Source organism: Pseudomonas palmensis, assembly GCF_049942755.1.
GTDB classification, from domain to species: Bacteria; Pseudomonadota; Gammaproteobacteria; order Pseudomonadales; family Pseudomonadaceae; genus Aquipseudomonas; species Aquipseudomonas palmensis.
Map to the genome: position 1 here is coordinate 751,588 of NZ_CP187958.1, position 55,483 is coordinate 807,070.

General features: G+C 59.8%; 60 protein-coding genes, 3 tRNA genes and 1 pseudogene (2 of these 64 running past the window's edge). 41 read left to right on the forward strand and 23 right to left on the reverse strand.

Annotated elements, in window-relative coordinates:
* On the reverse strand, positions 1 to 170 hold the 5' portion of the coding sequence (locus tag ACPRTJ_RS03460) for a hypothetical protein (protein ID WP_426429170.1). The gene continues 199 nt to the left of window position 1, outside the view; 170 of the gene's 369 nt are visible here — the first part of the coding sequence; it begins with the start codon at positions 168 to 170; the stop codon falls past the left edge of the window.
* Here ACPRTJ_RS03460 and ACPRTJ_RS03465 point away from each other — a divergent pair.
* The 28 genes and pseudogenes from ACPRTJ_RS03465 to ACPRTJ_RS03600 all read left to right on the forward strand — a co-directional run bounded on the left by ACPRTJ_RS03465 (position 66) and on the right by ACPRTJ_RS03600 (position 24,312).
* Positions 66 to 410: a substrate-binding domain-containing protein gene (locus ACPRTJ_RS03465; protein ID WP_426429065.1), complete on the forward strand. Its 345-nt coding sequence runs from the start codon at positions 66 to 68 to the stop codon at positions 408 to 410. The two genes, ACPRTJ_RS03460 and ACPRTJ_RS03465, sit on opposite strands and share 105 nt — an antisense overlap.
* Positions 338 to 901: pseudogene (locus ACPRTJ_RS03470) on the forward strand (DUF4113 domain-containing protein); the annotation flags it as partial. The gene ACPRTJ_RS03465 and the pseudogene ACPRTJ_RS03470, both read left to right, overlap by 73 nt.
* Positions 902 to 1,837: 936 nt before the next feature.
* Positions 1,838 to 2,536, forward strand: coding sequence for a methyl-accepting chemotaxis protein (locus tag ACPRTJ_RS03475; protein ID WP_426428114.1), 699 nt, complete (start codon positions 1,838 to 1,840; stop codon positions 2,534 to 2,536).
* Positions 2,537 to 2,546: 10 nt separating this feature from the next.
* Positions 2,547 to 3,305, forward strand: coding sequence for a TIGR03759 family integrating conjugative element protein (locus tag ACPRTJ_RS03480; protein ID WP_426428116.1), 759 nt, complete (start codon positions 2,547 to 2,549; stop codon positions 3,303 to 3,305).
* The gene (locus tag ACPRTJ_RS03485; protein WP_426428118.1) at positions 3,290 to 3,850 is read left to right on the forward strand and encodes a lytic transglycosylase domain-containing protein; all 561 of its coding nucleotides are present in this window, start codon (positions 3,290 to 3,292) and stop codon (positions 3,848 to 3,850) included. The genes ACPRTJ_RS03480 and ACPRTJ_RS03485 overlap by 16 nt, the downstream gene beginning before the upstream one ends.
* A complete protein-coding gene (locus ACPRTJ_RS03490) occupies positions 3,847 to 4,377 on the forward strand; it encodes an integrating conjugative element protein (RefSeq protein WP_426428120.1) in 531 nt (176 codons plus the stop codon). The genes ACPRTJ_RS03485 and ACPRTJ_RS03490 overlap by 4 nt, the downstream gene beginning before the upstream one ends.
* A 35-nt stretch (positions 4,378 to 4,412) precedes the next feature.
* Positions 4,413 to 4,634, forward strand: coding sequence for a hypothetical protein (locus tag ACPRTJ_RS03495; protein WP_009402022.1), 222 nt, complete (start codon positions 4,413 to 4,415; stop codon positions 4,632 to 4,634).
* 1 nt (position 4,635) lies between these two features.
* On the forward strand, positions 4,636 to 6,852 hold the full coding sequence (gene traD / locus ACPRTJ_RS03500) for a type IV conjugative transfer system coupling protein TraD (protein ID WP_426428122.1): 2,217 nt from the start codon (positions 4,636 to 4,638) through the stop codon (positions 6,850 to 6,852).
* A gap of 10 nt (positions 6,853 to 6,862) precedes the next feature.
* Positions 6,863 to 7,612, forward strand: coding sequence for a TIGR03747 family integrating conjugative element membrane protein (locus tag ACPRTJ_RS03505; protein ID WP_023660742.1), 750 nt, complete (start codon positions 6,863 to 6,865; stop codon positions 7,610 to 7,612).
* An 11-nt stretch (positions 7,613 to 7,623) separates the two neighbouring features.
* Positions 7,624 to 9,093, forward strand: coding sequence for a UvrD-helicase domain-containing protein (locus ACPRTJ_RS03510; protein ID WP_426428123.1), 1,470 nt, complete (start codon positions 7,624 to 7,626; stop codon positions 9,091 to 9,093).
* Between the two features lie 18 nt (positions 9,094 to 9,111).
* Complete coding sequence (locus ACPRTJ_RS03515) at positions 9,112 to 9,435, forward strand: hypothetical protein (RefSeq protein WP_426428125.1); 324 nt, start codon at positions 9,112 to 9,114, stop codon at positions 9,433 to 9,435.
* A 520-nt stretch (positions 9,436 to 9,955) separates the two neighbouring features.
* Positions 9,956 to 10,273, forward strand: coding sequence for an RAQPRD family integrative conjugative element protein (locus ACPRTJ_RS03520; protein WP_028690570.1), 318 nt, complete (start codon positions 9,956 to 9,958; stop codon positions 10,271 to 10,273).
* A gap of 2 nt (positions 10,274 to 10,275) precedes the next feature.
* The gene (locus ACPRTJ_RS03525) at positions 10,276 to 10,509 is read left to right on the forward strand and encodes a TIGR03758 family integrating conjugative element protein (protein WP_023660746.1); all 234 of its coding nucleotides are present in this window, start codon (positions 10,276 to 10,278) and stop codon (positions 10,507 to 10,509) included.
* 60 nt (positions 10,510 to 10,569) lie between these two features.
* A complete protein-coding gene (locus tag ACPRTJ_RS03530; protein ID WP_225624753.1) occupies positions 10,570 to 10,875 on the forward strand; it encodes a TIGR03745 family integrating conjugative element membrane protein in 306 nt (101 codons plus the stop codon).
* Between the two features lie 13 nt (positions 10,876 to 10,888).
* A complete protein-coding gene (locus ACPRTJ_RS03535) occupies positions 10,889 to 11,272 on the forward strand; it encodes a TIGR03750 family conjugal transfer protein (protein ID WP_023660748.1) in 384 nt (127 codons plus the stop codon).
* An 8-nt stretch (positions 11,273 to 11,280) separates the two neighbouring features.
* Entirely contained in the window at positions 11,281 to 11,931 is a 651-nt protein-coding gene (locus tag ACPRTJ_RS03540; protein WP_023660749.1) for a PFL_4703 family integrating conjugative element protein, read from the forward strand.
* A complete protein-coding gene (locus ACPRTJ_RS03545) occupies positions 11,928 to 12,824 on the forward strand; it encodes a TIGR03749 family integrating conjugative element protein (RefSeq protein WP_426428128.1) in 897 nt (298 codons plus the stop codon). The genes ACPRTJ_RS03540 and ACPRTJ_RS03545 overlap by 4 nt, the downstream gene beginning before the upstream one ends.
* Complete coding sequence (locus tag ACPRTJ_RS03550) at positions 12,805 to 14,304, forward strand: TIGR03752 family integrating conjugative element protein (protein WP_426428130.1); 1,500 nt, start codon at positions 12,805 to 12,807, stop codon at positions 14,302 to 14,304. Before ACPRTJ_RS03545 ends, ACPRTJ_RS03550 begins: the two co-directional genes overlap by 20 nt.
* Positions 14,282 to 14,731 (forward strand): TIGR03751 family conjugal transfer lipoprotein, encoded by a 450-nt coding sequence (locus tag ACPRTJ_RS03555; RefSeq protein ID WP_305452936.1) that lies wholly within the window; start codon positions 14,282 to 14,284, stop codon positions 14,729 to 14,731. The genes ACPRTJ_RS03550 and ACPRTJ_RS03555 overlap by 23 nt, the downstream gene beginning before the upstream one ends.
* Positions 14,731 to 17,724 carry a conjugative transfer ATPase gene (locus ACPRTJ_RS03560; RefSeq protein ID WP_426428132.1) on the forward strand — a complete coding sequence of 998 codons (2,994 nt, stop codon included), beginning with the start codon at positions 14,731 to 14,733 and terminating at the stop codon, positions 17,722 to 17,724. The genes ACPRTJ_RS03555 and ACPRTJ_RS03560 overlap by 1 nt, the downstream gene beginning before the upstream one ends.
* Positions 17,721 to 18,026, forward strand: coding sequence for a hypothetical protein (locus tag ACPRTJ_RS03565; protein ID WP_023660753.1), 306 nt, complete (start codon positions 17,721 to 17,723; stop codon positions 18,024 to 18,026). The genes ACPRTJ_RS03560 and ACPRTJ_RS03565 overlap by 4 nt, the downstream gene beginning before the upstream one ends.
* Positions 18,019 to 18,663 carry a DsbA family protein gene (locus ACPRTJ_RS03570; protein ID WP_426428133.1) on the forward strand — a complete coding sequence of 215 codons (645 nt, stop codon included), beginning with the start codon at positions 18,019 to 18,021 and terminating at the stop codon, positions 18,661 to 18,663. The genes ACPRTJ_RS03565 and ACPRTJ_RS03570 overlap by 8 nt, the downstream gene beginning before the upstream one ends.
* Positions 18,664 to 18,671: 8 nt before the next feature.
* Positions 18,672 to 19,031, forward strand: a complete 360-nt coding sequence (locus ACPRTJ_RS03575) for a hypothetical protein (protein WP_330076381.1) — start codon at positions 18,672 to 18,674, stop codon at positions 19,029 to 19,031.
* A 666-nt stretch (positions 19,032 to 19,697) separates the two neighbouring features.
* Positions 19,698 to 20,117: a TIGR03757 family integrating conjugative element protein gene (locus tag ACPRTJ_RS03580; RefSeq protein WP_305452933.1), complete on the forward strand. Its 420-nt coding sequence runs from the start codon at positions 19,698 to 19,700 to the stop codon at positions 20,115 to 20,117.
* Entirely contained in the window at positions 20,117 to 21,052 is a 936-nt protein-coding gene (locus ACPRTJ_RS03585) for a TIGR03756 family integrating conjugative element protein (RefSeq protein WP_426428135.1), read from the forward strand. The genes ACPRTJ_RS03580 and ACPRTJ_RS03585 overlap by 1 nt, the downstream gene beginning before the upstream one ends.
* Positions 21,053 to 21,071: 19 nt before the next feature.
* A complete protein-coding gene (locus ACPRTJ_RS03590) occupies positions 21,072 to 22,433 on the forward strand; it encodes an integrating conjugative element protein (RefSeq protein WP_426428137.1) in 1,362 nt (453 codons plus the stop codon).
* A gap of 2 nt (positions 22,434 to 22,435) precedes the next feature.
* Positions 22,436 to 22,792: a hypothetical protein gene (locus ACPRTJ_RS03595; protein ID WP_426428139.1), complete on the forward strand. Its 357-nt coding sequence runs from the start codon at positions 22,436 to 22,438 to the stop codon at positions 22,790 to 22,792.
* Complete coding sequence (locus ACPRTJ_RS03600) at positions 22,789 to 24,312, forward strand: conjugal transfer protein TraG N-terminal domain-containing protein (protein WP_426428141.1); 1,524 nt, start codon at positions 22,789 to 22,791, stop codon at positions 24,310 to 24,312. Before ACPRTJ_RS03595 ends, ACPRTJ_RS03600 begins: the two co-directional genes overlap by 4 nt.
* Before the next feature lie 71 nt (positions 24,313 to 24,383).
* On the opposite strand, the gene ACPRTJ_RS03605 is transcribed toward ACPRTJ_RS03600, so the two are convergent.
* Entirely contained in the window at positions 24,384 to 24,710 is a 327-nt protein-coding gene (locus ACPRTJ_RS03605; RefSeq protein ID WP_426428143.1) for a hypothetical protein, read from the reverse strand.
* A 112-nt stretch (positions 24,711 to 24,822) separates the two neighbouring features.
* Between ACPRTJ_RS03605 and ACPRTJ_RS03610 the strand changes: the two genes are divergently transcribed.
* The 5 genes from ACPRTJ_RS03610 to ACPRTJ_RS03630 all read left to right on the forward strand — a co-directional run bounded on the left by ACPRTJ_RS03610 (position 24,823) and on the right by ACPRTJ_RS03630 (position 29,619).
* On the forward strand, positions 24,823 to 25,101 hold the full coding sequence (locus tag ACPRTJ_RS03610) for a type II toxin-antitoxin system ParD family antitoxin (protein ID WP_426428145.1): 279 nt from the start codon (positions 24,823 to 24,825) through the stop codon (positions 25,099 to 25,101).
* Between the two features lie 17 nt (positions 25,102 to 25,118).
* Positions 25,119 to 25,463, forward strand: coding sequence for a type II toxin-antitoxin system RelE/ParE family toxin (locus ACPRTJ_RS03615; protein ID WP_426429068.1), 345 nt, complete (start codon positions 25,119 to 25,121; stop codon positions 25,461 to 25,463).
* 127 nt (positions 25,464 to 25,590) lie between these two features.
* Complete coding sequence (locus ACPRTJ_RS03620; protein ID WP_426428147.1) at positions 25,591 to 26,379, forward strand: hypothetical protein; 789 nt, start codon at positions 25,591 to 25,593, stop codon at positions 26,377 to 26,379.
* Between the two features lie 106 nt (positions 26,380 to 26,485).
* Positions 26,486 to 28,369, forward strand: a complete 1,884-nt coding sequence (mobH, locus tag ACPRTJ_RS03625; protein ID WP_426428149.1) for a MobH family relaxase — start codon at positions 26,486 to 26,488, stop codon at positions 28,367 to 28,369.
* Complete coding sequence (locus tag ACPRTJ_RS03630) at positions 28,366 to 29,619, forward strand: site-specific integrase (protein ID WP_426428151.1); 1,254 nt, start codon at positions 28,366 to 28,368, stop codon at positions 29,617 to 29,619. The genes mobH and ACPRTJ_RS03630 overlap by 4 nt, the downstream gene beginning before the upstream one ends.
* A gap of 337 nt (positions 29,620 to 29,956) precedes the next feature.
* Here ACPRTJ_RS03630 and ACPRTJ_RS03635 read toward each other — a convergent pair.
* The 18 genes from ACPRTJ_RS03635 to ACPRTJ_RS03720 form a co-directional block, all read right to left on the reverse strand.
* Positions 29,957 to 30,032: transfer RNA gene (locus tag ACPRTJ_RS03635), tRNA-Lys, on the reverse strand.
* A 61-nt stretch (positions 30,033 to 30,093) separates the two neighbouring features.
* Complete coding sequence (gene queC / locus ACPRTJ_RS03640) at positions 30,094 to 30,768, reverse strand: 7-cyano-7-deazaguanine synthase QueC (RefSeq protein ID WP_058541509.1); 675 nt, start codon at positions 30,766 to 30,768, stop codon at positions 30,094 to 30,096.
* A 15-nt stretch (positions 30,769 to 30,783) separates the two neighbouring features.
* Entirely contained in the window at positions 30,784 to 31,431 is a 648-nt protein-coding gene (gene queE, locus ACPRTJ_RS03645; protein WP_043864236.1) for a 7-carboxy-7-deazaguanine synthase QueE, read from the reverse strand.
* Between the two features lie 158 nt (positions 31,432 to 31,589).
* Complete coding sequence (gene ybgF / locus ACPRTJ_RS03650; protein ID WP_054914972.1) at positions 31,590 to 32,402, reverse strand: tol-pal system protein YbgF; 813 nt, start codon at positions 32,400 to 32,402, stop codon at positions 31,590 to 31,592.
* Positions 32,403 to 32,408: 6 nt separating this feature from the next.
* Positions 32,409 to 32,906, reverse strand: coding sequence for a peptidoglycan-associated lipoprotein Pal (pal, locus tag ACPRTJ_RS03655; RefSeq protein WP_042121796.1), 498 nt, complete (start codon positions 32,904 to 32,906; stop codon positions 32,409 to 32,411).
* Positions 32,907 to 32,958: 52 nt separating this feature from the next.
* Positions 32,959 to 34,209 (reverse strand): Tol-Pal system beta propeller repeat protein TolB, encoded by a 1,251-nt coding sequence (gene tolB / locus ACPRTJ_RS03660; protein WP_213085823.1) that lies wholly within the window; start codon positions 34,207 to 34,209, stop codon positions 32,959 to 32,961.
* A gap of 47 nt (positions 34,210 to 34,256) precedes the next feature.
* A complete protein-coding gene (gene tolA, locus ACPRTJ_RS03665) occupies positions 34,257 to 35,342 on the reverse strand; it encodes a cell envelope integrity protein TolA (protein ID WP_043864239.1) in 1,086 nt (361 codons plus the stop codon).
* Positions 35,342 to 35,794, reverse strand: a complete 453-nt coding sequence (gene tolR, locus ACPRTJ_RS03670; RefSeq protein WP_043864240.1) for a protein TolR — start codon at positions 35,792 to 35,794, stop codon at positions 35,342 to 35,344. The genes tolA and tolR overlap by 1 nt, the downstream gene beginning before the upstream one ends.
* Positions 35,795 to 35,808: 14 nt before the next feature.
* Complete coding sequence (gene tolQ / locus ACPRTJ_RS03675) at positions 35,809 to 36,504, reverse strand: protein TolQ (protein WP_043864241.1); 696 nt, start codon at positions 36,502 to 36,504, stop codon at positions 35,809 to 35,811.
* A gap of 2 nt (positions 36,505 to 36,506) precedes the next feature.
* Positions 36,507 to 36,962 carry a tol-pal system-associated acyl-CoA thioesterase gene (gene ybgC, locus ACPRTJ_RS03680; protein ID WP_043864242.1) on the reverse strand — a complete coding sequence of 152 codons (456 nt, stop codon included), beginning with the start codon at positions 36,960 to 36,962 and terminating at the stop codon, positions 36,507 to 36,509.
* Positions 36,963 to 37,087: 125 nt separating this feature from the next.
* The gene (ruvB, locus tag ACPRTJ_RS03685) at positions 37,088 to 38,143 is read right to left on the reverse strand and encodes a Holliday junction branch migration DNA helicase RuvB (RefSeq protein ID WP_043864243.1); all 1,056 of its coding nucleotides are present in this window, start codon (positions 38,141 to 38,143) and stop codon (positions 37,088 to 37,090) included.
* Positions 38,144 to 38,752: a Holliday junction branch migration protein RuvA gene (ruvA, locus tag ACPRTJ_RS03690; RefSeq protein WP_043864300.1), complete on the reverse strand. Its 609-nt coding sequence runs from the start codon at positions 38,750 to 38,752 to the stop codon at positions 38,144 to 38,146.
* 108 nt (positions 38,753 to 38,860) lie between these two features.
* Positions 38,861 to 39,385, reverse strand: coding sequence for a crossover junction endodeoxyribonuclease RuvC (ruvC, locus tag ACPRTJ_RS03695; protein ID WP_043864244.1), 525 nt, complete (start codon positions 39,383 to 39,385; stop codon positions 38,861 to 38,863).
* 116 nt (positions 39,386 to 39,501) lie between these two features.
* Entirely contained in the window at positions 39,502 to 40,248 is a 747-nt protein-coding gene (locus ACPRTJ_RS03700; RefSeq protein ID WP_043864245.1) for a YebC/PmpR family DNA-binding transcriptional regulator, read from the reverse strand.
* Between the two features lie 122 nt (positions 40,249 to 40,370).
* Positions 40,371 to 42,146: an aspartate--tRNA ligase gene (gene aspS, locus ACPRTJ_RS03705; protein ID WP_043864301.1), complete on the reverse strand. Its 1,776-nt coding sequence runs from the start codon at positions 42,144 to 42,146 to the stop codon at positions 40,371 to 40,373.
* Positions 42,147 to 42,242: 96 nt separating this feature from the next.
* Complete coding sequence (locus ACPRTJ_RS03710) at positions 42,243 to 42,464, reverse strand: FmdB family zinc ribbon protein (protein ID WP_043864246.1); 222 nt, start codon at positions 42,462 to 42,464, stop codon at positions 42,243 to 42,245.
* Positions 42,465 to 42,574: 110 nt separating this feature from the next.
* Positions 42,575 to 42,904, reverse strand: a complete 330-nt coding sequence (locus tag ACPRTJ_RS03715; RefSeq protein ID WP_054914974.1) for a ribbon-helix-helix domain-containing protein — start codon at positions 42,902 to 42,904, stop codon at positions 42,575 to 42,577.
* 274 nt (positions 42,905 to 43,178) lie between these two features.
* Positions 43,179 to 43,649, reverse strand: a complete 471-nt coding sequence (locus ACPRTJ_RS03720; protein ID WP_043864248.1) for a Dps family protein — start codon at positions 43,647 to 43,649, stop codon at positions 43,179 to 43,181.
* Between the two features lie 303 nt (positions 43,650 to 43,952).
* On the opposite strand from ACPRTJ_RS03720, the gene ACPRTJ_RS03725 reads away from it, so the two are divergent.
* Complete coding sequence (locus ACPRTJ_RS03725; RefSeq protein ID WP_043864302.1) at positions 43,953 to 44,540, forward strand: cold-shock protein; 588 nt, start codon at positions 43,953 to 43,955, stop codon at positions 44,538 to 44,540.
* A 122-nt stretch (positions 44,541 to 44,662) separates the two neighbouring features.
* Here ACPRTJ_RS03725 and ACPRTJ_RS03730 read toward each other — a convergent pair whose 3' ends face one another.
* Positions 44,663 to 44,869: a SlyX family protein gene (locus ACPRTJ_RS03730; RefSeq protein ID WP_043864249.1), complete on the reverse strand. Its 207-nt coding sequence runs from the start codon at positions 44,867 to 44,869 to the stop codon at positions 44,663 to 44,665.
* Positions 44,870 to 44,872: 3 nt separating this feature from the next.
* Positions 44,873 to 45,298 (reverse strand): HIT domain-containing protein, encoded by a 426-nt coding sequence (locus tag ACPRTJ_RS03735; protein WP_229589605.1) that lies wholly within the window; start codon positions 45,296 to 45,298, stop codon positions 44,873 to 44,875.
* Between the two features lie 771 nt (positions 45,299 to 46,069).
* Between ACPRTJ_RS03735 and ACPRTJ_RS03740 the strand changes: the two genes are divergently transcribed.
* From ACPRTJ_RS03740 to ACPRTJ_RS03750, 3 genes are all read left to right on the forward strand, one after another.
* Positions 46,070 to 47,344, forward strand: a complete 1,275-nt coding sequence (locus tag ACPRTJ_RS03740) for an OprD family porin (RefSeq protein ID WP_043864251.1) — start codon at positions 46,070 to 46,072, stop codon at positions 47,342 to 47,344.
* A 166-nt stretch (positions 47,345 to 47,510) separates the two neighbouring features.
* Complete coding sequence (locus tag ACPRTJ_RS03745) at positions 47,511 to 49,226, forward strand: proline--tRNA ligase (RefSeq protein WP_043864252.1); 1,716 nt, start codon at positions 47,511 to 47,513, stop codon at positions 49,224 to 49,226.
* Positions 49,227 to 49,246: 20 nt separating this feature from the next.
* On the forward strand, positions 49,247 to 50,194 hold the full coding sequence (locus ACPRTJ_RS03750; protein ID WP_043864253.1) for a lipoprotein: 948 nt from the start codon (positions 49,247 to 49,249) through the stop codon (positions 50,192 to 50,194).
* 45 nt (positions 50,195 to 50,239) lie between these two features.
* Here the strand turns inward: ACPRTJ_RS03750 and dinB are convergent, their stop codons facing one another.
* Entirely contained in the window at positions 50,240 to 51,304 is a 1,065-nt protein-coding gene (dinB, locus tag ACPRTJ_RS03755; protein WP_426428158.1) for a DNA polymerase IV, read from the reverse strand.
* A gap of 213 nt (positions 51,305 to 51,517) precedes the next feature.
* Between dinB and ACPRTJ_RS03760 the strand changes: the two genes are divergently transcribed.
* From ACPRTJ_RS03760 to ACPRTJ_RS03775, 4 genes are all read left to right on the forward strand, one after another.
* Positions 51,518 to 51,594 (forward strand) — tRNA-Met (locus ACPRTJ_RS03760).
* A 132-nt stretch (positions 51,595 to 51,726) separates the two neighbouring features.
* Positions 51,727 to 51,803, forward strand: a tRNA-Met gene (locus ACPRTJ_RS03765).
* A gap of 218 nt (positions 51,804 to 52,021) precedes the next feature.
* Positions 52,022 to 54,664: a bifunctional lysylphosphatidylglycerol flippase/synthetase MprF gene (gene mprF, locus ACPRTJ_RS03770; RefSeq protein ID WP_043864255.1), complete on the forward strand. Its 2,643-nt coding sequence runs from the start codon at positions 52,022 to 52,024 to the stop codon at positions 54,662 to 54,664.
* A protein-coding gene (locus tag ACPRTJ_RS03775; RefSeq protein WP_426428159.1) for a virulence factor family protein crosses the window boundary here: on the forward strand, positions 54,664 to 55,483 show its 5' portion. It continues 473 nt past the right edge of the window; only the first 820 of its 1,293 coding nucleotides appear in the window; it begins with the start codon at positions 54,664 to 54,666; the stop codon falls past the right edge of the window. The genes mprF and ACPRTJ_RS03775 overlap by 1 nt, the downstream gene beginning before the upstream one ends.

Consider the following 55,483-nt stretch of genomic DNA (forward strand, 5'->3'; position numbering starts at 1 on the left):
AGCGATACGAGGCCATCGACCCTTCGGTCAATGAGCATCTTCATCTGGGCAATCTGTTTTTCCTGATTCGCGGGCCGCAACGCTCTTCTGCTGCGCAAGAGCGCCTTCGTGCATTCCAGGAGTGTTTGGACGCATATGGTGTGAAGTGCGACCCCGCGCTGATCGTTCAAGGAGATTACTCCTTGGACGGTGGCTACCTGGCAGCGAAGCAGTTCTTCGCCATGGAGAACCCGCCCACCGCGATCATTGCTGCGAATGACATGAGCGCCCTCGGGGTGATTAATGCTGCTGCTGAAGGGGGGGCGCCATTCCCAATGCGCTCTCGCTGGTTGGGTTGCTGGATGAGGCTGACCCACCGAACCAGGAAATCTGCTGCAGCCGGATGTTCGGCAAGAGAATGGCAGAACTGACGCCAATCAAGCAGGCGGTGGCCACCTATGCAGCACGAGCAGCCGAGAAGCTGCGGGCCCAAGGATCGGTGTGCAAACGCATGCGAGTGTCGATCCGCACCGGCATGTTCAATCCCAACGAACTGCATTTGGCGAAAGGGGCGCTGGTTGAGCTGCCTTACCCCACGAACGATACCCTATTGCTCACGCGGGCGGCGACTGAGGCTGTGGAGAAGGTCTACCAGGACGGTTACCGCTACAGCAAGGCCGAGGTTCTACTGCTCGATCTACGGCAACCGGGTGAGTTCACTGACGATCTGTTCGCGGCAACGCAACCAGTTGCCTGCGATCGCCTGATGTCGGTAATGGATGGCATAAACCAGCGGTACGGCAAAGGCACACTGAGATCTGCCAACGTTCCAAGAAGCCCTGAGTGGGGCATGCGTCGGGAACTGCTGAGTCAGTCGTTTACGACCCGGTTAGATCAGCTATGGCGGGTTTACTGCAGATGAGGGTGGCGCGCCAGGCATTGGCCATGCTCTGTCTTAATGCAAAAAGCCCCGCCCTGGCGAACCAGAACGGGGCTTCCCCATTAATTAGAACCAGTCTTCATAATGGTCCCGCAGGAACTCGTACAGCTTGAAAGCTCTGTAACCATTCCAAACGAGGTCCCACAAACGTCCAAATTTAGACATTTCGGCCTCCTAAGTAGGCAAGGCCGAACCTCCAGCGCTTTTTCCAGAACACATAGCGCCTTCGAGTTACCGTTGATGGTCCCTGTGAGGTGGCCGGTTGAGAACCCCCGGATGGTCATCTGGCGCGGGTTCCTACGCCGCGTCTGGGGGATGAAACTGTTGCGTAACTGGCCACCTGCTTCGGGCAACGTGAGTGCAGGCAGCGCCATAATAGCTGCAAATCTGGCATTGTGCGATCATGGGCGGAAGCAGTCAGCTTTCAGCCAGGCCGAAAAGCGGATCGGTTTTCAGGCCACCGAAAACGGTCGCTACGTTCGTCGCATGCCAAAACGCAATCCCAATCGGACCACCACCATTTGCAAATCGTAATTTACGAACGTAAACTGAACGCACGTTGATGGTCCCTGTGAGGACTCGCAATTCAGCCTCCTAATCTGGATTGCACAAAAACCGCCTTCCCTAAAGGCGGTTTTTTTTTGCCTGCTGGAAAGTGAATCCAGTGTAACCCACAGATGGCTGGTTCTAAACATTCGTGGCAATCGTTCACTGGCCGTCAGCCGAGAAAACCGTTTGTCCAACACGCTCGTCCTGAGCGACCTGGACTACAAAGGTGGGTTTGCAGTCGCGGCGCTCGCCAGCAGATGGCGGGCCCTTTGGCATCGATCAATAAATTCCACACGGTCGGGCTAAGTATTTTCTGCTGAAACAGCATCGTGGTTGCGCGAGGGTGTACTCGGCTTCGAGAGGACACCCATGAAACTGCCGATCCGAAAATATCTGCCCATCGCCGCAGGACTGCTCATCCTGGGCGGCATCATCGCGTTCCAGCAATACCAGCTGTCGACTCTGTCTCGCGCTGTGAACGGAGCAGCAGAGAAAATTTCCATCGACGCACTCCAGAGCAGGGTGAGCGCGATCGACGATCGTCTCGACACTGTGTCAGGCAAACCCCTGGTCACGATGGAAGACTTCCGTGTTAGCCAGCAAACACTCTCGAGCCGGATTGATGCTGTGCAAGCCACGGCAAAGCAGGCCCACGAAGCTGCAGTTGAAGCCACTCGCTCATCCGCGACTGCAGGCGATCTCCTGGTACTGAAAGCCGACCTTGAGTCGCTTGACGGCAAACTGCAGAAAATGAGCAGGCCACAGGCCCAGGCAACTGCACCAGCTCCTAAAGCCTCCACTTCCAAACCGAAGGCGAAGCCCGCACCGGTTAAAGCCACGCCCATCCCGCAAGAGCCTCCGCCATTTCAGATGGTCGGTCTCGAATACCGAGGTGGCGAGCGCTTTCTGTCTGTTGCCCCCACCGGTAGCACGCGACTGAGCCAGATCTACCTGCTTCGGCCAGGCGAAGTGGTCAGTGGCAGCACCTGGCGACTCAAGGCTGTAGATGAACGAACTGCAACCTTCGACGCCGGCGGCACAACCCGAACCCTGAGCATCCAGCCTTGAGAAAAGCATCATGAATCTACCGATCGTTCGAGCCATCGCCTGCGCCTGCGCATTTACTGCTGCGGGCATTGAAGCCGCGCCGCTTCCTTCCGCTGCAGGAGGAGCGGCCCCCAGTGTTCAACAGCTCACCAGCGAAAGCACCCTGTCGGAGGACAAGCTTCATGATAAAGCAGCGCAGGAGTGGGGCCTGACCTCCAAGGAATACGAGCGATATCAAGAGGTGATGCAAGGGCCTCGGGGGGTGTATTCGCCGGGGCTTGACCCGCTCACTGCACTCGGAATCGAAGCCCGATCGGATAGTGAGCGGCGCCGGTATGCCGAGCTCCAGGTTCAGGCAGAGCGTCAGCGAGTCGACAGGGAGCTCGCCTACCAGCGAGCCTACGATGAGGCGTACCAGCGTCTGTTCCCGGGCATCAATGCCATTGAGATTTCGGCCTCCCCTTCGGCCCGGGCCGGGTCCGGGAGCGGCCCAGCTCTGGAAGGTAACGGGCGAATGGCACTCTTCGTCAAAGACGACTGCCTGCCCTGCATCGACCAGGTCAAACGCCTGCAGGCGTCCCAGACGCCGTTTGACCTCTATTTCGTCGGCAGCCAGAACGACGATGAGCGGATTCGCCGCTGGGCAATTCTCGCGGGTGTTGACCCGTCCAGCGTTAAAAGCCGACTGATCACACTCAATCATGACCAGGGCCGTTGGATTCGCCTCGGTCTCGGCGGCTCGCTGCCAGCGGCCGTGACGCAGGTGAACGGATCATGGCGCCGTCAATGAGTTGGTGGCAGCTCTGCCTTCTGCCGGCGCTACTGCTCGCCGGCAATGCGTGGGGCGTGGAAGATCCGCCACCAGCTTACAAGGCGATCGCCATCAGGCACGGGGTTCCACCGGTCGTGCTCTATTCAGTGGCGCTGCAGGAAAGCGGCACCCGCCTTCGGGGTCAGCTTGTCCCCTGGCCGTGGACGTTGAATGTCGCGGGCACCGGCTATCGCTTCGCCACCCGCGCAGATGCTTGCCGAGCGCTGTTGGTCGCAATTGCGACAGCTGGGCCCGCTCGAGTCGACGTGGGACTGGGGCAAACCAATATTCGCTCGAACGGGCATCGCTACAGCTTTCCCTGCGAAGGCCTGGACCCCTACAAGAACCTGGCGGTGACCGCCCAGATCCTGGCTGAGCAAAAGGCCAAGGGGGGAACCTGGATCGATGCTGCCGGGCGGTATCACCGCCCGGCAGGCGGCGCGCCGGCGGCAAAGTACCGTGGCTACTTCGCGAAACATCTCAGCCGGGTCACCGGCATCAATTTCGAGGTACGGACCCCATGACATATCCCCACGCCTGGCGGTCACACGTCTTGCAAGTCCTAGCCTTCGCGATAGTGACCAGCCTGGCCCTACCCACCAATGCTGACCAGCAAGCGGTGCTCACAGTAGTGGAGGACCGCGGCGGAGCATCCGCATTGCCCTACTACCAGGACATTGAGCCCGAGCCTGCGCACGCTCCCCCGGTTGTGACTGGTGTCAGGGCTGGAGGGGCTTTCCCGGTGTTGACTCCAGAACTGAGCCCGGGCCCAGTACAGGGACGGGTCATCAATGCAGCTGGACTGCAGCCGATGTTCATCGTCGGGGATGATCCAATGTCGCAGGCCTGGCTCAAGCAGAATCTGCCGGCACTTCAAGGCCTGCAAGCAGTGGGACTCGCCGTGAATGTCGGCAACGCAGCACGACTGCAAGAGATCCGCCGCTGGGCTCCCGGGTTGCAAGTGATGCCCGTTCCTGCCAGCGATATTGCTGGTCGCTTGGGGCTGCAGCACTACCCGGTGCTGATCACAGCCACAACCCTTCAGCAGTGAGACCCGGTATGCGCCCAACACGACCTGTATCGCCGGTGTTCACGCTGATCATCAGCCATCCCCTGCATCGACCCGGCCGGGAGCAAATGATCGAGCAGGTCCGCCACGTGAGCGAGCTCTACGGTGCGCGCTTAACCGGGATCTCCGAGTTCAACGAACACGCATTCGCCCAGCGCCTGGCCGAACGGCTGACTCCGGACCAGGTCGAGGCAGCACGCGCTGAAGCCGACGCCCTGACCTACACCTCGAGGACGTGAGATGGCGACATATACCCTTGAATCTCTGCTCCGCCCCCCAGTGGAACTATTCACCACTGCCGTCTGCTATGTAGCGGCTGCACTCTGCATTGGCGCACCCTGGGCTTTCGCCCTGACACCGTTGTTCGGGATTGTCGCCGCCCTGGGCTTTATCTATCTGGGCACCATTCGGCTCCTGCAGGCGCGGAGGGTCCTACGCTACCAGGCGAATCTACGGCGGCTGTCCCACTACACCATGACCAGCGCTGAAATACCGATCAGCAACGAGCGCCTGTTCATCGGTCGTGGATTCCGGTGGACACAGAAGCACACGCAACGCCTGGCCGACACCTATCTTCCCCAGTTCGCGGCCTACGTCGAGCCGACGAACCTCTATATGCGTGCGCGCTGGCTGGAAGAGCGTCTGGAGTTCGCCCCCTTTCCACTGAAGCTAATCACCAAGGTCACTGGCTGGGACTCCAACTGGAACCCCGCCAGGCCGCTGCCACCCGTGGGTGGCCTGCCCAGACTGCATGGAATCGAGCCTGATGAGCAGAACGTTAGCCTGCCTCTCGGTGAGCGCGTGGGCCATACATTGGTGCTGGGAACCACACGGGTAGGCAAGACTCGTCTGGCTGAGGTCTTCATCACGCAGGACATTCGCCGAACGCATCGACGCGGGCCGCGAGTCCGTATGGGGCGCCGGAGCCAAACCTCCCATCGCTGGAGCCGGCGCCGGCGTGCAGAGGCACAGGCCGACCACGAGGTTGTGATCGTCTTCGATCCGAAAGGTGATGCGGATTTGCTCAAGCGCATGTACATCGAGTGCAAGCGCGCCGGACGCCTCGACGAGTTTTATGTGTTTCACCTGGGCTGGCCGGACATTTCCGCGCGCTATAACGCCATCGGCCGCTTTGGTCGGATCAGCGAGGTCGCCACCCGTATCGCTGGCCAGCTCTCCGGCGAGGGCAACTCTGCTGCGTTCCGGGAGTTCGCCTGGCGATTCGTCAACATCATCGCGCAGTCGTTGGTCGCCCTGGGCCGCCGCCCTGACTACGAACAGATCCGCCGGCACGTCATCAACATCGACGAGCTATTCATCGAGTACGCCCAGAAGTACTTCGCAGAACATGATCCGAAGGCCTGGCAAGCCATCGTTGAAGTTGAAGGCAAGATCGATCGGAAGAACCTGTCATTCGCCATGAAGGACCGTCCGCTGCGCGTCGTGGCCATCGACATGTACTTGACCCAGAAACGCATCAACGACTCTGTCATGGATGGCCTGCGCAGTGCCGTGCGCTACGACAAGACCTACTTCGACAAGATCGTCGCGTCCCTGCTGCCGCTTCTGGAGAAACTCACCACTGGTCGTATCGCTGAGCTACTCGCGCCCGACTACCTGGATCTCGCTGACCAGCGACCGATTTTCGACTGGATGCAAGTGATTCGGAAGCGCGCGGTCGTATACATCGGCCTCGATGCGCTGTCCGACACTGAGGTCGCTGCGGCGGTGGGCAACTCGATGTTCAGCGACCTGGTCTCCGTCGCCGGTCACATTTACAAGCATGGCATCGATGATGGTCTGCCCGGCCATATGGCCGGTGGCAAGGTTCGCATCAACCTCCACGCTGACGAGTTCAACGAACTGATCGGGGACGAGTTCATCCCCATGGTGAACAAAGCCGGCGGCGCGGGCATGCAGGTCACCGCCTACACCCAGACCATGAGCGACATCGAGGCGAAGATTGGCTCGAAAGCCAAGGCCGGCCAGGTGATCGGTAACTTCAACAACCTGTTCATGCTGCGCGTCCGTGAAACTGCGACTGCCGAGCTGCTGACCAACCAGCTGCCCAAGGTGCAGATCTATAACAGCACCCCGGCGAGCAGTGCGAACGACTCGGTCAACGGGAAAACAGCATTCACCTCGAGCTCACATGACCAGGTGCAACTGGCGAGCGTGCCGATGATTGAGCCCGCCCACGTGGTCGGGCTGCCCAAGGGGCAGGCCTTCGCGCTCATTGAGGGTGGGAACCTCTGGAAGGTCCGCATGCCGCTTCCCGCGAACGACCCCGACGAGGTCATGCCCGGCAATCTGCAGGACCTGGCCGCAGGCATGCGACGTTCGGCGGCGTCCTCAAGCGACTGGTGGGAAGCCCCGGGCTATCAGGAACTGAAATCTGCGTTACCCGAAGACCTGGTTGAAGATTTCCGTCAGGTGGCCACCGATGACGCAGCTTGAGGTGTAGGCCATGGCAGACGACGTTTCAAAGAAGGCCGAACAGCAGCAGGAGCGACAGGAATCGCTGTTCAGCAAGATCTTCTGGTTCCCGTTCAACTTTCTCGGAGTGATGTTCGGCTCGCTGCTCGTCGCCATCTTGGTCGACTGGGTATGCCTGTACTTCTTCTGGCCAGAAGCCGGATGGCGACACGGTCAGCAAATGCTGGTCAGCGAGGTCAGCTGGTTATCCAAAGGCTTGGTCCACAGTGCCATCGTCCAAGAGCCGGGACGCACTGCGACATGGCTGGTCACCGAAGCTTATGACTGGCTGATCGTGAAGACCGGGATGCTCAGCTGGGTCCAGGGGATGGAGTCGATCGCCCACGCCGGGCCCCGCAACGAGATGGACATGCGCTACTGGGCCGCGCAAAGCGTCACAACGGTCCAGAACTATGTGCTGGCGGCTCTCTTCACCGTTCTGGTGTTTTGCGTCCGTTTGGTTGTATTGCTGATGACCATACCGCTGTTCGCCATGGCGGCACTGACGGGCCTGGTCGACGGCCTAGTGCGCCGAGATTTGCGCAAATTCGGCGCAGGTCGCGAATCCAGCTACCTCTATCACAAGGCCCGCGCAACGATCATGCCGTTGGCTATTTTCCCCTGGACCTTCTACTTGGCACTCCCGATCAGCATCAGTCCCATGCTGGTGCTGCTCCCCTGCGCCGCCCTGCTCGGTGTGTCCGTGAGCATCACGGCCGCGAGCTTCAAGAAGTATTTGTGAGGAAGAGCACGATGCAATGGACCCACGAACAGTCGCCGATCATCCAGTCGGAGGCTCCGAAACTCCTCATCCAGGCCGGCGCCGGCAGTGGAAAGACCACCACGCTGGTGGGATACGCTCAACATCACTCCCGACTGCGGATTCTCTATCTCTGCTACAACAAGTCAGTGGAGATCGCCGCACGGGGACGCTTCCCGCGCAACGTGGTGAACAAAACCGCACACGGCCTGGCATACGCCGTCTATGGCACACAGTTCAGCCATAAGCAGACCAACAACTTGCGGCTGACCGACATCGCCCGTGCGATCGATACGCAGGACTGGGAGTTGGTCAGAGACGTGCTGACCACCCTCAACAACTACATGGCCAGCGCCGACGATCTTATCGAACGCTGCCACTTTCCGCGGCTCCGTGACCGGCCGATGCTTACCTCCGCCCAGGAGCGCTACCTGAAGCAAGCGCTCGTAGCAGCGATGGGCATCTGGAAGCGAATGACTGACCTGCAGGACACAGCGGTGCAGATCACGCATGACGGTTACCTGAAGCTGTACCAGCTGAGCAAACCCGATCTGAGCCAGCGCTTCGACTGTGTTCTGCTCGATGAGGGGCAGGACGTAAACCCTGTGATCGCAGACATCGTGCGCATACAGAGCATTCGCAAGGTGGCAGTGGGTGATCGTCATCAGCAGATCTATCGCTTTCGAGGCGCGGAAGATGCTCTCAACGCCAGCTGGATGGCCGGGGCTGAGAAGCACTACCTGACCCAGAGCTTCAGGTTTGGGCCGGCAGTCGCCCATGTCGCCAACATCATCCTGTCCTACAAGGGAGAAACCAGGAAGCTGCAGGGACTGGGCGAGAAGACGTTAGTGAAGAAAGCGCTGCCGGCTGGACTGCCGCACAGGACGTACATTCATCGAACCGTCATTGGGGTGATTGAAAACGCTCTGTGCCTGGTCACCGAGAAGCCCAAGATCTACTGGGTTGGCGGCATCGACAGCTACTCAGTGCGCGACCTCGAGGACCTGTTCTATTTCAGTCGACAGCAGCGCGACCTGGTCCAGAACAAAAAACTGCTCCGTGACTACCGGGACTATGCCCAGTACGTAGAAATCGCCGAGGTGAGCCAGGACAGCGAGATGATCCGCTCGATCAAGATCATCAACATGTATCCGGATCTGCCCCAGCGAATCTTGGCTCTACGCTCATGCACGGTGGATAAGGAGCTTGACGCAACTATTACGTTGACCTCTGCCCACAAGTCGAAAGGCCTGGAGTGGGATTTTGTCGGGCTCTTCGACGACTTCACGTCAGACCCGCTCTCACCGGATATCGATCCAGGCCGACGAGATGATGAGCTGAACCTTCTGTATGTGGCCGTCACCCGAGCGATGAAGATCTTGGCGATCAACAGTCTGGTGCTGTCCATTATGGAACGCTACGTCGACGCGCTCGCCCCCGGGGCACGTCAAGCGCGCGGCTGATTAAGTAAAGGAGGAACCATGAGCAAGAAATTCGAACACCGCGCTGAGTTTGTCGCTATCCCATTCAAGAACACGACTAGCGGCGCATGGATCTTCAAGAGCACGGAGCAGACGTTGGAACCCGATGTTGTGTCTCTCTTGTCCGAAGACGAGCCGCTGCAGACGAAGATGCTCGAGCTCGGCGCCGATGGCTGGGAACTCGTCAGCACGCAGCCAGTGTGCCGAGGGGAGATCAAGGTGGGCAATCAAAATGCCCAGGCCTGGTCCTACGGATTTCCCATGCCGATCGGATATCTGCTCTTTTTCAAGCGCGAGGCCGGGAACAGCGAGTTACCAGCCTGACCCATCCGTTGCCTAGCCTTCATGATCGTAACCAGGGAGAAGGGCCAACATGGCATTGGCTCTTCTGACCATCTCGATCAACTCCGACGAGCTAACTGCCCGACTGTGCTGCAACAGCTCAGCGGCCAGGACCGCTTTATCGTAGCAACCCTCATCTCGGAAATGCACACCGAGAAAGTCCGAGACCCAAGTATCAAACGCCGGCGAACAAGTTTTTTGCTGCGGCATAGGACTCCCCACAGATCAGTATTCCAGTACACCAACTCCCTGGCTTGACTCCGGCTCATCGTAATCGATGCAGTGGGCTCAGGCCGAACTGGGCTGATCAACTGCCTTATCGAGACAGGTTAATTGTACGGTTTCAAACCCTGATTGGCCTCGAGAAAAAATTCTACGGCCCCCAGATAAGTATTTCTTGAGGCGCCCCCCCACCTGGTCTCGGCATTCTGACATCCACAGTCAGTCGTCCCAGAGCCCAGCCGTGAACAAGCCATCCCTCCACCTTGTATCTCCTCGCCGAATCCTGCTTGGCGCGCTGATCAGCGTCAGCGGCGGCTTTTCACTAATACCCAGCGCTCAGGCGGCCGGTGCATCAGAACAGGCCAACATCGAGGTGATGATCCGCCAGCTGAACGCGCTGGAGGACTCAGCTCGCCGCAGCGCCACGATCGCCAGCGAACCTGGCCAGCGCTACTACTTCGACTATGAACGTCTGGCCGGCGATATCCAGCGCGTTCGCCAGGGCCTGCAAGAGTACCTGACCCCAAGTCGCGCACAGCCACGGGATCCGGCAGAGCTGGCGGGAAAATACACCCTCACCGGCGGGCGGATGCCATGAGCATGAGCGGCACTCAAGTCGCAGCTTTCAACGCTGCCAGCGGCATCACCCCGCAGGCCAGCACCGTGCTGTTCGTAGGCACCGTCATCGCACTGTCGACCCTTTGGGGTGCCTGGGCGCTGTACAGCATCTACCGGGGCTGGGCGACCCAGAACATCGACAGAAACATTGCAGCCGCGTCGACCGTCAAGGTCATCGTCCTCCTGCTGATCCTCTCCACACTCGTTCTCAGCTAGCCAAGGAGCTAACCGATGTCTATCCGCACCATCACCAAGTCACTTACCGGCGCCGCCGCAATGATCATGGGTCTGCACCCAGTCATTGCCGCTGCCGCCTTGCCAGGAGCACAAGCCCCCACACGCGGCGAGGGAACGAGCTGGCTGCAAACCATCCAGAACTACGGTTACGACGGTTTCATGCTTATCGGGCTGTTTCTGCTCGGAGGCATGATGGTGGGGGTCGCCTCCCATGCCTACGGCGTTTACCACGATATCCATGAGGGCAAGAAAAAGTGGCGAGACCTGGGGCTCACCGCCGTTGTCGGGATCTGTCTGATCGGCGTTGGCATCTTCATGGTCACCAAAGCTACCGGCGTCCTCTAACTGGTGATGCGACATGGCTGAGACCACTTACCTGAAGGATGGAACGCTCGACTTCCTCCCCCACAACCTGAATAGGCAGCCCATCGTCATGGGTGGCCTCACTGCTGATGAAATGTGGGGAACGGTCGGTGTTTGTGGGGGGGTCGGAGTGATTCTGGGCATCCCTGTGTCGTTCTTGTTCGGCAACCCAGCTCTTTTCATCGCTTGCGCTCTTGTAGGTGGAGCTCTGGGCTTGACCGTGGCAAGCCGAATCCTCCGGAAGATGAAGCGCGGCCGGCCGGACACATGGTTTTACCGCCAGCTCCAGTTCTATAAGGCTCAACACCTCCCCTTCCTCGGTGGCCCCCAGTTGGTCACCCGGAAGGGTGCGTGGACATGCCGTCGTACAGGAAAGTAGGGATCTTCATGAGTTTTCGAAAACGAGTGGATGCTCAGCAGGCACACATCCTTAGCTTGCGAATCGCGGTCATTGTGCTGGGCGCAGTCAGTCTTTTTGCGTTCTACGGCTGGCACAAAGCCCCCGAAGACCTGACCGTGCATGTGCCGCCGGACCTCCGCTCCGGCAGCACTCGCAAATGGTGGGAAGTGCCGCCAGAGAACGTGTACGCCTTCGGGTTCTATATCTTCCAGCAGATGCAGCGCTGGGAGAAGAATGGGGACGACGACTACCAGGACAACATCGAACGCCTGGCCTCCTACGTTACCCCTGGTTGCAAGGAATACTTGAAGAAAGACTACGAGATGCGCCGTAACGCCGGTGAGCTGCGTCGCCGTGAGCGGAACGTCTCTGAAATCCCGGGTCACGGGCTGACCGACCCTGGCGTGCTGCGCGTAGAAGAAATCGGGATCAACGATTGGACAGTCAACCTGGATCTGCTCGCTGACGAGTCGGTGAACGGGGAGCGGGTCAAGCGCGCCATGACCCGCTACCCATTGTCCATTGTCCGTGCCGACGTCAACCCAGAGAAAAATCCATTCGGGTTGATGTGGAACTGCTACGCATCCAACCCACAACGCATCGAGGTCGATCTGCAAGCCACCGGGGTGAAGCCATGAATCTGCGCGCCTGGCTTCTTGCTCTGGGCCTCTTCGCAGTTGCCGATGTGAAAGCGGTAGAGCTACTGCAGTGGGACCGTATCCCCATGGCAATCCCGCTGATTGTAGGGCAAGAGCGCATTGTGTTCGTCGACCAAAACGTGCGCGTAGGGATGCCTCCCCAGCTTGTCGGCATGCTGCGCGTCCAGAGCACCGGTGGCGCGGTCTACCTCTTGGCCAGCCACGAAATTCCACCGACCCGGCTCCAGCTGCAGAACGTGGCCACCGGCGAGATCATGCTGGTGGATATTGCCGCGACACCGGCGGCAGAGGGCCAAGCCAAGCTCGAGCCTGCCAAGATCGTCGCCGGTGCGGCCCCTTCCACCTACTACGGCGATATCACCTCCGCACGAACTTCGACGAAGCGATCCGCGACGTCGGAGGAGGAGGAGGAGGATGTTCCGCCGGCCCCCCGCCATGAGACTCCAGCGCCGGTGGCCCTGACCCGCTATGCGGCACAAATGCTGTACGCCCCACTTCGGACCGTTGAGCCTGTCGCCGGCATCAGCCAGGTGCGTGTTGACCGGGCCCTGGATCTGAGCACTTTGTTGCCGGTGTTGCCGGTGGAGGCATCAATCCTGGGGGCTTGGCGCCTCGACAACAGTTACGTCACTGCAGTAAAGCTGAGGAATCTGAGCGCCCAGCAGCTGACGATGAATGCCACAGAGCTGATGGGTAACTTCACCACAGCGACATTCCAGCACCCGTACCTTGGGGCTCGCGGAAACGCCAGCGATACCACCACGCTTTACCTGGTCACCCAAGGCAAAGGGCTGAAAGAGGCTCTGCTGCCGTCCTCGTTCAGCCAAATTGATCCGAAAGCAGGAGGGCGCCGTGGGCAGTCTGAAAAGTAATCCACTCCTCAAGTACCTGCTCATTCCGGTGCTGATCGTTGTGCTCATCATCCTGTTCAAGGGCGGGAGTAAAAAAGAAGAGGTGAAGGCTCCTGAAGATGAGCCGATCATCATCGGCGGCGACACCGCACGCAAGCTAGGGGTGGACGGTGATACCCCGGCCGACACCCTGCGCACAGTGGTCGCTGAAAGTCGGGAGGTGAAAGACCAAATCGCGAAGGTGCTGACTGACAACAAAGAACTCAAGGACCAGAACGCAGCGCTCCAGCTCCGGCTCTCGAACATAGATCAGAATGTTGACAGCAAGCTGAATGATGCGAAGGGCGAGCTGCAGGAGCAGGTTAAGAACCAGAGCCTGGGCCTACTGGACCAGCTCCAGCGTCAGTTGGATAACCTGTCGCAGAACCCCAATGCCGCTGGGCAAGACCTGCCTATCGGACTTGGCGTGCAACCTGGTGACGGCGCAGGTTTCGACAAGGGTGCGAAGTCCAATGGCCTCGTGTGGGTGGAGCCGACCGACGCCACTGCCGTGGACGCTAGCGGTAAACCACTTCAGCCCGGCTCCGCCCAGGCGGCTAGCGGTTTCAATTTTCCCACCAGCTTTGGCAACACCCTGGACAAAGGTCAGAGCGTTCTCAGCGCGACGGCGCAAAACGTCGGTTCGGAGATATCTCCCCAGGATACCCGCAAGCAAGTGCGCAAAGCCTATACCTTGCCTCAGAACTCGACCTTGATGGGGTCGGTGGCCATGTCGGCGCTCATTGGTCGCGTACCGATCGATGGGACGGTCAATGATCCCTTCCCCTTCAAGGTCTTGATCGGCCCGGACAACCTAACCGCAAACGGCATCGAGCTTCCTGACGTCGTCGGCGCAGTCGCCAGCGGTACCGCCTCGGGCGACTGGACGTTGTCTTGCGTGCGCGGGCAAGTCCGGAGCCTGACCTTCGTGTTCGCCGACGGCACGGTCCGTTCGTTCCCTGCCCCAGCAGAGGAGGCCAACGGCAGCCAGAACAACAACCAGAACAGCAGTAACGGGAACGGGCAACCTGCGATCCAGGGCGGACTCGGCTGGATCAGCGACTCCTACGGAATCCCTTGCATCTCCGGCGAGCGCCGATCCAACGCCAAGGAGTACTTGACCAACCAATCCCTGGTGACGGCCGCAGGCGCCGGCATCGCCAAACTGTTGAAGGCTGATGAGCAAAATAGCTCGACGACCTTCAGCAGTGGCGGAACATCCTTCGGGACCACGGGCTCCTCGGGGAACTCCGCCATGGGCGCCATCCTCACCGGCGGGGTCAGCGACATCCGCTCCTGGATGAACAAACTCTACGGCGAAGCATTCGCCGCCGTGTACGTCCAGCCCGGGGCAAAGGTCGCCGTGCATCTGGACCAGCAGCTCGCCATCGACTACGAGATCAAAGGCCGCAAGGTCGATTACAACGCCGGAGCCAACCATGTATCCGCAAACCTGGACTAAGCCCCACCTGCAGGCCGGGGCCTGGCTCGTGCTCGCCCTCATTCTCGGCGGATGCACGACTGACAAAGACGAACTGCTGCCCCACGGGGAAGCCAACATGATGGACGTCTGGCAACACGGCACGTCTGGCGGGAGCTCTGGCAGCTCCAACAGCAGAATGCTGCTGGATGCTCGCCAAGAGCTTCGTCGGCCGCTCGATGAGGCGCAGGTGGTTCGCCAACAGGCAGGTGCTGACGCCTTCACTCGCACGCCCCAGAACGAGATTTACAGCCAGTTCAAGCGCCTGCCGAATCCTGACCTGGTGATGTACGTGTTCCCGCACCTGGCTGGAACGGACCCGGTACCGGTCCCGGGCTACACCACGGTGTTCCCAATGTATCAACGGGTGCAGTACGCCATGCCAGGCGAGCGGACGGAGGAGTACTGATGCAGATGATCCGCAAATGGCTGGGCAAAGCCCCTGTAACGCCGATCGAGCCCGTGCTTGGCCAGACAACTGCCGGGCACGAGTCAGTCGATGACTTTCCCGCAACGGCCAGTACGACCTTCAGCGAAGAGGACCGCCAGGCTGCGACTGACCGGTACATCACCCGCCTGGAGTCCATGGGCATCCCGTCCCCCATAGACTGGCAGAACCCCAAACGTCGCCCGGCGACAAAAGCGGACGTGTCGAGGATGTACGAGGTCAACCCGTCGTTCGTAGACATGCTGCCATGGGCAGAATACCTGCCCGAGGAGGAAGCCATGCTCCTCGAGGATGGCATCTCCAGGGCCGCGTTCTTCGAGCTTGTCCCGATCGGCACCGAGGGGCGATCCGACAGTTGGCTTCAACAAGCCCGAGATGCGTTGCAGGGTGTCCTGCAGGACAGCTTCGACGAGCTGGAAAGCTCCCACTGGGTAGTCCAGCTCTACGCCCAGGACGAAACAGACTGGGGTGACTACCTGCAAAGACTCAAGGCCTACGTCCAGCCGCGGGCTGAGAACACGGATTTCACTAAGTTGTACCTCGCGCTGTTCCGCCACCACCTCGAATCCATCTCCAAGCCGGGTGGGTTGTTCGTCGACACCGCAGTCAGCAATCTCCCGTGGCGTGGACAGACCCGGAAAGTCCGCCTGGTGGTGTACCGCCGGGTAAAGAAACAGGACCTCGTGGTTCGCGGACAGGATCCAGCCGCCTACCTCAAGTCAATCTGCGATCGTCTTAAAGGATCCTTGGCCAACGCCGGCGTTACAACCAAACGTATGGATGGCCACGCAATCAAGCGCTGGCTCGTGGGCTGGTTCAACCCACACCCTGATCACCTGGGCTCGACTGATCGCGATATCCGTCGATTTTACGACACAGTTTGCCAACCACCCCGCGAGCTCGATGAGGGTGAGCTTCCAGTGGCAAGCGGTACCGACTTTTCGGAGAACTTGTTCTACCGAGAGCCGCGTTCGGATGTCGACAGCGGCCTTTGGTCGTTCGACGGCATGCCGCACCGAGTTGTGATACTCGATCGCCTGAAAAATGCTCCCCTCACCGGGCACCTGACCGGTGAGACCAAGCAGGCAGATTCCTTGAACTCGCTATTCGACCGTCTGCCTGAGGATACCGTGCTGTGCATCACCATGGTCCCGACGCCACAGGATCTGCTGGAAGGGCATCTTGAACAACTCTCCAGGAAGGCCATCGGCGACACCCAGGCGTCCAGCCACACCCGGGATGACGTTCAAACGGCACGCTCCATCCTCGGCCGCAAGCACAAGCTCTACAGGGGCAGTGTTGCTTTCTTCCTCCGAGGTCAGAATAAAACTGTGCTCGAGGAGCGCACGACCAGCTTGTGCAACGTCCTCCTCGGCGCCGGCATGCAGCCGGTCCAGCCACAGGACGAGGTAGCTCCTCTGAACAGCTACCTGCGGTGGTTACCGTGCAATTTCGATCCGAATGAAAACCGTGCCTTGGATTGGTACACCCAGCTGATGTTTACCCAGCACATCGCGAACCTGGCCCCAGTATGGGGGCGCTCCACTGGAACAGGTAACCCCGGCTTCACGCTATCCAACAGGGGTGGGGCAACGCTGACCTTCGACCCATTGAACAAGCTTGATCGCCAGATGAACGCCCACTTGTTCTTGTTTGGGCCGACCGGTGCGGGTAAGTCTGCGACAGCCAACTACCTGATCATGCAAGCCATTGCACTTTATCGCCCAAGGTTCTTCATCATCGAGGCTGGCAACAGCTTCGGTCTGCTAGGTGATTTCGCCAAGCGGCTCGGCCTGACCGTAAACCGAGTGCGGCTCGCGCCCGGCAGCGGCGTTAGCCTCGCCCCGTTCGTCGACGCGGTGCAACTCGTCAAAAACAAGGACCAGGTCAAGGTTCTGAATGCGGCGGACGTGGATGCTTCGGACCAACACTTGGCCGATGCCCTGGCGGGGATGGAGGACGAGCAGCGGGATATCTTGGGCGAGCTGGAGATCACTGCCCGATTGATGATCACAGGCGGCGAGTCCAAGGAAGATGCTCGCCTCACTCGGGCTGACCGCAGCGCCATCCGCCAGTGCATCCTCAACGCGGCTGAACTGTGTGTCAGCGAGAGCCGTCCAGTGCTCACTGAAGACATCAGCGCAGCGCTGCAAGCGATGGCCAGCGACGACAAACTCCCTGAAAGCCGGCGCAACCGATTCATGGAGATGGCCGAGGCCATGGGGATGTTCACCATGGGTACAGAAGCCGAGATGTTCAACCGTCCTGGTACCGCCTGGCCGGAAGCTGACATCACGATCGTTGACCTGGCTACCTACGCGCGTGAGGGTTATCAGGCCCAGATGGCCATCGCCTACATCTCACTGCTGAACACCATCAACAACATTGCGGAGCGGGACCAGTTCAAAGGTCGACCACTTATTGCCTTCACCGACGAAGGCCACATCCCATTGAAAGTTCCATTGCTCTCCCCGTACTCGGTGAAGATCACCAAGATGTGGCGAAAATTGGGTGCCTGGTACTGGATGGCAACCCAGAACGTCGACGACATCCCCCCAGAAGCATCCGCGCTGCTCAACATGATCGAGTGGTGGATCTGCTTGAACATGCCGCCCGACGAGGTGGAGAAGATCGCGCGCTTCCGTGAGCTCACGCCGGCCCAGAAGACGATGATGCTCTCGGCAAGGAAGGAGAACGGCAAGTTCACCGAGGGCATCGTCCTGGCCAAGCGGATCGAGATGCTGTTCCGGGTAGTGCCGCCCAGCTTATGCCTCGCCTTGGCCATGACCGAGCCAGAAGAAAAGCGGCAACGTTATGAAGCCATGCAAGCGCTCGGCTGCGATGAATTACATGCCGCGCTGCAGGTGGCCGCAGACCTGGACCGTAAACGCGGTATCACCCCCTTCCCCATCACCTTTCCCGAACAAAAGAAGGCCGTGGAGCGCGTGGCATGAGAGTCATGAATACCCTGACCCAGAACATCATTGATAACCTGACCCAGCTGCTCAAAGACCCCGGGCACGACACACTCCAGTCGCTGTCGGTTTGCGCACCAGTGCTCATTGACGAGCTGCAACAGATCAAAAATAACGCCCTCGATCGTCGCGACATCATTCCCCTGGTTCAGTCCGTGTTGGATGAGTGGCTGAAGCAGCATCCTCAACCGGAGGGGGCAATCCAGGATCTCCAAGTTGCGTTGCAGAATCTCGGCCGGCCTGGAGCCAATCCTGGTGAGTTAGGGGGGAAGCATGCCTAAGCTTAGGCTCAACCTCATCTTGTTTATTGTCGTGGTGATCGCAGGCGTAGGTGCCTGCTGGCAGCTCGCGACGAGTTCGAATACCAGAAGCCCCGATGAGACCTGGTACTTCGGTCCCACGAATGCCAGGTGGGTAATCACTGAGTATGCAGACCTCGAATGCCCTTATTGCAGGGCATACACCCCGCAACTGAAGCACTGGGTGAGCGGGCAAGAGAACGTGAAGCTCGCGTGGCACCATTTCCCCCTCGATATCCATGGAGTTGCCGCACAATCGGAGGCGCGACTCGTTCAATGCGCAGGGTACTTAGGGGGGGCGGCGGTATTCTGGCAGGCGATCGAGCTGGTTCTGCTGCGCACACGGGGTAATGGACAAGGACTCGCAGGGGAGCTGGAGGTGCCCGGTGTGTCCACCGAGGCTCTTTCCAGTTGCTCTAGAGCAAACATGGACATCCGTGGAGTTGTTGAGGGACAGATTGCTGTGGCCAAGAGCCGCGGCATTGCCGCTACCCCTACGATCGAGGTCACCGACAGTTTGACGGGGCACAGCATGCGTCTGGAGGGCCCTGTGGACAGCGCCGCGCTGTTGTCGGTCATCGATGCTCTCGCCGCCCAGGCCCCACTGCGCAAGGACTAGTCCAGGTAATGTTCAAACTCACGGTATTGCGCAACGACAACAATGAAGAAGAAAGCAACCTGCCAAGCAGGTTCTTTCCCAGCGCAGGCTCTGGCCATGGATGGTTTCAGCTTGAGCCGGCTGGGGCTGGGGAAGAGTCACCCTCACACTCGGAGCTAAGCTGGGCTCTCCAGGAGTGGAATGACGACTGCGTACTCATGGAGTACGACGCTGCTACAGGCAAAGGACGCTTCGTGATCGTCGACTGGTATGCGCCGGCGCCGGGGACAGTGCTCGAGCTAAACCTGCAGCGCGACAGGTCCTCACCGAGCGATCGACAACAACTCACTCAAGCTCTCGGCGATCAAGAGGACCTCGAGGAGGTGTGACGGTCAGGGTGAAACTCCCGGTGAGGCCTTGTCGCAACTCCTGGGGCATCCAGTAGGCAAACTGGACTAGCCACGCGCCATCCTTCAGCCGATGGGTTTCCTGGCGAAACTCTTCAACGGATGGTTCATCTATGCCGAGAATGGTCGCTACTTCTGGGTTGGTGGGTATGCATTGAACTGACACCAACCGTCTATCGGTCGGACAGCTTGCCCGTTGTCATCCAGGAACAAGCGCGCTGAAGCGCCCATGACATTGCCGTAGTCATCGTCTGATCTTTGCAGTCCAAATAGCCCTCCTCGAGCAGCAACTCACCATCCTGGGCATAAATCCCGAGAAACAGCTGAGTCTGGTTCGCCTTTGAGACCCGTACCTGGATGTTAATGAGGGAGCCATCCGCCATCCTCTCATCGAAGTTTCTGAAGTGCAGATCTGGATCTGCCCACTCCCAGAAAATTTGACCTCTGTTGCGCATGTCCCGTCCCAGGGTAAGTGACAATCCAGGCAGTATGAGCCATATCCACAACCCTGCCACGGCAAAAGCGCTCCGTCTGTTCCACCCGACCTAACTCCCCGATAAATCCAAGCACCCTCGGATATCTATTTCCTACTGCGCCTGGTGGGCCGATCCGTTTTCCTGTATCGGTCCCCAATTCAGGTGCAGTCCCATGTTCAATCCCCCCCCGCCCTCATGGCGAGCAGTCCCGTTGCTCGTTGTCGCGTTGGCCACCGGCACCGCCCATGCCGAGATCTGGGCCATAACAGACTCAGCGCACCCACTGACCTCCGTACCAGCAGATGTGCGTGTCATCAAGCTCGATGACCAACAGCGCATCGAAGAGCAGTTGTCCCGAGAGCTGCCACCTAACCCTCACCAGGCCGCTCTCGCCGCGCGACGGCTGATGAGCACTCCGGCAGGTGCCGCACTGATGCAACAACTGGCCACCGCCCAGCAGGGAAATGCCGATGCCTGGAGTGTCGGTGTTTCGAAGGTGCCGGCGGTGGTCGTCGATCGCCGGTATGTGGTGTACGGCCAACCCGACGTGGCAGCAGCCATGCAGACCATCAACCGTGCAAGGGGGCAATGATGGGACGAATCTCCAGACTCACCCTGACCGGTCTTCTTACAGCATCACTCCCGTTCTCAGCATCAGCGGCCATCAGTTCGGCGGCGATTATCGCCTCCACCAGTTCGCCTACCTGCCTTGAGTACAAAGTGGTCGGCATCTGCTACTGGCTGCTCTGCACCCCTGTTGGCTGCACGGTCAAAACCTCCACCAAAGTCCGGCACTACATCCCGGACGCGGTGGTATCTGCCTACGCCAATACCGGGGAAAACCCTTGGACAGAGGTGAGCCCCATGGGGGCGCCGAATGCGGCAGCGCAAGCCGGTAATGATGGAACAACCAACCACAACGCCGAGAACAACATCGCCAAGTTCAAGGAGGCAGACGTTATTGGCCATCCTGGAGCTGCGGTGTTCAGCCGGTTCGCCAGTTCCTTTGGCTATTCCTGCCACGGCGCGACCACGCCCTACGTTCCATACATGCTCAGCACGCTGGACACCCTTGCATGGCGGTACGGAGTACCCGAGTCCGTTTACCCGGAGGCCCTGATTCCGGGCATGCGTGAAGTCGGCGGCCTTCTATCGGCAGACATGTGGGGAAGCGTTTACCCACGCAGCGGCTTTATCCACCAGGTCGACGATTTTAAAGCCGGTGCTGTCATCGCCCAGCGCGCCGGCGACGTCACCACCCGTGTCGGTCAACCCCACGTGTACCTGCCAATGCGCGGTCTTGCAGAGCCAGGCTACTGGCCTGCCGGCGAACTGAAAGAAGGCGATGCCAGCACAGGAAAGTGGCAGCAACTCACGCCAACCATGAGCCCCACCTGCGCCGTATTCCCCTCCCCCGGCCCTAATGCCGACGCTGTCGACGAAGCCTATGCGTGGGCCCTGTGGCGGCCCTACTCATGCTGCCAGCGCAAGGGCCAAACCTTCCTGGGAAGCACTGACTTCCAATGAGATATGACTGGAGAGCTCAATGAATAAATTATCCATCGCGATCATTCTCGCAGCTGGCATGACCAGCACCTGGTGCATGGCCGAGGCCGCCGACCCGATCAAGGTCGAATCCCAGGGCAGCGTGATCGGAGACGACGTGCTCTACAGCATCGGTGGTGGCAGTGCTGTCCAGATGGGCAGCGCTGGCCAGATGGAGAGCATCACCGTCGGTGCCGGCTGGCAGAACAACCTGGTCTGCGGAAACATGGACCTCAGCAACACGCTGCAGAACCAGCTGAACGGCGCAACGCAGGGTTTCCAACAGATCATGGGCAGCGTCATCCAGAACGCGACCGGCGCAGTCACGTCACTGCCGGCGTTGATCCTGCAGCGGGCAAACCCCGCCCTCTACAACCTGCTGACTAATGGGATTCTTCAGGCACGCCTCGACTACGACCGTTCGAAGGGAACCTGCAGGGCGATGGCCGAACGGATGGCCGACATTGCGGGTGGCCAGATGGGGTGGGGCAAGGTTGCTGAAGGCCAGAAGATGGGGCAAGCCCTAGCGTCAAGCAATGATGCGGTGGCGGTGGTGGACAAGGTCGAGGAAGCACCAGGATCGAATGGCGTGACCTGGGTCGGCGGGAAACAGGCCGGTGGCAATGGGCAGCAGCCCATCAAGGTGGTTGGGGACGTCGCCAAAGCAGGCTACAACCTCCTCAACAACCGCGCAGCTCAGGAGACCTCGAGCATCCCGCAGTCCAGTTGCTCCAATGGACTGGTATGCGGCAGTTGGGAGTCTCCGGCTGAAGCCGCCCAGTTCGCAAACCGGGTCCTGGGGGAGCAGCAGCTGCAGACCTGCGAAGGCTGCACCACCACCTCGACTCCGGGTGTGGGCTTGACGCCGCTGATCCAGGAAACTTACGACAAGAAGCTCGCGGCCCTGCAGGAGCTCTTGAAGCCCGGGACACAGATCACCTCCGAGAAGCTGCGTCAGGCAAGCAGCGACTCGCTCCCCATCACCCGGGGCGTGGTTACAGCCCTTCGTGACGAGAGGGATCAGGCAGTGTTGGCCTCCCGCCTTGCATCCGAGGTCGCCCTGGCTGATGTCCTGGAGAAAGGCCTGCTGCTGCAGCGCATGCTGATTACAGGCAGCAAGGAACCCAACGTGAGTGCGAACAAGCTGGCCGTAGAGGCCACACTCGGCCAGGTCGACACGCTTCAGCAACTCATCACCAACCTCAAGACCGAGCTCGATATGCGGCAGCAGCTCGCCAATAACTCCCCGATGAAGATCATCGAGCGCAGCAAGTCGCGTGCTGAAAACTCCCGCTCGATTTACGAAGCGGCACCTGACCAGGATCGCCTGCTTCAGTTGCAGAAGCCTGCCGGCAAGGAGTGACTATGTCCGACGATGTCGAGAAAAAAACCCACCCCCTCAAAGTCTTGTTGGGAGGCGTGTTATTGAGCGTGGTGATGCTGCTGCTGAGCGTGTTTCTCGGCATCATCGCGGTCAATCATCTGGAGGTGTTCGACACCTGGTTGAAGTGGCGTGAGGGCAATTACTTACCACTGTTGCTATGGCGACTTGCCCTCTACGGCAGCATCGTCTTCGCCTGGTTGAAGCTCAAGGCGCGCCTGCCCGGGACGCGGGAAGATCAACCATCCAAGGGTACTCAGCGAATCGAGTTCTTGGTTCTCCTGCTGTTCGTGATCATCGAGATCTCGAAAGCGCCAATCACCTGGTCGGAGGTGCTATGACGCTCTATACGAACGACTACCTAGAGTACTACCTCACCCTGGTAGGCTGGATCATCAACAACGGGATCTGGGACATGATCTCCGACACGGGGCTGTTCGCCTTGCCCTTCATCATCATCGTGGCGCGTGAGTGGATCAAGGTACGAGGAGAAGGTGCCGACGAAGGCAACAAGGGTGTGCTGTCCCTGGCTCGCATCGAAACCCAGCTGTACGTCGGGTATGTGGTCGTTTCACTGTGTGCTGTGCCAGCCATCTCCGTGGGGTTTGACACTCTGCAGTTCGACCAGGCTCGAGGGAAGCAGTGCCAGGTGCTGACGCCGGCGCCCTCGGAGACAGGCTGGAACACCACCTTCAGCTCGTTGGCCGGCAAGAGCGCGAAGGTGCCGGTGTGGTGGGCGCTCGTACACGCGCTGTCCAAGGGGTTGAATAGCGGTGCTGTTGCAGCAATCCCCTGCGGGACGGATCTCAGGCAAATGCGCATGGAGGTCGACGCGATGAAGATCGGCAATCCCCTGCTCGCGCAGGAGGTAGCAGACTTCACCCATGATTGCTTCGGTCCTTCCCGCGCGCGCCTGTTCATGCGTCAGCCCGACATTGGGTCGATCGCCAAGGACCAGAAAGCCCTGCAGGACCTGAACTGGATCGGGTCCCACTACTTGCTGAATACGGCTGGTTACTACGACACGGATTACTCCAGAACACCACGTACATCCTGGCCGTATGACACGAAACGAGATGATGGCATGCCTCAGGTGACCGGGGGTGGTGGGTACCCCACCTGCAAGCAGTGGTGGTCCGATGGGAGCATCGGCCTACGGGAGCGGCTGAAAGCCCAGGTCGATCCAAGCCTGCTGAATCAGTTCCTCGGGTGGGCAAAGTGGCTGTCTGACGAAGAAGTAACCGATTCGATGATTCGCCAGCTCGTGTCGCCATCCAGCCAGGTCAACGGCGACGTCTACACCGACTACGGAGGACAAATTGATGGCACGATCTGGAACGGCATGGCACGCACTGCAGGAGGGCTCGGTGTCGCTGTCGGTTCCCTCGCATACTTCCCAGGTATGGATGTTGTCCGCCAAGCATTGCCTATGGTCATGGCATTCCTGAAAATGGCCATGGTTATATGCATTCCGATTGTATTGATTATCGGGGCCTACCAGCTCAACGTTGCGATGACCATATCGGTGGTCTTCTTTGCACTGATCTTTGTTGACTTCTGGTTCCAACTAGCCAGATGGATTGATAGCACAATCCTGGATGCATTTTATGGTTCGGGTTCCCCACACTTGTCTTTCGATCCGGTCATGGGGCTGAATGCGACAGTTCAAGATGCAATCCTGAACTTCGTGATGGGAGCGATGTTTATTATTTTGCCGACTTTTTGGATAGCTGCCTTAGGCTGGACAGGGATGAAAACAGGGACAATACTCAGCGGGTTGTCCGATGGAACTATCGGAGCTCAAAAGGCAGGGCATTCGGGTGGAGACATGGCTAAAAAAATAACGCTGTCAAAAAACTAACACTACCAAACTTACTGGATGCTGAATCCAGAATACGCAACTGAGTCAGCATCCACTTCTCAAAGACACTACTAGAAAGGTTTCCCTCTAGAGTCAAGTGGACGCCCAAAAACATCACGTCCATAGGGAACGTCTTCGCCATCCTCTCCAAAGAAATCTATTTTGTCAGGGTCGACCTTGGAAAACGCATACATACCCGCCACTAGTGAGACTGTGGTCAAAATCGTTGAGAAGATCCAACCGAGATTGCTAACGAGCAGAAACAGTAGCGGACAAACGAAGACGACTCGTTTTAGCCAACGAACCTTAGGGTTGCGATCATGAAAACAGAAGCGCACAACAAGGCCCACGGCGCGTCCTAGGCGAAAGGGTATCGAGTGTTTGACGACTGTAGCCATGATCCATCTCCTTGCTCTGTGAGAGCACCTTGCCATCAGATATACGACACCTTTGGCACTTTCGCAAGAGGTATGGCATAAAACGCCATTACCACTCATCAGGTCCAAATCCATGGCCACCCATAATGTCGTCGTTCCAAAGCCGATGGAGCAGTCCATTGATGATCTAGTCAGCACTGGTCGGTACCAGAACTTCAGCGAAGTCGTGCGTGCAGGCATTCGGATGCTGCTTGAGCATGAAGCAGCTGAGGCAGCCAGGCTCGAAGCGCTGCGCAACGCAACATCAGTTGGCATCATGCAGGTCGAAGCAGGCCAGTACGATGAAATCGATCCGACCAATCTGGCAGCCTACCTGGACAAACTTGGAAGACTAGCGGGCGATAAAGCATGAGCAGGGTCATGGTCCGCATGTCACCCCAGGCATGCATCGACATCGCCGATACGCTTCGCTTCACTGAGGTGAGGCTCGGACAGTCCGTCAGGAATCGGTATCAAGACCTGCTACAGGAGACGTTCCTCGCCCTAGCTGAACAGCCGACACCGGTAGACAGTAAAATGCGTGATGAGCTTTCCCCGGGCCTTCGCAGCCTGCATCTTTCATTCAACGTGCTGCAGATGACTGACGGCCGAGTGATTAGACCTCGACATATCGTGTTCTACCGAACTGGGACAGATCAAATCGTTGAGATACTACGAGTCCTCCACGATGCTATGGAGGTCACACAGAATTTGAAACACCTGCATCAGCAATAAAGGGGTAAATGGCTCAGCACCAAACGGGTTTGAAAGGATAATGGAATGGATCAGAAGGGTAAGAGCCCTACCTGAAAGGGCTTTTCTGAAAGAGTATTAAACTCAAAACAATGGACCAACTCGAGCAATGAACTCCACAAGCAAAAAAAACGAAAAGAAAGAAAAACACGAAGAAGAAATTTTAAAACTCGCAGAACATAATCTGCGAGGAATTTATGGGGACTACGATATCTGCAAGACCCAGAAAGACAAACCAGACAAAGCAATAATCCTCTCAAAACCCAAGCCGAAACTTATACGAGGCTGGTTTAAAGATCCTAAAGTTGGCATAGAGATCACTACCGCTGATCCACGCGAGTACCTGGCATACTACAACGACCGAAAATCCGACAGAGAAGTTATTCATGCACAAATCGAGGAGGCACTTACAACTCGCACTGCCCCTCAAAAACCTTTAAAGAAAATTGACAATGTAATGCATCGCGACTGGATCTTCAAGGGGATAGAAGACAAAGCAAGCAAGCATCAAAGCTACGTTGAGAAGGGAGAATTCTTAGAGCTTGTACTTCTATGCTTTAGCGACATCATCGACACAACAAACTACATATACTACGACGACCTTAAAGAGTGGACCGAATACTTGCTCGGGCAAGAAAACTTCCCATTTGATCGCGTACTATTCATAGGCGGCAATAATGTTTGCGAGCAAGTCTACAAAAAATCCAAAAAAACTAAAACACAACCTTCCCCCTTTAAGTTTGAAGGCTGGACAATATCTTCATCCACTCCTGGGATGATCCCTATTGGTGTCGATTTCAATTTCAAAACGGCTCATACAGCAGCGCCTATCATTGAACCTGAACAAGCCGTAGTCGATCGTAGAACAAGTTCGCTAAAGCCGAAACGAGGAAAATGATGGCCATCTGCCAAGAAATCCACACCCCTTGGAATTCGCTTTACGGTTGATGCCATCTTGGCATTAAGAGAAAAGCCCGCTCCATGCACACCCCATGGAGCACCCTATGCAACTCTTCTCCTGGTTGAGCCGCAAACCGGCTAAACCAACACCAGAAGCCTCACCGCAGGGCTTCCACCTGCCCGCGAAGGCTTCTGCTCTGCTGCAGAGCCCCCTCCGCCAGCAGCTCCTGGAGAATATCTGGCGGCGGGCTTCGCTCTCACGAGCTCAGTTCAACACCCTCTACCTCAAGCCGCTCGAGCGCTACGCAGAGCTGGTGCAGTTGCTCCCTGCTTCTGAAAACCATCACCATGCCCACCTTGGGGGCCTCCTGGACCATGGCCTGGAGATCATGGCTTACGCCCTCAAGATCCGTCAGACACACCTTCTGCCGATCGGAGCGCCACCGGAGTCGCAGTCGGCCCAAGCTGAGGCATGGACCGCAGCCGCAGCGTACGGTGCGTTGTTGCACGACTTGGGAAAGATCGCTGTTGACCTCCGCGTGGAGCTCGAGGATGGCCGAACGTGGCACCCGTGGCATGGACCGATCAGCCGTCCCTACCGGTTCAAGTACGTCAAAGGCAGGGAGTACCAGCTACACGGTGCTGCTTCAGCCCTGGTGTATATGCAGGTCCTGGACAGCGGGATTCTCGACTGGCTCAGTGGTTTTCCTGAACTATGGAGGCAGCTGATCTACCTCCTCGCAGGTCAATACGAGCACGCCGGCATCCTCGGCGAAATTGTGGTCCAGGCAGACAAAGCTTCCGTTGCCCAGCAACTGGGAGGAAATCCAGAGCGCGCGCTTACTGCCCCCAAACAATCACTGCAGCGGCAACTCGCCGACGGCCTGCGATTCCTGGTGCGGGAGAAACTCAAGCTCAATCACCAGGACGGACCTGCAGATGGCTGGCTGACTCAGGATGCGCTTTGGCTGGTGAGTAAGCCTGCAGCAGATCAACTCCGGGCATACATGCTTACCCAGGGTATTGAGGGAGTGCCAACCTCCAATGCCCCGTTCTTCAACATGCTGCAGGATCAGGCAATCATCCAGACCAACGCGCAGGATAAAGCGATCTGGAAAGCCACCATTGATAATGGCCGCGGCTGGAAGAATAGCTTCACCTTCTTGAAGATCTCGCCAGCACTCGTATGGCCCAATCCAGACGATCGCCCTCCCCAGTATGCCGGCACCCTCACCCTGGAGCAGGAACCGGAAGCAGTCACGCAGCGGAGTACCAGTGAAGAAACAGTTTGCGCGGTACCGGAACAGTCCATCGACACCAGTGACGACACACCTCAACCGCCGGCACGGCCCCGAGCGCTGGTACAGCCAGCTCCAAGCCAAGGAATCCAATCATCTGAGCGTGAAGAACTACTGTCGCTGTATAGTAATATCACTGCGCCATCAGAAGAGCTAAGTGCTAGCCAAGGCTCAGCAGCCGCCTCCCCTCCCCAGCAAGGACTCGAGGAGGTAGAGCCGGCTGACGATTCTCTAGCGGCCATAGCAAGGAATGCTGCACAAAAAGATGTCACCAAAATGCCTACGAGTAGTTCGCTGGGAGTGGCTTTCATCGCTTGGATAAAAGCAGGCGTCGCCTCCCACAAATTGATCATCAACGACACCAAGGCCCTGATTCATACCGTCGACGACACCGCAATGCTCGTTACGCCTGGGATCTTCAAGCGATACGTGCTGGAGCATCCGGAGCTGGAGAGAACTGCCGGGAAACCGGGGACAACGGCCTGGCAACAAGTCCAACGCGCATTTGAGAAAGAGAAGAGGCACCAGAAGACCAGCAAGCAGTTGAACATCTGGACCTACGATGTAATAGGCCCAAGAAAGACCACCCAATTGAGGGGTTACCTGCTTGTGGACCCGAAGCTGTTATTCCCTGAGCAGCCCATGAATAACCCAAGCTTGAGACGGGTGACGGAAGGGGGCGCTGAATGACGCCCGAGAAATTGCTACGGGAATACCTGGTCGATCACGAGCTCCGCCCTGCCAGCGCGAAAATCTATGGCGCGGCAATGAAGAAACTGGAGAAGAACTTCGGCAAGGATATGGACGTCGAGTCAATTGATCGACGGGACATCCTCGCCTTGAGGAACAAGCTGATTGAGGGTGGCCTATCAAAGCGCAGCTGGAATACCTACTCCAATCACCTCCGAACCATCTGGGGCTACGGCATAGAATACGGGATTCTGCCCAACATCGATGTGAACCCATTCAAGAAGACAACGGTAATTGCCCCGAAACGACCGAGCAAAATCATTGCCGGCGAGGCGATCGTCCGTGCGCGGCGATGGCTAAGAAGTCTGGCCGACCAGGAAGAGTCAACTGGCGACCGCGCGAAAATCACGCCAGGGTGGTTCTGGCTCGTCACATTCGAAATTTTCTACTACACCGGCATTCGACTGAACGCGCTGCTGTGCATTCGGTTGAAGGACGTCGACTGGGATCGACAGCTCATCCTGGTACGAGGTGAAACAGAAAAGACCCACCGGGAGTTCCGGATCCCGATCATGGATGGGCTTGCGCCACATATGCGCCGGCTCCTGGATGAAGCTGCTCAGGCTGGCTTTGCCGCCGAAGACCAACTCTTCAACGTCAATCGTTTCTCTCGGCACTACAAGCGTCGCGAAATGAATTCCGACCAGGTCGAGGCGATGTACAAGAAGCTGATCATCAAACTCGGAGTTCGGATGACTCCGCACCGGTTCAGGCACACGCTTGCGACCGATCTGATGAAGCAACCGGAAAGAAACATCCACCTGACCAAGAACCTGCTGAACCATTCGAACATCGCTACCACGATGAGCTACATCGAAGCCGACTATGACCACATGCGAGACGTGTTGCACGAGCGGAGCATGCAGCAGGGCGCGTTACGTTTTGTCCGGCGGGTGGATGACAGTGGGGCACCAAATCCACGAACAGCAGAAAACCAGGCACGTAAAGAATCTAGTCAGCGACGAACAAACCAACAAGATCATTACGGAGGTGGTGCGCCTGCACCAGGACATCTGCTGATTGAGTTCAAGCAGGTCTGTGCCAGCGCTTTGCTACCGCCCGAAGATCTCTTTCAACCTAGCCTTCTATTCAGCCTGATGGCATCGACGACAGGGTCCACACCCTTTGCTCGATCTCATTCCGCTGATCCAGGCACCGTCTACAACGCACGCGCCTCCCCGAAGCGATAAATCGACGAATGGCAATCAGCCACTACATCGACAGCTGAAGAAGGCCAATTAGGTGAAGCTGTCCCAGGTCTCTGGTGCTAGGAAACTGGCGCCATGCCTTTGGCTGCGCGGGTTTTAGAGGCAACTCGAATGGAGGCTTCGCAGAGCTGAGCAGCCCGCAAATCCGCTAAGTCATTGAGTTTTTTGGCCCAGACATGAAAAAGCCCGCCATGAACGGCGGGCTATTCCATATTGACATCACGTTGAAGCGAGCCTAAGGTTCGCTCCAGACGGCTGCAAGACTAGACAATGGCTGTGGCAAGCCCCCCTCTCTAGTACTCACGAACCGCTGTGAATGTGGTGGGTCGTGTAGGATTCGAACCTACGACCAATTGGTTAAAAGCCAACTGCTCTACCAACTGAGCTAACGACCCGTTGCGTGGGGCGTATAATACTGATTTCCTTAAGGAAATCAACACCCCACCGTAAAAAAAATCAAAAATATCGGGTAGGGTCGGTCACGCCGGCTGCCCGGAAGCCATCTGCACGCAGGCGGCAGCTGTCGCACTTGCCACAGGCACGGCCTTGATCGTCAGCCTGATAGCACGACACAGTGAGGCTGTAGTCGACACCACGCGCCATGCCCGCCTGAACTATCTGCGCCTTGCTCAGGTTCTGCAACGGTGCCTGGATGCGAAAGCCCTGCCCCTCGACACCGGCCTTGGTGGCCAGGTTGGCCATGCGCTCGAATGCCTCGACGAACTCGGGACGGCAATCCGGGTAGCCCGAGTAATCCACCGCGTTCACGCCGATGAAGATATCCCGCGCCTGCAACACCTCGGCCCAGCCCAGCGCCAACGACAGGAACACGGTATTGCGCGCCGGTACGTAGGTCACTGGAATGCCTTCACCCGGCGTCTCGGGTACATCGATGCTACTGTCGGTCAGCGCCGAACCACCAATGCCATCCAGGCTCAGGCCGATCACCTTGTGCTCGACTGCACCCAGGTCACGGGCAACTCGCGCAGCGGCGTCCAGTTCGGCGCGATGACGCTGGCCGTAGTCGAAACTCATGGTATAGCAGCTGTAGCCTTCGGCCTTGGCCATCGCGACCACCGTGGCCGAGTCCAGGCCACCAGACAGCAGGATTACCGCACGTTTCTCAGTCATGACATCACTCCCCAATCAGCGTCCCGGCTCGTCGTTCCACAATTGCTTGTGCAACTGCAGTTGAAAACGAACCGGCAAATTATCGGCCACGATCCAGTCGGCCAGGTCGCTGGCCTTGACCTGATGGTGGCTCGGCGAAAACAGCACCTCCCCGGCACGCTTCTCCAGACCATACTGGATCAGCTTGGATACCGCCCAGTCATAGTCTTCACGGGAACAGATGACGAACTTGACCTGATCGTTCGGGGTCAGCAGCTCGATATTCTCGTAGAGGTTGCGGTGCATCTCTTCGGAGCCCGGCGTCTTGAGGTCCACCACCCGGCTGACGCGCTGGTCGACCTTCGAGATGTCCAGTGCTCCGCTGGTTTCCAGCGACACCTCATAGCCGGCGTCGCACAATTGCTTGAGCAAGGGGATGGCGTTGGGTTGGGCCAATGGCTCACCGCCAGTGACGCACACGTAACGCGGGCGAAAACCAGCCACCTGCTCGAGAATCGAGTCGAGGCTGCGCACGGTACCACCACTGAAGGCATAGGCACTGTCGCAATACTGGCAACGCAAAGGGCAGCCGGTGAGACGTACAAATACCGTGGGCAGCCCAGCGGTACGCGTTTCACCCTGCAACGAGTAAAAAACTTCGGTAATTCGTAATGTGTCTTGCATAGTCGCCACGGGCGTAACAGCTAAACAGGCTGTCCGCCTCCGTCAGGCACTGCAGCGAACCCGGCATCGCGTAGTTCGCAGCAGCGTGTGTCAATAAAAGGGCATCGATTCTAACGAAAAAACCCGCGGCTAGCGCGGGTTTCTTCCAGGCGGGCAGTTCAGAGCTTCTGCAGGTCGCGCTGGGCCAACTGTGCGGCGGAGGTACCCGGGTACTGGGTGACCACCTGCTGCAGAATACCCTTGACCCGGTCGGTGTGACCCAGGCGGCGCTCGACATCGGCCAGCTTGTACAGCGAGTCCGGCACCTTGCTGTGCTTCGGATACAGCTGGCTGACCTTGGCAAACGCCTGGCCGGCGCCCTGCAGGTCGCCCTTGGCAAGGTTCACTTCACCCAGCCAGTACTGGGCATTGCCGGCGTACTGACTGTTGGGGTACTTGCGCAGGAAGGCATTGAATGCCTGGCTGGCCTTGTCGAAATCCTTGGCCTTGATCAGGTCGAAAGCAGCGTCGTAATAGAGCTTTTCTTTCGCCGGGTCGCCAGGTTCACTACTGGCTGCAGGGGCGGTGGCCGCGCCTGCAGCGGCACCGGCGGCTACATCACCACCGGTGGAAGAATTCTCGGGAGTTGCAGCGGGTGCACCGCCGGCTCCGATACGTCGATCCAGGTCCTGGTAACGCTCCAGGCCTTCCTGTTTCAGGCGGGCTACATCGTTTTGCAGTTCTTCGATCACGCCTTGCTGACGCGAAATCTGATCCTGCATCTGCTGCAATTGCATGAACAGCTGACCCTGCGCCGAGGCAGGGGCCGAAACCCCTCCCCCGGCGTAGGCGCCGCTCGTACCATAACCCGCTGGCGGATAACTGCTTGCGCCGTTATAGCCAGCGTTGTCATCAACAACAGGAACCTCGGCCCAGGCCACGAGTGGCAGGGCGAGAGCCAGGACGGTTACAGCACGGCGGCACGTTCGCATATCGAATTACTTACGCAGTTCGACGCGACGGTTCTGAGCCCAGGATTGCTCGTCGTTACCGGTAGCAACTGGACGCTCTTCGCCGTAGGAAACCAGTTCCAGTTGGGCTGGGGAAACGCCTTGCAGTACCAGGTAGCGCTGTACGGCTTTAGCACGACGCTCGCCCAGGGCCATGTTGTATTCGCGAGTACCACGCTCGTCGGTGTTGCCTTCCAGGACGACGCGAGCGCCATTGCCTTTCAGGTCTTTGGCGTGAACGTCCAGAGCGCGCATGGCTTCTGGCTTCAGGTCCGAGCTGTCGTATTCGAAGTAGAAGGTGGTGATTGCGCGCAGAGCGGCTTCTTCGCTCAGGGAACCGTCAACAGCACCGGTGTTAGCGCCGTAACCAGCGTTTGGATCAACAGCGCCTTCACCAGCGTTGTCGCCGCCCTTGGAGGAGCAACCTACAGCTACAGCCATGGCCAGAGCCAGCGCAGCAAACTTACCAAACTTCAGCATTTCCATCGTGAAACTCCTAATGAACCCCAATGTGTTAAGTGTTACGTAAAGCGCCGCGTCAGTTCAGGTAAGGGGACCAGGACGGTTCTCTGACTTCGCCTTGAGCGGTAGGAAGCGGGAGCCTCACGCGTCCGTTGAGAGAGACGAGCATCAAGACTCCCCGGCCCTGCTGGCGGGTGGCGTAGATTAGCATGGTGCCGTTGGGCGCAACAGTGGGTGACTCATCAAGACTTGTTTCAGAGAGGATTTTTACACTTCCTCGCTGCAAATCCTGCGCGGCCACCTTGAAGTTGGTGAAACCTTGCTGGCGATGAATCATTACCAGGGTCTTTTCATCCGCCGACAGTTTAGGGTTGGCGTTGTAGTTACCCACGAAAGTTACACGCTCGGCACCACCACCCGAAACGTTGGTTTTGTAGATCTGCGGCTTGCCGCCACGATCCGACGTGAAATAGATGGTCGAACCATCCTTGCCCCAGAACGGCTCGGTGTTGATACCCGGGCCGGCCGTGACACGCGACATCTGGCGCGAAGCCATGTTCATCACATAGATGTCAGGGTTGCCGTCCTTGGACAGCACGAACGCCAGGCGCGAACCATCGGGCGACCAGGCTGGTGCACCGTTGAGGCCTTCGAAGTTGGTGATCTGCTCACGACGGCCAGTGTCGATGTGCTGTACGAAGATACGCGGACGACGCTGTTCGAACGACACATAGGCAATGCGCTTGCCGTCTGGCGCGAAGCGCGGCGACAGGATCGGCTCGCGCGACTGCAGCAGGGTCACGGCGCGGGCGCCGTCGTAGTCCGAACGCTGCAACGTGTAACGAGTGTTGTCCTTGGAGAAGCGTTCGGCGGTGACGTACAGCATGCGCGTGGAGAACGCACCCTTGATGCCGGTGAGCTTCTCGAACGACTGGTCGGCAATGTAGTGCGACATGTCACGCAGCTGGTCGGTAGTGCCCGAGACGCTGCCGGTCAGCACTTGCTGCTCGGTGGCGACGTTGAACAGCGCATATTGCACCTGCAGGCGACCGCCCGCTGGCACGATGCTGCCTACCATCACGTACTGGGCGCCCAGGGCCTTCCAGTCGCGGAAGATGACTTCGCTGGCCTGGCTAGGCTGGCTGATCATGTTCTGGCGCGGAATCGGCGCGTAGTAGCCGGAGTTGCGCAGGTCATTGCCAATGATATCGGCCATGTCCTCGGGCAGCACACTGCCACCCTGCAGGGCGAACGGCACGACCGCGATCGGCGTGGCACGGTCACTGCCGCTGGTGACCAGGATGTTCTTTTCTTCTGCAACGGCCATCCCTGCTGCGCAGCAGAGAACGACCAGCAGTCCTCTAAGAAGGTTAATCACAAGGCTAGATCCTCAGGTGTGAATGTCATCTTGAATGAACGATAGGGATTGAATTCGCTCGGTTTCAAGCCCTGCATTTCGGTCAGGCGGCCAATGTTCTTGACCGCTGCTACCGCAGAAGCATCGAACGGACCATCACCACTGGAGCGTGCAACGCTCACCGTGGTCACGGTGCCATCGGGCAACATGCCAATCTGCAGGACCACCGTCATGTTCTTGCGTGCAGAAGGTGGGCGCGCCCAGCCTTCGGCTGCGCGGGCACGTATCAGGTCGTCGAAGTCGCCGGCCACCTGGTCACCCTGCTCGTCGGCCAGCGCCTGCTGCCGTTCGGTAGAGTCGGACAACAGCTCGGCCAGGGCCTGGGCTTTCTTGTCTTCCGCCGCCTTGCGCGCCGCTTCTGCTGACTTCTTCTTGGCCGCATCGGCTGCGGCTTTCTTCTTGGCATCCTCGGCGGCCTTTTTCTTGGCCTCTTCGGCTGCCGCTTTTTTCTTCGCATCCTCGGCTGCCTTTTTCTTGGCATCCTCGGCGGCTTTCTTCTTGGCGTCTTCAGCGGCCTGCTTCTTGGCCTCTTCTGCTGCCTGTTTCTTGGCCTCTTCCTCGGCTTTCTTCTTGGCGAGGTCGGCCTGCTGTTTCTCTTCGACCTTCTTGGCTTCCTCGGCTTTCTTGGCCGCGTCCGCTTTTTTGGCCTCGTCGGCTTTCTTGGCCTCGTCGGCCTTCTTGGCTTCGGCCGCCTCGCGGGCTTCTTCGGCCTTTTGAGCCGCCTCTTCTTTCTTTTGTTCCGCAGCCTTCACCGCTTCCTGCTTCTGCTGCTCGACCTTCTTCTGTTCCATCTGCTCGACTTCGGTCTGGCGCGCAGCGGTTTTCTTCGCTTCACCCGCAATCTTCTGATTGGTCTGGGTGGTGGCCTGACTTTTGGACTTCAGCTGGTACAGGGTCGCCTGGACAATAGGCTTGGCCGGCGGCAGTTCCGGGGTCATGGCAAAGCTGACGAACAGCATGCCGAACACCAGAACGTGCAGCGCGATGGCCCAGACGCTGGGCCAGAAATAGCTTTCCGAGGCGGATGGCTCTCGCTGTTGCATCAGGGCGCCTCGGTAATCAGGCCAACGTTACCGACACCGGCCTTCTGCAACCCGCCCATGGCGCCCATCACCGCGCCATAGTCGACGGCCTTGTCGCCACGGATGAACACCTGGGTCTGTTTGCCCTGGTCACGTCCGGCCGCGATGATCTTGGTCACCGCGTCGGTCATTTGCGGCAAGGTCATGGCCTTGTCCATCTGCTTTTCGGTGTCGACTTCGCTGCCAAGGTTCCAGAAATAGGTCTTGTCGGCCTTGATCGAAATGGTAAGGATCTGGACGTTGTTGTCCTGCGGCAAGGCTTCGCTGGAAACCTTGGGCAGGTCGACCTTCACGCCCTGGTTGAGCATCGGTGCGGTCACCATGAAGATGACCAGCAGTACCAACATCACATCGATGTAGGGCACCACGTTCATCTCCGCGACCGGCTTGCGTTTGTGTCGAACTCGAGCCATGGGCTTTTACCTGATCACTCTTCGCTGGTGTGCACTTTACGGTGCAGGATGGCCTGGAACTCGTCGGCGAACGTGTAGTAGCGGCCGATCAAGACTTCACTGCGTGCAGCGAAACGGTTGTAGGCAATAACTGCCGGGATTGCGGCGAACAGGCCGATCGCGGTGGCGATCAGTGCCTCGGCGATACCCGGAGCCACAGTGGCCAGGGTCGCCTGCTGGGCCGAAGCCAGGCCGCGGAAGGAGTTCATGATGCCCCATACGGTACCGAACAGACCGATGTACGGGCTGGTGGAACCGACGGTGGCGAGGAACGGCAGGCTCTGTTCGAGCTTCTCTTCTTCACGCGAGATGGCCACGCGCATGGCCCGGCCAACGCCTTCCATCACGGCGTCAGGGTCGACACCCGGTTGCTGGCGCAGGCGCGAGAACTCCTTGAAGCCGGCACGGAAGACCTGCTCCACACCCGAGTCCGGGTCCGGGTTGCTACCGGCCTGGCGGTACAGCTTGGACAGGTCGATGCCCGACCAGAAGCGCTCCTCGAAGCTTTCCAGCGCACGACGACCGGCACGCAGCATGGTGCTGCGCTGAAAAATCATGATCCACGAGGTCACCGATGCGGCCACCAGAATCAGCATGACCAGCTGCACCACGATGCTGGCATTACTGACCAGGCTCCACATGGAGGTATGGTCGACGACGTTAGCTTCCACGCTTAATCTCCTGCAATTGTTTGGTTACCCGCACCATCCGCCGCCACAAAGGCTGCACGCAGCTCGGAAGGAATGGCCCGGGGTTTGAACGTATCGGCGCGCACACAGGCCACCAGGAACTGCCCCTCGCAGAGCAGCGTTGCATCACGCTCGCGCCAGACCTGCTGCACGAAGCGCAGGCTGGCACGATTCAATTCAAGCACTTGTGCGGTGACCCGCAATTCATCGTCCAGGCGGGCCGGCGCGTGGTAGCGCGCCTCGCTGGAATGAACGACGAACAAGGTGTTCTGTTCTGCCATCGCAGACTGGGCAAAGCCCAGCTCGCGCAACCGCTCGGTGCGGGCACGCTCCATGAATTTCAGATAATTGACGTAATACACCACGCCGCCCGCATCGGTGTCCTCGTAATAGACGCGACAGCGATGTGCGAACGACTCAACCCCATTTTGCGCGCGCATACTCTAGTGCTAACTCCTCAGCTTGCCAATCCGCCCCACCAACTGTTTTTAACGGATTATGTCGTATTGCCAGCGCGACTCATGCGTGTCCGCCGATAGGACCACGAAAACGCCGGATAAGTCTGTCATTCATCGGCCAGGTCGGAAAAACCCTCGCCGTTGACCGACTCGCCCATGCGGCCCGGAATGTTCAGGCCAAAGTGCAGGTAGGCGTGCCGGGTCACCACGCGCCCACGGGGTGTGCGCATGATGTAGCCCTGCTGGATCAGGTAGGGCTCCAGCACGTCCTCGATGGTGTGACGTTCTTCGCTGATCGCCGCCGCCAGGCTGTCAACACCCACCGGGCCACCGTCGAACTTCTCGATCATGGTCAGCAGCAGGCGCCGGTCCTGGTGATCGAAACCACGCTCGTCCACGTCCAGCAGGTTCAGCGCCAGGTCGGCGATGGCCTTGGTGATGTCACCTTTGCCACGCACCTCGGCGTAGTCGCGTACACGACGCAGCAGACGGTTGGCGATACGCGGGGTGCCGCGGGCGCGCCGGGCGATCTCGAAGGCGCCCTCGTCCTCGATCGGCAGGCCCAGAATCCCGCCCGAGCGGCTGACGATGGTGGCCAGGTCTGCGGTGTTGTAGAACTCCAGGCGCTGCACGATACCGAAACGGTCGCGCAGCGGATTGGTCAGCATGCCGGCGCGGGTGGTTGCCCCGACCAGAGTGAACGGCGGCAAATCGAGCTTGATCGAACGTGCGGCCGGCCCCTCGCCGATCATGATATCCAGCTGGAAGTCTTCCATGGCCGGGTACAGCACTTCCTCGACGATCGGCGAAAGCCGGTGAATCTCGTCGATGAACAGTACATCGTGGGGTTCCAGGTTGGTCAGCAGCGCCGCCAGATCGCCCGGGCGCTCGAGGATCGGCCCGGAGGTGCTCTTGATCGAAACGCCCATCTCCTGCGCGATGATGTTGGCCAGGGTGGTCTTGCCCAGACCCGGCGGGCCGAAGATCAGCGTATGGTCCAGCGACTCGCTGCGCCCACGTGCCGCCTGGATGAACAGCGCCATCTGCTCGCGCACCACTGGCTGCCCGATGTACTCGTCCAGGCGCAATGGCCGGATCGCCCGGTCCTGGACCTCTTCGCGGTCGCGCCCGGTAGCGGCTATGAGTCGGTCGGCTTCGATCACTTAAATCATCCCCTTGAGGCTGCGCCGGATCAGCTCTTCGCTGCTCAGGCCCTTGGCATCGATGGCCGCCACGGCGCGGCTGGCTTCCTGCGGCTTGTAGCCCAGCGAGATCAGCGCGCTGACCGCATCGGTTTCGGCAGTGGAGGCACTTGCCACCGGCTGCGGGCCGTCGGACACCAGGGTAAACAGGCTTGGCGCGGTTTCCCAGGCCTTGAAGCGGTCCTTGAGTTCGACCAGCAGGCGCTCGGCGGTCTTCTTGCCCACCCCCGGCACCTTGACCAGCGCCGAGGTGTCCTGGGCCTGCACGCAGCGTATCAGGTCGTCGACCTCCAGGCCCGACATCAATGCCAGGGCCAGCTTGGGCCCTACGCCGTTGAGGCGGATCAGCTCGCGGAACAGCTCGCGCTCGCGCTTTTCGTGAAAGCCATACAGCAGGTGCGCGTCTTCACGTACCACCAGGTGGGTGTGCAGCGTCACTGCCTCGCCAACCTTGGGTAGGCGATACAGGGTGGTCATCGGCACCTCGAGCTCGTAGCCCAGGCCGTTGACATCGACAATCAGGTGCGGCGGCTGCTTTTCAGCCAGGGTACCGCGCAAACGTCCAATCACGTTCAGGTCCTTTATCCAGGGCGCCGGGGCGATCAAGCCCGCCATCAGCCGCCATGATTGCAAGCCGGCGGTGGCCGGCAAGCGAAATTGTGTTAACCGATGATGCTATCAGAGCCGCAGGCGGCCACTGCGGCTGCGTGCAGCGCCCAGCCCGTGCGGCACCAGGCTGGAACGGGTATGGGCATGGCACAGGGCGATGGCCAGGGCATCGGAGGCGTCTATCTGCGGCTTCTGGGTGAGCTTGAGCAGGTGCATGACCATCATCTGCACCTGCTCCTTGTTGGCCCCGCCCGTACCGGCGACCGCCTGCTTGACCTGGGTGGCACTGTACTCGGCGATCTCCAGGCCCTCTTCGACCCCGGCGACGATGGCGGCGCCGCGCGCCTGGCCGAGCTTGAGCGCCGAGTCGGCGTTGCGCGCCATGAACACCCGCTCGATACCCATGGTCACCGGCCCGTGCAACTGGATGATTTCGCGCACGCTGCGGTATACCACCTGCAGGCGCTCGGGCAGCTCGCCGCTGCCGGTACGGATGCAACCGGAGGCCACGTACTCGCACCCGCGCGCCGTGTGGCGCACCACACCATAGCCGGTAATCCGCGAGCCGGGGTCAATACCAAGAATCAGAGTCATATCGCCTGCGCAACCAGTGGCGCACCGGGGCGCCATTAAAAAGACAGAAGCCGGACCCGTCACAGGCACAAGGTGCCTGCGGACGAATCCGGCCTCGAGTACGCCAGAACTGAACCTTAGCCGAGTTGTTCCATGACTTCGTCAGGAATTTCGGCGTTGGAATACACATTCTGCACATCGTCCAGGTCTTCAAGCATGTCGATCAGCTTGAGCACCTTCTGTGCGCCCTCCAGGTCGAGTTCGGCGCTGGTGGTCGGCTGCATGACGATTTCCGCGTCCGCAGCCTTGAAGCCGGCAGCCTCCAGGGCAGTACGCACCGCATAGAAGCTGGCAAACGAGGTGAACACGTCGAACGAGCCATCTTCGTTGCTGACCACGTCGTCGGCATCGGCCTCCATCGCCGCTTCCATCAGCGCGTCTTCATCGACACCGGCGGCAAAGCTGATCTGCCCCTTGCGCTCGAACAGATAGGCCACCGAGCCATCGGTGCCCAGGTTGCCACCGCACTTGCTGAAGGCATGGCGCACGGCCGCGGCGGTGCGGTTGCGGTTGTCGGTCATGGCCTCGACCATGATCGCCACGCCGCCCGGGCCGTAGCCTTCGTAGCTGAGCTCTTCGACATTGTCGGCTTCGGTTGCGCCTGCACCACGGGCCACGGCGCGATCGATGATGTCGCGGCTCATGTTCGCGCCCAAGGCCTTGTCCAGCGCCAGGCGCAGGCGCGGGTTGGAATTCGGGTCACCACCGCCCTGCTTGGCAGCGACGGTCAGCTCACGAATCCACTTGGTGAAGATCTTGCCTCTCTTGGCATCCTGGCGCTCTTTGCGGTGCTTGATGTTCGCCCACTTGGAATGACCCGCCATAACTGACTCCAGAAATCCTTGAAACAAAACCACGCCCCCGCCAGAAGAAAACCTGGCGTGGGCAATCAATTCGGTATGCCGTAACGCAAAGGCGCATCCAAGTGGATGCGCCCCGGGCCCGCTTACTCAGCCTTGGGCTGTTCGCGCAGACGGATGTGCAGCTCACGCAGTGCCTTGGCATCGACCAGGCCTGGGGCCTGGGTCATGACGCACGCAGCGCTCTGGGTTTTCGGGAAGGCGATCACTTCACGAATCGACTGGGCGCCGGTCATCAGCATCACCAGGCGGTCCAGACCGAAGGCCAGGCCACCGTGCGGCGGTGCACCGAACTTCAGCGCGTCGAGCAGGAAGCCGAACTTCTCTTCCTGTTCCGCCGCCTCGATGCCCAACAGGCGGAACACGGCCTGCTGCATCTCTTTGCGGTGGATACGGATCGAACCGCCACCCAGCTCGGTGCCGTTGAGCACCATGTCATAGGCGCGCGACAGCGCGGTGGCCGGGTTGGCCTCCAGCTCTTCAGGGGAGCATTTTGGCGCGGTGAACGGGTGGTGCAGCGCCGTGAAGCTGCCATCGTCGTTCTCTTCGAACATCGGGAAGTCGACAACCCACATCGGTGCCCATTCGCAGGTCAGCAGGTTGAAGTCGTTGCCGACCTTGATGCGCAGCGCGCCCAGGGCTTCGCTGACGATCTTGGACTTGTCGGCACCGAAGAACACGATGTCGCCATCGACCGCGCCCACGCGATCGAGGATCACGTTCAGGTTGGCCTCGGGGATGTTCTTGACGATTGGCGACTGCAGGCCCTCGACGCCCTTGGCGCGCTCGTTGACCTTGATGTACGCCAGGCCCTTGGCACCGTAGATGCCGACGAACTTGGTGTACTCGTCGATACGGCTGCGCGGCATGCTCGCCCCGCCCGGTACACGCAGTGCGGCAACGCGGCATTTCGGGTCGTTGGCCGGGCCGCTGAACACCTTGAAGTCGACCGCTTGCAGCTGGTCGGCCACATCCACCAGTTCCAGCGGGTTGCGCAGGTCAGGCTTGTCCGAACCGTAGCGGCGCATGGCCTCTTCGAAGGTCATGTGCGGGAATTCGCCGAACTCCAGGTCGAGGACTTCCTTGAACAGTTTGCGGATCATGCTTTCGGTCAGGCCCATGATCTCGGTCTCGTCCAGGAAGCTGGTCTCGATGTCGATCTGGGTGAATTCCGGCTGGCGGTCGGCGCGCAGGTCTTCGTCGCGGAAGCACTTGGCGATCTGGTAGTAGCGATCGAAACCGGCCACCATCAGCAGTTGCTTGAACAGCTGCGGCGATTGCGGCAGGGCAAAGAAGCTGCCGGCGTGGGTACGGCTTGGCACCAGGTAGTCACGCGCGCCTTCCGGGGTAGCGCGGGTCAGGATCGGCGTCTCGACGTCGAGGAAGCCGTTTTCGTCGAGGAAGCGACGGATGCTGGTGGTGATGCGCGAGCGCAGACGCAGCTTCTCGGCCATCTCCGGACGACGCAGGTCGATGAAGCGATAGCGCAGGCGGGTCTCTTCACCCACGTCGGAGTACTCGTTGAGCGGGAACGGCGGGGTTTCCGCTTCGTTCAGCACTTCGAGCTCGTAGCCCAGCACTTCGATGGCGCCCGAGGCCATGTTGGCGTTGACTGCGCCTGCAGGGCGCGGACGCACCTTGCCGGTGATTTTCACCACGTACTCGCTGCGCACGCGGTCGGCGGCGGCAAAGCTTTCTGCGCGGTCCGGGTCGAACACGACCTGAGCCATGCCTTCGCGATCACGGATGTCGAGGAAGATCACCCCGCCGTGGTCGCGACGACGATGGACCCAGCCGCAAAGGGTAATTTCCTGACCTTCCAGGCTCTCGTTCAGTTGGCCGCAATAGTGGCTGCGCATCATGATGGTGGTTTCGCTTCTCGTCATTCGTGAATTCGGGTGTGGACCTTGCCGGCCCCAGGGGGCCCATAGTGCAAGACCCTGGCAGTACAGTTCAACTCAGTCGGCCTTGTCGGCGCCCGCCAGGTTCTTTTTGGTGCCGGTCTTGAAGTCGGTTTCATACCAGCCGGTGCCGCCCAGGCGGAAGCCCGGGGCAGAAATCAGCTTCTTCAGGGCAGGTGCCTGGCAGGCCGGGCAATCGGTCAGCGGCGCTGCGCTGATCTTCTGCAGAACTTCCATCTGGTGGCTGCAGGAACCGCATTGATAGTCGTACAGGGGCATTGGCGTATCTCGTTGACCACTGCGCGGGCCGCGCCACGCAGCAAAAAGCGGGATTATATATGGTTAACCGGGGCTGTGCAGCCCGCCCGCCGTGCCAGCGCACGAATGGTTCAGGGCTTGGCGCCGCCCCCCAGCACGTAGACCACGCAGATCACCCGCACCAGGCCGCTGAAATTCTTGACGCCGCCGTGGCGAAGGTGGACTTCGCGGTCCACATGGGACAGCACCGCATTGACCGTACACCGGTTGGCGGCGGCAATGCGCTCGAGGATTTTCCAGTAGACCTCTTCCAGGCGCAAGCAGGTGGCGAAGCCGTTGAGTCGCACCGAACGCGACAGCGGGCGCGCCAGGCCCATATTGAAATCTGCCTGAAAAGGATCACCAGGGGCCATACGAAGTTGCTCGGCGGTGCATGCACGTTCATTCACGACTCGCGACATATTCATCCCACGCATTGACTGACAGGAAGTTCATCACCGGGATACTTGCTATCCAGGTACCTGCCTATGAAGCGCTGTTCATCGTATTGCAACCAGCAGACCGCGAGCCTGCGCAGCGTAGGAATAACCTTTTAGTTGAGTTCATGTACCACACCTGCTGAAACTGTTCCACGCCGGCCGCAGCACGCAGGAAGTACCCATTAAAAAGCCCGATTCCTCTAAGGAAGAATCGGGCTTGCGTCTTTCAACAGGCGCCTTTACAGGCGCCGAACACTCACTTGGCCAACAGCGAGCGCAGCATCCAGGCAGTCTTTTCATGGGCCTGCATGCGCTGGGTCAACAGGTCGGCGGTCGGCTCGTCGCTGACCTTGTCCAGCAACGGGAACAGGCTGCGCGCGGTACGCACCACGGCTTCCTGGCCATCGACCAGTTGCTTGATCATCTCTTCAGCCGCCGGCACACCTGGCTCCTCCTTGATCGAGGACAACTTGGCGTAGGTGGAATAAGTACCCGGCGCCGGGAAGCCCAGTGCACGAATTCGCTCGGCGATGGCATCGACTGCCAGGGCCAGTTCGTTGTACTGGCCTTCGAACATCAAGTGCAGTGTATTGAACATCGGCCCGGTCACGTTCCAGTGGAAGTTATGGGTCTTCAAGTACAGTACATATGTATCCGATAACAGATGCGACAAGCCGTCAACAATGGACTTGCGATCTTCTTCACTGATACCAATATCAATTGCCATGTACATTTCCTTCCTGTGATGTCAGTTCAACATGCTGGAAGCACTGTACCAAGAGTTGCGCGTGCCTGCAGCTCCGATTGCCGGTCTGGCGTGCGACACAGGGCTGCAGCCGCGCGGCCCGTTTGGCCCGCTGATTTGAGAAGCACCCGGCTTTGCTGTTAAATAGGCACTGTGCCGTCATTGCGCATTTTTTGTGCAATGGCGCATAGGCTGCAGCCACGCTTTGGCGCCTCATCGGTAACCGCGCACCGTGGGTTCAGCTCTTCCTGTGATATGCCTGAATAAAATGTGAGCCAAACCACCATGTTCAAGATCGTTCACCTGTTGACGGGCGCAGCTGCCTTGCTGCTGTCTCTGATTCCTAGCCTGAGGGGCGAAGCTGTCCCTTTCCTGCAACAACCCGATGCCATCTACCTGGCGCTGTTCGGGCTGCTCAACCTGATCCTGGTGCCTGTGCTGCCAATGCACTACCGCGGCGCGCGCCAGTACCTGCAACACACTGCCAGCGCGCTGCTGGTGCTTGCAGTGGTATTGCAAGCGGTCACTGTGCTGCTGCGCCCGGAGCTGGGCAATGTCGCGGCCATGGTCTGCGCCCTGCTGGCCGTGCTGCTGCATCTGGTGGCGGGCCTGGCCAAGGTTGGCCGTGCGCGCAGCCAGGCACCTGCCTACGACATGAGCAACCGCGACACGGGCACCGTGAAGTGGTTCAACACGTCCAAGGGCTTTGGATTCATTTCGCGGGATTCCGGCGATGACATCTTCGTGCACTTCCGGGCCATTCGTGGCGAGGGTCACCGGGTGCTGGTGGAGGGTCAGCGTGTGGAGTTTTCGGTGATGAACCGGGACAAGGGCCTGCAGGCCGAGGATGTGATTGCGGCACCGCGTCGCTGATCCTCGCGTGAAGAACCGCGACGGCCACTCGGCCGATCGCGGTTTTTTTACGCCTACTCACCCGCCCTGTTCTGCTGTCGATCTGCACTGAGCCTTTAGGCCCGCTGCGCGAGGCGCATGCATCAATAGTGCGGGGGCGGCGCTTCTTCCTCGTTGGACTCGTACTGCCCCACCATCTCCTCATAACGCTTGAGCAGCGCGCCCATCTGCAGCTGCAGCCGTTCAACCACCCGCTGCTGCTCCACCAACACATCGTTCAGCGCCAGCAGCGTATCGTCCTGAAATGCCAGACGACTCTCCAACTCGGTTACCCGTGCTTCCAGGGTCATGATTCAAGCCTCGATCGGTTGAAGATAATCACCAAGCTCACGCTCGACGATGCGGCGCACATGAGCCAGCGCCTCGGCTGTATAAACCAGCGCCGGCACGCGCCCCCACACCGGGCCAGGCCATGCCACATCGCTCTGGCGTCGCACGATCACATGCATGTGCAACTGGCTCACGACGTTGCCCAGGGTCGCGACATTCATCTTGTCGGCATCGAACAGCCCGTCGAGCAACTTGGCCAGCAACGTGGTCTCTTGCCAGAATTGCTGCTGCGCCTCTTCATCAAGTTCGAATACTTCGCTGACAGCAGGACGCCGCGGCACCAGAATGAACCACGGATAGTTAGCATCCTTACTAAGTAACAAGCGACAAAGAGGTAAGTCCCCCAACGCAATCGTGTCTTGTTGCAAACGTGAATCAAGAGCAAACACAGAACAATCTCCTCGCACCTTTCAATCCCGATACCTGCACCCGGCAGGTGATTGACGCAAGGATACTCCCGATTGGAGTCACAGGCATGAGTACATGGCGCTCCATCCCGGGGCAGGCAGACCACACTGCACGCAGGAGGTCCGCTCACGCCGGTAACAAAACGCTACTTTTCGCACCAAAATAGCGCCTCGCGAACACAATCAGCACCGCCTCCTACCGAAAACTACTCACTTGTCCTACAAGCCGGTAACGTTTTGACTTCAAAGTCGATTTTTTGCTTATTCCGCGACGGCATCGACCCTCAAACCAAAAGATCTGTACACCCCCGGTTTTCGGGCACCACGCGCCCTTTGGCCAACGAAATGTGAAAATTTCATCAACGCACCGCGCAATTGAGCACGCTTGTTGCATTCATCTCTGCCCAACGTCGGCATGGCGCCTGCATAAGCAAGCCAAGTGCGACAAATAACAACAGCTGCAAGGGCAACCAGGGAGTTTTGGCATCAAAGGCTTCGCGTGATTGCGCTGCCTTTGCTGCTCTGCGAAACAGCGCTGTAGTTGAACGCACCGGTCATGCCGGGGCGTAATTTGCGACAGGGATTTAACCGTTTGCGACGGGACCATAAAGTTAATGAAAGGTTCCTTTCGCAAGTATCGCCAACGACAGTCAGCGTGATATACATTTCGCCGACTCAAAAAAGAAAGAGCCGCCCCATAAAAAAACCAGGGGGCAAGGCCGTAATCTTCCAAAACCAAAGGAGCAAATCACGATGCGCGTGATGAAGTGGAGCATAATCGCCCTGGCCGTAGCGGCAGGCACCTCGCAGCTGGCCATGGCGTCTTCTCAGGATGAATCCAAGGGGTTTGTAGAAGACAGCAGCTTGAACGTCAAACTTCGCAACCTGTACTTCAGCCGTGACTACCGCAACGTCCCCAACACCGAGCAGAGCCGCGCTGCAGAGTGGGGCCAAGGCTTCATCGGCACCTTCGAGTCGGGCTTCACCCAAGGCACCATCGGCGTCGGCGTCGACGCAATCGGCATGCTGGGTCTGAAACTGGACGGCGGCAAGGGCACTGCCGGCACCGGCCTGTTCCCGACCGGCTCCGACGAACGCTCGCAGGACGACTACTCCAAAGGCGGCGCAGCCATCAAGTTCCGGATTTCCGACACCGTCCTGAAAGTAGGTGACCAGTTCACCTCGCTGCCAGTGCTGGCCACCGACGACAGCCGCCTGCTGCCTGAAATGGCCCAGGGCGCGTTGATCACCAGCAACGAAATCAAGGGGCTGACGCTCAACGCCGGTCGCTTCACCAGCATCACCGCACAAGACCAGACCAACCGTGACGGCGGCATCCACCTGACCAAGGCCGACGTACTGGGCGGCACCTACGCGTTCAGCGACGAGCTCAGCACCAGCCTCTACTACTCCAAGGTCGAAGACTACTGGCGCAAATACTACGCCAACGTGAACTGGAGCCTGCCGATCAACGACGAGCAGGGCCTGGTGTTCGACTTCAACTTCTACAACACCAAGAGCACCGGCGCCGCGCTGGAAAAAGCCTACGACGGCGACAAGATCGACAGCCGTGCATTCAGCCTGTCCGCCGCCTACACCATCGGCGCGCACACCTTCACCCTGGCGCACCAGCGCATCAGCGGCGACGGCGGCTACGCCTACGGCGTCGACGGCGGCGGTACCGTGTTCCTGGCCAACTCGGTGGCACGTTCGGACTTCAACTCCGAAGACGAGAAATCCTGGCAGGCTCGCTACGACATCAACATGGCCACCTTCGGCGTACCGGGCCTGAGCTTCATGACCCGCTACATCCGTGGTACCGATGCCAACGTTTCCTCCGGCAACAACGGCAAAGAGTGGGAACGCGACATCGAAGCCAAGTACGTACTGCAGGAAGGCCCGGCCAAAGACCTGAGCTTCCGCGTTCGCCAGGCCACCTACCGCTCCAGCGATGCGGTGTACAACAACTCGTCGCCTTCGATCGACGAACTGCGCCTGATCGTCGAGTACCCGCTGAGCATCCTGTAAGCCTTCCGGCTCACGGACCTCAACTCGAAAAAGCCCGGCCCTGCCGGGCTTTTTCTTTTGTGTTGATGCACTTGGCGCAGTTTCCCGCGCCACCATCCTATACGTCACCGAATCGCCCCCGTACAATGCGGGGTCATTTCAGTTAAGCAACCGACAACGGCCTACCATGCGCACCAGTCAATATTTGCTCGCCACACAGAAAGAAACCCCTTCCGACGCGGTCGTCATCAGCCACCAGCTCATGCTGCGTGCCGGCATGATCCGCAAGCTCGCATCCGGCCTTTATACCTGGCTGCCGATGGGCCTTCGCGTGATGCGCAAGGTCGAAGCCGTGGTACGCGAGGAAATGAACGCCGCAGGCGCCCTGGAAGTGCTGATGCCGGCCATTCAGCCCGCTGAACTGTGGCAGGAGTCCGGCCGCTGGGAGCAGTACGGCCCCGAGCTGCTGCGCCTGAAGGACCGTCATGGTCGCGAGTTCTGCGTGGGGCCTACCCACGAAGAGGTCATCACCGACCTCGCGCGCAACGAGCTGAGCAGCTATAAACAGCTGCCACTGAACATGTACCAGATCCAGACCAAGTTCCGCGACGAGATCCGTCCGCGCTTCGGCCTGATGCGCGGTCGCGAGTTCATCATGAAGGATGCCTACTCCTTCCATGCCGACCAGGCGTCCCTGCAGCAAACCTATGACCGCATGCACCAGGCGTACTGCAATGTGTTCACCCGCCTGGGCCTGGATTTCCGCCCCGTGCAGGCCGACACCGGCTCGATCGGTGGCAGCTGGTCCCACGAATTCCATGTGCTGGCCGAGTCCGGTGAAGACGACGTGATCTTCAGCGACAGCTCCGACTACGCCGCCAACATCGAGAAGGCCGAAGCGATCCCGCGGGAAACCGTGCGCCCTGCCCCCACCGAGGAGCTGCGCCTGGTCGATACCCCGGACGCGAAAACCATCGCCGCCCTGGTCGAAAACTACGGCGTGCCGATCGAGCGCACCGTCAAGACCCTGATCGTGCATGCCGCCGAAGAAGGCAAGCTGATTGCCCTGATCGTCCGTGGCGACCACGAGCTCAACGAAATCAAGGCTGCCAACCTGCCACAGGTGGCCAGCCCGCTGGTGATGGCCAGCGACGCCGAACTGCGCGACGCCATCGGCGCCGGCGCCGGTTCCCTGGGCCCGCTGAACCTGCCGCTGCCGTGCATCATCGACCGTTCCGTGGCCTTCATGAGCGACTTCGGCATCGGTGCCAACATCGACGACAAGCACTACTTCGGCGTGAACTGGGAGCGCGACCTGCCCGTACCGGAAATCGCCGACCTGCGCAACGTGGTAGCCGGCGACCCGAGCCCGGACGGCAAGGGTACGCTGATGATCAAGCGCGGCATCGAAGTCGGGCACATCTTCCAGCTGGGCACCAAGTACAGTGAAGCACTCAAGTGCCAGGTGCTGGGCGAGAACGGCAAGCCGGTGACCCTGGCCATGGGCTGCTATGGCATTGGTGTTTCGCGCGTGGTCGCCGCTGCCATCGAGCAGAACTACGACGACAAGGGCATCATCTGGAGCGATAGCCTCGCGCCATTCCAGATCGCCCTGGTACCGCTGCGCTACGAAACCGCCGAAGTGCGCGAAGCCACCGACAAGCTCTACGCCGAGCTGACCGCCGCCGGTTTCGAAGTGCTGCTGGACGACCGTGACAAGAAAACCAGCCCGGGGATCAAGTTCGCCGACATGGAACTGATCGGCATCCCGCACCGCATCGTGGTCAGCGACCGGGGCCTGGCCGAAGGCAACCTGGAATACAAGTACCGCAAGGACAGCGAGGCCCAGGCCTTGCCCGTGGCCGAGGTGCTGTCGTTCCTGCAAGCCCGTATTCGTCGCTGATAGCCAACACAAGAGTAGCCATGTTCAAGCGAATCACCTTCGGAGGCGCCGCCCTGTGCGGCGCCGTGCTGCTCAGCGGCTGCGCCAACCAGATGTCCCAGCGCAGCGAGCATGAGGAGCGGATCGAGCGCAAGCTGCTCGAGCACAGCCTGCAGATCGATGTCGGAGAGCCCAAGGTACTCGAGCTGCCGCAACGGCGCGTGCGCGTTCACGAACAGAAGAACTTCGAAGTCACCGAATTCGAAGTGACCCGTCGTTATGATCGCTACACGCCCTACCAACCCTGGCGCGAAATCTACGAGATCCCGCTGGGCGCAGTGGCCGTGGTTGCCGGTATCGGCGCCAATGTGGTCAACGTGTTCGCACTGGGCAACCTGCCCGACAGCGTGACCCATGACTGGCTCAGCTATGGCGTGGCCGGGCTCAACCCGTTCATGAACGTGCAGTCCAACGGCCGCGCACAACAGAACCTGGCCAGTATCAGCGAAGTGCAGAAGGACAAACGCCAGGAGTACACCAGCCTGCCGTGGGGCGAACGCCCGGTCGAGGTCAAGGCTGGCAAGCTCACCCACGAGCTGACCACCGACCGCAATGGTGTGTTGCGCCTGAACCTGCTCGACAGCCCGTTCACCGAACAGAACCTGACCCAGGTGGGCACCTTGCACCTGGCCGTGGCCGATGAAGAAAACAACGTGCGTGCCGACGCCAGCCTGCTGCTCAGCCCAACGCTGCGCGGCAAACTGGTCGAAGCCCATGAGCTGATCTACGACGACCTTGAAGACGACGAGGTGAGCGAGTGGGTGCACCGGGTCAAGCGCTTGTCCGAACTGGGCCTGGAAGAGGAAGCCAGCGAGCTGGAACAGAGCCTGATCGAGCTGACCCGCAATGATCCGGAGCTGCAACAGGAGTTTCTCAAGGCGCTGACCAGGGATGCCGGCCGCCTGGTGGCAGACCCCGGCGCGAAGTAGCTCCAGCACCATGAACGCCAGGCATCGACCACGATGCCTGGCGTTTCACTCGGGCGTGAACAGCTCCAGCTGAACATGCGCCCCGCGCAAGTCGTGCAACCGCACGCCAATTCCCAGCAACCTGACCGGCTTGGCGCCGCGCGCGAAAGCCTGGCTGAGCAGTTGCCGGTAGCTTTCAAGATCACGCCCCGCCCCCGCCTGCTCCAGGGTGGTCTGGGTGAAGTCATGGAACTTGACCTTGACGAACGGCTTGCCCGGCCGGTAACTGTCGTCGATCCGGGCCATGCGACCGCCCAGCGATTCCAGCAGTTCAGGCAGTTTTTCAAGGCAGCTGGCCAGGTCCGGCAGGTCGCTGTCGTAGGTGTTCTCGACGCTCACCGACTGGCGCCGGCTGTCGTTGTGCACCACCCGCTCGTCAATGCCGCGCGCCAGCCCGTAAAGACGCTCGCCGAAACTGCCGAACTCGCGGACCAGGGCCAGGCGGCCCCACTCGCGCAGATCCTTGCAATCGACAATGCCCAGGCGCCCCAGCTTGTCAGCCGTGACCTTGCCAACCCCATGCAGCTTGGTCACTGGCAAGCAGGCGACGAAGTCTTGCACCTGTGCCGGGGTAATCACGAACAAGCCGTTGGGTTTGCGCCAGTCACTGGCAATCTTGGCCAGGAACTTGTTGGGCGCCACCCCCGCCGATACCGTGATGTGCAGGCGCTGGGACACCCGCCGGCGAATGTCGTCGGCAATGCGCGTGGCACTGCCGGAAAACTTCGGGCTGTCGGATACGTCCAGATAGGCTTCATCCAGCGACAATGGCTCGATCAGCTCGGTGTACTCGCGGAAGATGTTGTGAATCTCCCGCGAGGCTTCCTTATAGGCATCCATGCGCGGCTTGACGATGGTCAGGTCGGGGCACAGCTTCAACGCGTGGTGCGACGACATCGCAGAGCGTACGCCAAAGGCCCGCGCTTCGTAGTTGCAGGTAGCAATCACCCCGCGTCGGTCGGCCGAGCCACCCACGGCCAGAGGCTTGCCGGCCAGCCGCGGGTCGTCGCGCATCTCGATGGCTGCGTAGAAACAGTCGCAATCGATGTGGATGATCTTGCGTTGGGACATGGATGACCGTTAACACCGTTGATTCGTACGCGCAGTATCTCACTCGTCACCACCGGCTGCACCCTGCACCCGTCACCCCGGGCAAATGCCCTGCAGCCCCCGCCTTAGCGCGCCCGCAGCCAGATCACAAACGCTAAGCAATTGAACAAAAAAGGATTTCTGGATTTTAGCGGTTGACACGTTCTGAGATATCTGTAGAATCCACTCCACAGACGCGGGATGGAGCAGTCTGGTAGCTCGTCGGGCTCATAACCCGAAGGTCGTCGGTTCAAATCCGGCTCCCGCAACCAAACATCAGAGAAGGCCACTTGAAAAAGTGGCCTTTTTTGTTGGGCGCTGTTTGGCCCATAGCAGGTTTTTGTTGTAAATCAACAATTAAGCATTGACAGCATCTCCATACGCTGTAGAATCCGCCCCACAGACGCGGGATGGAGCAGTCTGGTAGCTCGTCGGGCTCATAACCCGAAGGTCGTCGGTTCAAATCCGGCTCCCGCAACCAAACAACAGAAAAGGCCACTTTGAAAAAAGTGGCCTTTTTTGCGTCTGGCGAAAAATACCTTCCCTCCATGCCCTTGCGGCAGCATGAAACTTCTTTAACTATCCTGATGGGCGCGGATCGGCATGATCGCGAGTAAGATTCAGACATTATTTTTCCATAGGGATTGGTAACTTGGTCGGATACATCGTCCAGTCGCGCGCAATCCAAAAAGGTGATTGATGCGCCCACAAACGCCCGAAGCAGAAACCCCCGTTAGCGCCGCCCAGCCCATCGCCCCGCATCGCCTGCGCTGGCTGGAACTGCTCAGTCGGTATCGTCAGCCGATCGGCCTGGCGGTCACCCTGCTACTGTTCGGCATCGCCCTGATTGCCTGTCGCCATCTGCTCAGCGAGCTGGATATCTATGCCCTGCACGATTCGCTGCTGAGTGTGCCCAAGCCCGCCCTGGCCGGTGCACTGCTGGCCACGGTCGCAGGCTTTGTCATCCTGCTGGGCTATGAATGGTCAGCCAGCCGTTATGCCGGGGTCCGGCTGCCTTCAGCCACCCTGGCCATGGGCGGCTTCTGTGCATTCGCCATCGGCAACGCGATCGGGTTGTCGCTGCTGTCCGGAGGCTCGGTGCGTTACCGGTTGTACGCCCGCCACGGCATAGGCGGTGCCGAAGTGGCCCGCATGACGCTGTTTGCCAGCCTGTCGCTGGGCTGCGCGCTGCCGCCGCTGGCAGCGCTGGCCACCCTGAGCAACCTGCCCGCCGCGGCCATGGCGCTGCGCACGCCGGCCCCGGTACTGGCCGCCATCGCCGTCGCGGTACTGGGCCTGAGCATGGCCCTGGCCTACGGGCTGTACCGGCGTCGACTGCCGGAACAGCCGCTGGCCGACAACCTGCTGGTACGCATACGCCGACGCACGCTGCGCCTGCCGGGCGCGCGCCTGACCTTGCTGCAGCTGCTGATCACCGCACTGGACGTGGCCGCCGCCGCCACGGTGCTGTACCTGCTGCTGCCCGAGGCTCCGCCCTTCGGTGCGTTCCTGCTGGTGTACCTGCTAGCCCTGGCTGCCGGTGTGCTCAGCCACGTGCCCGGCGGGGTCGGGGTCTTCGAGGCCATCCTGCTGGCCGCCTTCGCCGACCAGCTGGGGGCTGCGCCACTTGCCGCTGCGCTGCTGCTGTACCGCCTGATCTATGTCGTGCTGCCGCTGCTGGTGGCCTGCGTGGTCCTGCTGGCCAGCGAAGCCAAGCGCTTTCTGTTCGCGCGCCAGGCCATGAAGGTGGCCTCCGGGCTTGCCGCACCGGTACTGGCGATTCTGGTGTTCCTGTCGGGCGTGGTGCTGTTGTTCTCCGGGGCCACGCCTGAAATCGACACGCGCCTGGAGCACCTGGGTTTCCTGGTGCCGCACCGCTTGATCGATGCCTCGCACTTCGGCGCCAGCCTGATCGGCGTGCTGTGCCTGCTGCTGGCCCAGGGCCTGCGGCGGCGCCTGTCGGCAGCCTGGATACTCACCACCGTGCTGCTGCTGGTCGGCGCCCTGCTGTCGCTGCTAAAGGGCTTCGACTGGGAAGAGGCCAGCCTGCTGACGTTTACCGCCTGCCTGCTGGCAGTGTTCCGCGGTTCGTTCTACCGGCCCAGCCGACTGCTCGAGCTGCCCTTCTCGCCGGTCTACGTGGTGGCCAGTGCCTGCGTGATCGGCGCGTCGGTGTGGCTGCTGCTGTTCGCCTACCAGGACGTGCCCTACAGCCACCAGCTGTGGTGGCAGTTCACCCTGGACGCCGATGCCCCGCGCGGGCTGCGCTCATTGCTCGGTAGCGCGGTACTGCTGGTGATCGTTGCACTGACCTGGCTGCTACGTACCGCACGCCCTACCATCCACCTGCCCACGGGTGACGAGCTGCAACGGGCCAACCGCATCCTGCAGAGCTCCGACCAGCCCGATGGCGGCCTGGCGCTGACCGGCGACAAGGCGTTGCTGTTCCACCCTCAGGATGACGCCTTCCTGATGTACGCCCGCCGCGGGCGCAGCCTGGTGGCGCTGTACGACCCGATCGGCCCGGCCCAGCGCCGCGCCGAGATGATCTGGCAGTTTCGCGACCTGTGCGATATCCACCACGCTCGACCGGTGTTCTACCAGGTGCGTGCCGAGAACCTGCCCTTCTACATGGACATCGGCCTGACCGCGATCAAGCTGGGCGAAGAGGCCCGCGTGGACCTGCTGCGCTTCGACCTCGACGCCAAGGGCAAGGAGATGAAAGACCTGCGCTATACCTGGAACCGCGGCGGGCGCGACGGCCTGAGCCTGGAGATCCACGAGCCCGGGCAAGCCCCGCTCGAGGAACTGAAGGTGATTTCCGATGCCTGGCTCGAAGGCAAGAACGTGCGCGAAAAAGGCTTTTCGCTGGGCCGCTTCAGCGCAGAGTACCTGCAGCACTTCCGCATCGCGCTGATTCGCTTCCAGGGCCAGCCGGTGGCCTTTGCCAACCTGCTCGAAACCCACAGCCGCGAGCTGGCCAGCCTGGACCTGATGCGCGCGCACCCGCAAGCACCAAAGCTGACCATGGAGTTTCTGATGATCGGCCTGATCCAACACTACAAGACGCATGGATATGCGCGCTTCAGCCTCGGCATGGTGCCGTTGTCCGGGCTGCAGCCGCGTCGCGGCGCACCTCTGACCCAGCGCCTGGGCTCGATGGTGTTCCAGCGCGGCGAGCAACTGTACAACTTCCAGGGCCTGCGCCGCTTCAAAGACAAGTTCCAGCCTGACTGGGAACCCCGTTACATGGCCGTACCCGCCGGGCTCGATCCCCTGGTGGCCCTGGCCGATACCGCCGCCCTGATTGCAGGCGGCCTGACCGGATTGGTGAAACGCTGATGATTCGACGCTACTGGCTTCATGTACTGGCCGCCCTGGTGCTGGCCCTGCTCGCGGCGGCCCTGGGCTTCTGGCTGTGGGCCCGCCCTGCCCCGCAACCGCACCTTGAACATTTGACCCTGGCCGATGGCAGCAGCCTGGTGCGGGTTACCCCAAGCTCGCGAGGCAAGGACCTGGTGGCCGTGGCCGTGCCGCAGAACCAGGCCCTGAGCGACAAGCAACTGATCGACCTGAGCCAGAGTGCCCGCGCCCAGCTGGTACAGGTGATCCTGCCGCCGAGCGACTGCAACCTGCAGCAGCAGGCGCTGCAGCAGGCCTTGCAACAGTTGCAGGGCACGCCGACGCTGGTTGCCGGCATCGGCCCGGGAGCTGGGCTGGCCTGGAGCTGGCTGGCCGGGCAGACCAACGACAAGGCCCAGGCCATCTCCGTGGGGTTCAGCATCGAGCAGCCCGGCTGCAGCGCCGCGCTGCCCAAGTCGGCCGCCCATGGTCACTGGAACGTGGCCTGGAACGACAACCCGGATGACGCCAGCGCCGCCTTCGTGCGCGACCAGGCCAATGCACAGACCAGCATCAGCGATTACGACATCCACCTGCCCCAGGTGCTCAAGGCCCAGCTGACCCAGGCCCTGCTGGGCGTGGATGGCAATGCACTGAGCATTCCGGTGGTGGAAGTGCCGGCCGGCCAGACCACCGACACCGTGACGCTGTTCCTGTCCGGCGATGGCGGCTGGCGCGACCTTGACCGCGACGTGGCGGGCGAGATGGCCAAGCTGGGCTACCCGGTGGTGGGCATCGATACCCTGCGCTACTACTGGC

Bases quoted from the DNA above. Each gene is read 5' to 3' on its own strand.
- ACPRTJ_RS03700 (WP_043864245.1), bottom strand. From the start codon at position 40,248: ATGGCGGGTCATTCCAAGTGGGCGAACATCAAGCACCGCAAAGAGCGC.
- ACPRTJ_RS03620 (WP_426428147.1), top strand. From the start codon at position 25,591: ATGAACTCCACAAGCAAAAAAAACGAAAAGAAAGAAAAACACGAAGAA.
- ACPRTJ_RS03600 (WP_426428141.1), top strand. From the start codon at position 22,789: ATGACGCTCTATACGAACGACTACCTAGAGTACTACCTCACCCTGGTA.
- ACPRTJ_RS03590 (WP_426428137.1), top strand. From the start codon at position 21,072: ATGAATAAATTATCCATCGCGATCATTCTCGCAGCTGGCATGACCAGC.
- ACPRTJ_RS03575 (WP_330076381.1), top strand. From the start codon at position 18,672: ATGTTCAAACTCACGGTATTGCGCAACGACAACAATGAAGAAGAAAGC.
- pal (WP_042121796.1), bottom strand. From the start codon at position 32,906: ATGGAAATGCTGAAGTTTGGTAAGTTTGCTGCGCTGGCTCTGGCCATG.
- ACPRTJ_RS03630 (WP_426428151.1), top strand. From the start codon at position 28,366: ATGACGCCCGAGAAATTGCTACGGGAATACCTGGTCGATCACGAGCTC.
- ACPRTJ_RS03505 (WP_023660742.1), top strand. From the start codon at position 6,863: ATGGCAGACGACGTTTCAAAGAAGGCCGAACAGCAGCAGGAGCGACAG.
- ACPRTJ_RS03605 (WP_426428143.1), bottom strand. From the start codon at position 24,710: ATGGCTACAGTCGTCAAACACTCGATACCCTTTCGCCTAGGACGCGCC.
- tolB (WP_213085823.1), bottom strand. From the start codon at position 34,209: ATGGCCGTTGCAGAAGAAAAGAACATCCTGGTCACCAGCGGCAGTGAC.
- tolA (WP_043864239.1), bottom strand. From the start codon at position 35,342: ATGCAACAGCGAGAGCCATCCGCCTCGGAAAGCTATTTCTGGCCCAGC.
- queE (WP_043864236.1), bottom strand. From the start codon at position 31,431: ATGCAAGACACATTACGAATTACCGAAGTTTTTTACTCGTTGCAGGGT.
- ruvC (WP_043864244.1), bottom strand. From the start codon at position 39,385: ATGACTCTGATTCTTGGTATTGACCCCGGCTCGCGGATTACCGGCTAT.
- ACPRTJ_RS03510 (WP_426428123.1), top strand. From the start codon at position 7,624: ATGCAATGGACCCACGAACAGTCGCCGATCATCCAGTCGGAGGCTCCG.
- ACPRTJ_RS03515 (WP_426428125.1), top strand. From the start codon at position 9,112: ATGAGCAAGAAATTCGAACACCGCGCTGAGTTTGTCGCTATCCCATTC.
- ACPRTJ_RS03715 (WP_054914974.1), bottom strand. From the start codon at position 42,904: ATGTCGCGAGTCGTGAATGAACGTGCATGCACCGCCGAGCAACTTCGT.
- ACPRTJ_RS03560 (WP_426428132.1), top strand. From the start codon at position 14,731: ATGCAGATGATCCGCAAATGGCTGGGCAAAGCCCCTGTAACGCCGATC.
- tolR (WP_043864240.1), bottom strand. From the start codon at position 35,794: ATGGCTCGAGTTCGACACAAACGCAAGCCGGTCGCGGAGATGAACGTG.
- ACPRTJ_RS03615 (WP_426429068.1), top strand. From the start codon at position 25,119: ATGTCACCCCAGGCATGCATCGACATCGCCGATACGCTTCGCTTCACT.
- ACPRTJ_RS03725 (WP_043864302.1), top strand. From the start codon at position 43,953: ATGTTCAAGATCGTTCACCTGTTGACGGGCGCAGCTGCCTTGCTGCTG.
- ACPRTJ_RS03485 (WP_426428118.1), top strand. From the start codon at position 3,290: ATGGCGCCGTCAATGAGTTGGTGGCAGCTCTGCCTTCTGCCGGCGCTA.
- ACPRTJ_RS03535 (WP_023660748.1), top strand. From the start codon at position 10,889: ATGGCTGAGACCACTTACCTGAAGGATGGAACGCTCGACTTCCTCCCC.
- ACPRTJ_RS03730 (WP_043864249.1), bottom strand. From the start codon at position 44,869: ATGACCCTGGAAGCACGGGTAACCGAGTTGGAGAGTCGTCTGGCATTT.
- ACPRTJ_RS03710 (WP_043864246.1), bottom strand. From the start codon at position 42,464: ATGCCCCTGTACGACTATCAATGCGGTTCCTGCAGCCACCAGATGGAA.
- ACPRTJ_RS03480 (WP_426428116.1), top strand. From the start codon at position 2,547: ATGAATCTACCGATCGTTCGAGCCATCGCCTGCGCCTGCGCATTTACT.
- ACPRTJ_RS03540 (WP_023660749.1), top strand. From the start codon at position 11,281: ATGAGTTTTCGAAAACGAGTGGATGCTCAGCAGGCACACATCCTTAGC.
- ACPRTJ_RS03570 (WP_426428133.1), top strand. From the start codon at position 18,019: ATGCCTAAGCTTAGGCTCAACCTCATCTTGTTTATTGTCGTGGTGATC.
- ACPRTJ_RS03610 (WP_426428145.1), top strand. From the start codon at position 24,823: ATGGCCACCCATAATGTCGTCGTTCCAAAGCCGATGGAGCAGTCCATT.
- queC (WP_058541509.1), bottom strand. From the start codon at position 30,768: ATGACTGAGAAACGTGCGGTAATCCTGCTGTCTGGTGGCCTGGACTCG.
- ACPRTJ_RS03720 (WP_043864248.1), bottom strand. From the start codon at position 43,649: ATGGCAATTGATATTGGTATCAGTGAAGAAGATCGCAAGTCCATTGTT.
- ACPRTJ_RS03530 (WP_225624753.1), top strand. From the start codon at position 10,570: ATGATCATGGGTCTGCACCCAGTCATTGCCGCTGCCGCCTTGCCAGGA.
- ACPRTJ_RS03525 (WP_023660746.1), top strand. From the start codon at position 10,276: ATGAGCGGCACTCAAGTCGCAGCTTTCAACGCTGCCAGCGGCATCACC.
- ybgC (WP_043864242.1), bottom strand. From the start codon at position 36,962: ATGCGCGCGCAAAATGGGGTTGAGTCGTTCGCACATCGCTGTCGCGTC.
- ACPRTJ_RS03595 (WP_426428139.1), top strand. From the start codon at position 22,436: ATGTCCGACGATGTCGAGAAAAAAACCCACCCCCTCAAAGTCTTGTTG.
- traD (WP_426428122.1), top strand. From the start codon at position 4,636: ATGGCGACATATACCCTTGAATCTCTGCTCCGCCCCCCAGTGGAACTA.
- ACPRTJ_RS03490 (WP_426428120.1), top strand. From the start codon at position 3,847: ATGACATATCCCCACGCCTGGCGGTCACACGTCTTGCAAGTCCTAGCC.
- ACPRTJ_RS03565 (WP_023660753.1), top strand. From the start codon at position 17,721: ATGAGAGTCATGAATACCCTGACCCAGAACATCATTGATAACCTGACC.
- ACPRTJ_RS03585 (WP_426428135.1), top strand. From the start codon at position 20,117: ATGGGACGAATCTCCAGACTCACCCTGACCGGTCTTCTTACAGCATCA.
- mprF (WP_043864255.1), top strand. From the start codon at position 52,022: ATGCGCCCACAAACGCCCGAAGCAGAAACCCCCGTTAGCGCCGCCCAG.
- ACPRTJ_RS03475 (WP_426428114.1), top strand. From the start codon at position 1,838: ATGAAACTGCCGATCCGAAAATATCTGCCCATCGCCGCAGGACTGCTC.
- ACPRTJ_RS03555 (WP_305452936.1), top strand. From the start codon at position 14,282: ATGTATCCGCAAACCTGGACTAAGCCCCACCTGCAGGCCGGGGCCTGG.
- aspS (WP_043864301.1), bottom strand. From the start codon at position 42,146: ATGATGCGCAGCCACTATTGCGGCCAACTGAACGAGAGCCTGGAAGGT.
- ACPRTJ_RS03545 (WP_426428128.1), top strand. From the start codon at position 11,928: ATGAATCTGCGCGCCTGGCTTCTTGCTCTGGGCCTCTTCGCAGTTGCC.
- ACPRTJ_RS03580 (WP_305452933.1), top strand. From the start codon at position 19,698: ATGTTCAATCCCCCCCCGCCCTCATGGCGAGCAGTCCCGTTGCTCGTT.
- dinB (WP_426428158.1), bottom strand. From the start codon at position 51,304: ATGTCCCAACGCAAGATCATCCACATCGATTGCGACTGTTTCTACGCA.
- ACPRTJ_RS03740 (WP_043864251.1), top strand. From the start codon at position 46,070: ATGCGCGTGATGAAGTGGAGCATAATCGCCCTGGCCGTAGCGGCAGGC.
- ACPRTJ_RS03750 (WP_043864253.1), top strand. From the start codon at position 49,247: ATGTTCAAGCGAATCACCTTCGGAGGCGCCGCCCTGTGCGGCGCCGTG.
- mobH (WP_426428149.1), top strand. From the start codon at position 26,486: ATGCAACTCTTCTCCTGGTTGAGCCGCAAACCGGCTAAACCAACACCA.
- ybgF (WP_054914972.1), bottom strand. From the start codon at position 32,402: ATGCGAACGTGCCGCCGTGCTGTAACCGTCCTGGCTCTCGCCCTGCCA.
- ACPRTJ_RS03745 (WP_043864252.1), top strand. From the start codon at position 47,511: ATGCGCACCAGTCAATATTTGCTCGCCACACAGAAAGAAACCCCTTCC.